This window comes from Staphylococcus sp. B1(2026), from assembly GCF_058895785.1.
The window spans coordinates 1-49673 of the sequence record NZ_JBZXTS010000008.1; the positions used below are offsets into that span (position 1 = coordinate 1).

The 49673-nt window shown below is 31.5% G+C and carries 45 protein-coding genes, 1 pseudogene, 1 riboswitch and 1 other annotated feature; of the genes and pseudogenes, 5 read left to right on the top strand and 41 right to left on the bottom strand.

The annotated features are described in order from the left end of the window. Positions 1 to 84: 84 nt before the first annotated feature. The 3 genes from AC5EAH_RS02555 to AC5EAH_RS02565 all read right to left on the bottom strand — a co-directional run bounded on the left by AC5EAH_RS02555 (position 85) and on the right by AC5EAH_RS02565 (position 2967). Complete coding sequence (locus AC5EAH_RS02555; protein ID WP_493493185.1) at positions 85 to 645, bottom strand: NADPH-dependent FMN reductase; 561 nt, start codon at positions 643 to 645, stop codon at positions 85 to 87. 139 nt (positions 646 to 784) lie between these two features. After that, the gene (locus AC5EAH_RS02560; RefSeq protein WP_493493186.1) at positions 785 to 2176 is read right to left on the bottom strand and encodes a polysaccharide deacetylase family protein; all 1392 of its coding nucleotides are present in this window, start codon (positions 2174 to 2176) and stop codon (positions 785 to 787) included. After that, positions 2176 to 2967: a TIGR01457 family HAD-type hydrolase gene (locus AC5EAH_RS02565; protein ID WP_493493187.1), complete on the bottom strand. Its 792-nt coding sequence runs from the start codon at positions 2965 to 2967 to the stop codon at positions 2176 to 2178. Before AC5EAH_RS02565 ends, AC5EAH_RS02560 begins: the two co-directional genes overlap by 1 nt. Positions 2968 to 3082: 115 nt before the next feature. On the opposite strand from AC5EAH_RS02565, the gene AC5EAH_RS02570 reads away from it, so the two are divergent. Then, positions 3083 to 3349 (top strand): SAV0927 family protein, encoded by a 267-nt coding sequence (locus AC5EAH_RS02570; protein WP_493493188.1) that lies wholly within the window; start codon positions 3083 to 3085, stop codon positions 3347 to 3349. Positions 3350 to 3389: 40 nt separating this feature from the next. Here AC5EAH_RS02570 and rpoC read toward each other — a convergent pair whose 3' ends face one another. The 30 genes from rpoC to AC5EAH_RS02720 all read right to left on the bottom strand — a co-directional run bounded on the left by rpoC (position 3390) and on the right by AC5EAH_RS02720 (position 34150). Continuing rightward, positions 3390 to 7019: a DNA-directed RNA polymerase subunit beta' gene (gene rpoC, locus AC5EAH_RS02575; RefSeq protein WP_493493227.1), complete on the bottom strand. Its 3630-nt coding sequence runs from the start codon at positions 7017 to 7019 to the stop codon at positions 3390 to 3392. 138 nt (positions 7020 to 7157) lie between these two features. Continuing rightward, entirely contained in the window at positions 7158 to 10799 is a 3642-nt protein-coding gene (gene rpoB / locus AC5EAH_RS02580; protein WP_493493189.1) for a DNA-directed RNA polymerase subunit beta, read from the bottom strand. 191 nt (positions 10800 to 10990) lie between these two features. After that, a complete protein-coding gene (locus AC5EAH_RS02585) occupies positions 10991 to 11617 on the bottom strand; it encodes a class I SAM-dependent methyltransferase (protein WP_493493190.1) in 627 nt (208 codons plus the stop codon). A 69-nt stretch (positions 11618 to 11686) separates the two neighbouring features. Further along, on the bottom strand, positions 11687 to 12049 hold the full coding sequence (gene rplL / locus AC5EAH_RS02590; protein WP_493493228.1) for a 50S ribosomal protein L7/L12: 363 nt from the start codon (positions 12047 to 12049) through the stop codon (positions 11687 to 11689). A 53-nt stretch (positions 12050 to 12102) separates the two neighbouring features. Beyond that, complete coding sequence (gene rplJ / locus AC5EAH_RS02595; protein WP_493493191.1) at positions 12103 to 12603, bottom strand: 50S ribosomal protein L10; 501 nt, start codon at positions 12601 to 12603, stop codon at positions 12103 to 12105. 44 nt (positions 12604 to 12647) lie between these two features. Further along, positions 12648 to 12779: a sequence feature (ribosomal protein L10 leader region), on the bottom strand. Between the two features lie 42 nt (positions 12780 to 12821). After that, a complete protein-coding gene (rplA, locus tag AC5EAH_RS02600) occupies positions 12822 to 13511 on the bottom strand; it encodes a 50S ribosomal protein L1 (protein WP_493493192.1) in 690 nt (229 codons plus the stop codon). Between the two features lie 108 nt (positions 13512 to 13619). Next, positions 13620 to 14045: a 50S ribosomal protein L11 gene (rplK, locus tag AC5EAH_RS02605; RefSeq protein ID WP_493493193.1), complete on the bottom strand. Its 426-nt coding sequence runs from the start codon at positions 14043 to 14045 to the stop codon at positions 13620 to 13622. A 191-nt stretch (positions 14046 to 14236) separates the two neighbouring features. Further along, entirely contained in the window at positions 14237 to 14380 is a 144-nt protein-coding gene (locus AC5EAH_RS02610; protein WP_493493194.1) for a hypothetical protein, read from the bottom strand. 118 nt (positions 14381 to 14498) lie between these two features. Continuing rightward, positions 14499 to 14801, bottom strand: a complete 303-nt coding sequence (locus AC5EAH_RS02615) for a DUF1310 family protein (protein ID WP_493493195.1) — start codon at positions 14799 to 14801, stop codon at positions 14499 to 14501. A gap of 151 nt (positions 14802 to 14952) precedes the next feature. Then, positions 14953 to 15498, bottom strand: a complete 546-nt coding sequence (gene nusG / locus AC5EAH_RS02620) for a transcription termination/antitermination protein NusG (RefSeq protein WP_493493196.1) — start codon at positions 15496 to 15498, stop codon at positions 14953 to 14955. Positions 15499 to 15512: 14 nt separating this feature from the next. Next, positions 15513 to 15683 carry a preprotein translocase subunit SecE gene (secE, locus tag AC5EAH_RS02625; RefSeq protein WP_493493197.1) on the bottom strand — a complete coding sequence of 57 codons (171 nt, stop codon included), beginning with the start codon at positions 15681 to 15683 and terminating at the stop codon, positions 15513 to 15515. 164 nt (positions 15684 to 15847) lie between these two features. After that, the gene (locus tag AC5EAH_RS02630) at positions 15848 to 16327 is read right to left on the bottom strand and encodes a sigma-70 RNA polymerase sigma factor region 4 domain-containing protein (protein ID WP_493493198.1); all 480 of its coding nucleotides are present in this window, start codon (positions 16325 to 16327) and stop codon (positions 15848 to 15850) included. Positions 16328 to 16469: 142 nt separating this feature from the next. Next, on the bottom strand, positions 16470 to 17273 hold the full coding sequence (gene rlmB, locus AC5EAH_RS02635; protein WP_493493199.1) for a 23S rRNA (guanosine(2251)-2'-O)-methyltransferase RlmB: 804 nt from the start codon (positions 17271 to 17273) through the stop codon (positions 16470 to 16472). Next, complete coding sequence (locus AC5EAH_RS02640; RefSeq protein ID WP_493493200.1) at positions 17273 to 17674, bottom strand: Mini-ribonuclease 3; 402 nt, start codon at positions 17672 to 17674, stop codon at positions 17273 to 17275. Before AC5EAH_RS02640 ends, rlmB begins: the two co-directional genes overlap by 1 nt. Position 17675: 1 nt before the next feature. Next, on the bottom strand, positions 17676 to 19070 hold the full coding sequence (gene cysS / locus AC5EAH_RS02645) for a cysteine--tRNA ligase (RefSeq protein ID WP_493493201.1): 1395 nt from the start codon (positions 19068 to 19070) through the stop codon (positions 17676 to 17678). Beyond that, positions 19054 to 19692, bottom strand: coding sequence for a serine O-acetyltransferase (gene cysE, locus AC5EAH_RS02650; RefSeq protein ID WP_493493202.1), 639 nt, complete (start codon positions 19690 to 19692; stop codon positions 19054 to 19056). The genes cysS and cysE overlap by 17 nt, the downstream gene beginning before the upstream one ends. Before the next feature lie 250 nt (positions 19693 to 19942). Beyond that, positions 19943 to 21415: a glutamate--tRNA ligase gene (gltX, locus tag AC5EAH_RS02655; protein ID WP_493493203.1), complete on the bottom strand. Its 1473-nt coding sequence runs from the start codon at positions 21413 to 21415 to the stop codon at positions 19943 to 19945. Between the two features lie 71 nt (positions 21416 to 21486). Further along, positions 21487 to 21963, bottom strand: coding sequence for a 2-C-methyl-D-erythritol 2,4-cyclodiphosphate synthase (gene ispF, locus AC5EAH_RS02660; RefSeq protein WP_493493204.1), 477 nt, complete (start codon positions 21961 to 21963; stop codon positions 21487 to 21489). Further along, positions 21956 to 22981 carry a type 2 isopentenyl-diphosphate Delta-isomerase gene (fni, locus tag AC5EAH_RS02665; protein ID WP_493493205.1) on the bottom strand — a complete coding sequence of 342 codons (1026 nt, stop codon included), beginning with the start codon at positions 22979 to 22981 and terminating at the stop codon, positions 21956 to 21958. The genes ispF and fni overlap by 8 nt, the downstream gene beginning before the upstream one ends. A 141-nt stretch (positions 22982 to 23122) precedes the next feature. Further along, a complete protein-coding gene (gene nrdF, locus AC5EAH_RS02670) occupies positions 23123 to 24091 on the bottom strand; it encodes a class 1b ribonucleoside-diphosphate reductase subunit beta (protein WP_493493206.1) in 969 nt (322 codons plus the stop codon). Between the two features lie 142 nt (positions 24092 to 24233). Next, positions 24234 to 25364 carry a peptidoglycan bridge formation glycyltransferase FemA/FemB family protein gene (locus AC5EAH_RS02675; RefSeq protein ID WP_493493207.1) on the bottom strand — a complete coding sequence of 377 codons (1131 nt, stop codon included), beginning with the start codon at positions 25362 to 25364 and terminating at the stop codon, positions 24234 to 24236. A 118-nt stretch (positions 25365 to 25482) separates the two neighbouring features. After that, positions 25483 to 26328 (bottom strand): DegV family protein, encoded by an 846-nt coding sequence (locus AC5EAH_RS02680; RefSeq protein ID WP_493493208.1) that lies wholly within the window; start codon positions 26326 to 26328, stop codon positions 25483 to 25485. Positions 26329 to 26366: 38 nt separating this feature from the next. Next, a complete protein-coding gene (locus AC5EAH_RS02685; RefSeq protein WP_493493209.1) occupies positions 26367 to 27353 on the bottom strand; it encodes a glycosyltransferase family 2 protein in 987 nt (328 codons plus the stop codon). Between the two features lie 7 nt (positions 27354 to 27360). After that, positions 27361 to 28059, bottom strand: a complete 699-nt coding sequence (locus AC5EAH_RS02690) for a glycosyltransferase family 32 protein (protein ID WP_493493210.1) — start codon at positions 28057 to 28059, stop codon at positions 27361 to 27363. After that, complete coding sequence (locus tag AC5EAH_RS02695) at positions 28049 to 29047, bottom strand: glycosyltransferase family 2 protein (RefSeq protein ID WP_493493211.1); 999 nt, start codon at positions 29045 to 29047, stop codon at positions 28049 to 28051. Before AC5EAH_RS02695 ends, AC5EAH_RS02690 begins: the two co-directional genes overlap by 11 nt. Then, the gene (locus AC5EAH_RS02700; RefSeq protein ID WP_493493212.1) at positions 29044 to 30126 is read right to left on the bottom strand and encodes a glycosyltransferase; all 1083 of its coding nucleotides are present in this window, start codon (positions 30124 to 30126) and stop codon (positions 29044 to 29046) included. The genes AC5EAH_RS02695 and AC5EAH_RS02700 overlap by 4 nt, the downstream gene beginning before the upstream one ends. Further along, the gene (locus AC5EAH_RS02705; protein ID WP_493493213.1) at positions 30127 to 31227 is read right to left on the bottom strand and encodes a glycosyltransferase; all 1101 of its coding nucleotides are present in this window, start codon (positions 31225 to 31227) and stop codon (positions 30127 to 30129) included. A gap of 2 nt (positions 31228 to 31229) precedes the next feature. Then, positions 31230 to 32195 (bottom strand): glycosyltransferase family 2 protein, encoded by a 966-nt coding sequence (locus tag AC5EAH_RS02710; protein ID WP_493493214.1) that lies wholly within the window; start codon positions 32193 to 32195, stop codon positions 31230 to 31232. A gap of 8 nt (positions 32196 to 32203) precedes the next feature. After that, a complete protein-coding gene (locus AC5EAH_RS02715; protein ID WP_493493215.1) occupies positions 32204 to 33760 on the bottom strand; it encodes an MATE family efflux transporter in 1557 nt (518 codons plus the stop codon). A gap of 222 nt (positions 33761 to 33982) precedes the next feature. Next, entirely contained in the window at positions 33983 to 34150 is a 168-nt protein-coding gene (locus tag AC5EAH_RS02720; RefSeq protein ID WP_493493216.1) for a hypothetical protein, read from the bottom strand. Between the two features lie 147 nt (positions 34151 to 34297). On the opposite strand from AC5EAH_RS02720, the gene AC5EAH_RS02725 reads away from it, so the two are divergent. From AC5EAH_RS02725 to AC5EAH_RS02735, 3 genes are read left to right on the top strand one after another with little or no spacing between them, the layout of a single operon-like run. Continuing rightward, positions 34298 to 34669, top strand: coding sequence for a GntR family transcriptional regulator (locus tag AC5EAH_RS02725; RefSeq protein ID WP_493493217.1), 372 nt, complete (start codon positions 34298 to 34300; stop codon positions 34667 to 34669). Between the two features lie 6 nt (positions 34670 to 34675). Continuing rightward, positions 34676 to 35398 carry an ABC transporter ATP-binding protein gene (locus AC5EAH_RS02730; RefSeq protein ID WP_493493218.1) on the top strand — a complete coding sequence of 241 codons (723 nt, stop codon included), beginning with the start codon at positions 34676 to 34678 and terminating at the stop codon, positions 35396 to 35398. Beyond that, a complete protein-coding gene (locus AC5EAH_RS02735; protein WP_493493219.1) occupies positions 35388 to 36149 on the top strand; it encodes a hypothetical protein in 762 nt (253 codons plus the stop codon). The genes AC5EAH_RS02730 and AC5EAH_RS02735 overlap by 11 nt, the downstream gene beginning before the upstream one ends. A 61-nt stretch (positions 36150 to 36210) precedes the next feature. Here the strand turns inward: AC5EAH_RS02735 and AC5EAH_RS02740 are convergent, their stop codons facing one another. The 7 genes from AC5EAH_RS02740 to AC5EAH_RS02770 form a co-directional block, all read right to left on the bottom strand. Then, positions 36211 to 36444, bottom strand: a complete 234-nt coding sequence (locus tag AC5EAH_RS02740) for a hypothetical protein (RefSeq protein WP_493493220.1) — start codon at positions 36442 to 36444, stop codon at positions 36211 to 36213. Then, positions 36431 to 36754: a hypothetical protein gene (locus tag AC5EAH_RS02745; RefSeq protein WP_493493221.1), complete on the bottom strand. Its 324-nt coding sequence runs from the start codon at positions 36752 to 36754 to the stop codon at positions 36431 to 36433. The genes AC5EAH_RS02740 and AC5EAH_RS02745 overlap by 14 nt, the downstream gene beginning before the upstream one ends. 364 nt (positions 36755 to 37118) lie before the next feature. Then, a complete protein-coding gene (locus AC5EAH_RS02750; protein ID WP_493493222.1) occupies positions 37119 to 37502 on the bottom strand; it encodes a hypothetical protein in 384 nt (127 codons plus the stop codon). A gap of 89 nt (positions 37503 to 37591) precedes the next feature. Next, positions 37592 to 37753: a hypothetical protein gene (locus tag AC5EAH_RS02755; protein ID WP_493493223.1), complete on the bottom strand. Its 162-nt coding sequence runs from the start codon at positions 37751 to 37753 to the stop codon at positions 37592 to 37594. Beyond that, complete coding sequence (gene ligA / locus AC5EAH_RS02760; RefSeq protein ID WP_493493224.1) at positions 37737 to 39752, bottom strand: NAD-dependent DNA ligase LigA; 2016 nt, start codon at positions 39750 to 39752, stop codon at positions 37737 to 37739. Before ligA ends, AC5EAH_RS02755 begins: the two co-directional genes overlap by 17 nt. Before the next feature lie 14 nt (positions 39753 to 39766). Continuing rightward, a complete protein-coding gene (gene pcrA / locus AC5EAH_RS02765) occupies positions 39767 to 41932 on the bottom strand; it encodes a DNA helicase PcrA (RefSeq protein ID WP_493493229.1) in 2166 nt (721 codons plus the stop codon). 135 nt (positions 41933 to 42067) lie between these two features. After that, complete coding sequence (locus AC5EAH_RS02770) at positions 42068 to 43372, bottom strand: amidohydrolase family protein (RefSeq protein WP_493493225.1); 1305 nt, start codon at positions 43370 to 43372, stop codon at positions 42068 to 42070. A gap of 46 nt (positions 43373 to 43418) precedes the next feature. Further along, positions 43419 to 43519: riboswitch (purine riboswitch) on the bottom strand. A gap of 213 nt (positions 43520 to 43732) precedes the next feature. Here AC5EAH_RS02770 and AC5EAH_RS02775 point away from each other — a divergent pair. Further along, complete coding sequence (locus AC5EAH_RS02775; RefSeq protein WP_493493226.1) at positions 43733 to 48592, top strand: S8 family serine peptidase; 4860 nt, start codon at positions 43733 to 43735, stop codon at positions 48590 to 48592. Positions 48593 to 48777: 185 nt separating this feature from the next. Here AC5EAH_RS02775 and AC5EAH_RS02780 read toward each other — a convergent pair. Then, positions 48778 to 49631: pseudogene (locus AC5EAH_RS02780) on the bottom strand (ZmpA/ZmpB/ZmpC family metallo-endopeptidase). Positions 49632 to 49673: the final 42 nt, after the last annotated feature.

A 49673-nucleotide genomic window follows, 5' to 3' on the forward strand; every position in this document is an offset into this window, starting at 1 on the left:
CATCAACACTCTTTGACAAAGAGCCCATTTTATTCATTATGATAAATAAAAAAGAAGGGTTCCCCCTTCTTTTTTTATTTGTTATTAATCTAAAAATTGAATAAATTGTTGTACATGTTGACTCAATTCTGTTTTTTGATCAGCTGTTAATTCAAATTCCCCAGTTTGGAATGCTTCTCTTGGTAATTCAATTGCACTACCTTCCCCAGGTAAAACATCCATTTTAATCATTTTAATAATATCTAAAACTTGTTTTTTAGCATGCACACCTTTAGAATGTCCTGCAGCAGATGAAACTGTTGCTTTTTTGTCATGTATAATTGTTGGTTGACCATATACTGCATCGCTTGTTTTATGACGTGATAACCAATCTAATAAGTTTTTTAAACCACCTGGAATTGCTGAATTATATTCAGGTGTGAAAAACCACACTGCATCAGCTGCTTCTACTTCTTGACGCACTTCAGAAACTTCTGTTGGTGTTGGAAATTCAATATCTTGGTTTAATAATGGTAGTTTAGAATAATCTAAAAATGTAGTTGAATGACCATGCTTAGCTAATTCTTCTGCTACATGAGTTGCTACAACTTTGTTAAATGATTTCTCTCTTAGTGAACCTACAACTAATAAAATATTTTTTGGCATTTTGCTATCTCCTATATATCATTTTTGTTTTACATACTAATTATATATTTATATATTTAATAAATCAATTTATTAGCTTACTTTTTGTAAGTGTAAAATGATAAAAAGAATGGGAGACATTTTCCCATTCTTTCTATTATTATTCTTCTACACTTACTTCTTGTTGTTCTGGTGCATTGAAAAATTGTTGACCATTACCTTGTCCTTCTTGTAAACCTAACAACTCATTAACTGTGACTAGTTCATAGCCTTCTGATTGCAACCATTCTATGACAGCTGGTACAGTATCTACTGAAGTTTTATGAATATCGTGCATTAATATAATGGCACCATTTTTTGTACCCGCTTGTACACGTTCTAAAATAATTTTAGAATTTTTATTTTTCCAATCTTCAGTATCTACAGACCACATAATAATTGGCATATTTGCAATACTCGCTACATGCTCATTAACACTACCATAAGGTGGACGTAAAGTCATTATACCTTTGGCACCTGCTTTACGTAAAACATCTGTTGTTGAATTAACTTGTTCACTAACACGACTATCATTTAGTCCAGCTAATGCTGGGTGATTCCATGTGTGATTAGCTACTTGATGTCCTTCAGCAACTTGACGTTTAATAATTTCTTCATTACCTATCACATGGCTACCAATTTCAAAGAATGTCGCCTTAGCATGATATTGTTTTAAAATATCTAATAATCTAGGTGTTAATGTCGCATCTGGACCATCATCGAAAGTTAATGCTACACGTTTCCAAAAATTAGGATTTTTTACAATACTATGACGATATTCTGGTTTAATAAAGTCAACCAATGGACGTAATGGTGTCGATAATGTTGTTAAACCACTAACATTATCTTTCGTTGCAAAATGAAAAGTAATGATGTCTTCATTATCTTCGTTTAATGACAATTCATAATTGGCAAATAAATTTTCATTTGCTTTTAACGCTTTTTCAAATTGTGTTTGTGAGATTTTTTTTGAAATTTCTTCATTAGCTGCTAATACTTCTATAATTTTTTGATTTGCTTGTTGAGGATCACTAAAAATAGCCAATGGTGACATCAACGATTTATTTTCAGGTGTATAAATATATGAGTAATATTTTTGATTTGTTTCTTTATCGGAAGTTGTCGTTGATATGATATTAATCATATAACTATTTTTTAAAATACCTGTAGATTTTACTTCTGTTGCCAATTTCAAATGATTCGGATTATCATCTATTTGTGCTTGTTCAAAATATGCTTTTTTTTCTGCTGTTACATCTTTTGACAATTGCTCAGTAATTTTTTTATCTTTTACAACTGGATAAGTTATTTGATAATTAAAGACTGGTGAAGCTAAGCTAACTTTTTTTATTGATAAATTTTCGTCTAATTGTTCATTTTTAGTGACTTCATATTTTTGTGCTTCTTTCATATAATCTGTATGATTCACACTGTACCAAATAACACCTAAGATTAAAACTGCTAAAAAGATAATACTACCTAATAATGTAATAATAAAGCCTTTTTTTGACATTAGTTTTCTCCTTTATCTAATTGCACTAAAACTTCATTTAAATCTTTAAAACTCATTGTTGCAGGTTTTAAAGCTGACATCACGTGTTCTTTAGTAGAAACACCTGTTTGTACATGAATGGTATCAATTTCTGAATTAATTCCTGCCAAAATATCAGTATCGTAATTATCACCGACAAAGACAATTTCAGATTTAGCTAGCCCCATTGCTTCTATCGCTAAATCCATAATAATATGATAAGGTTTCCCAATAAAAGTGGCTTTTTGTCCAGTTGTTATTTCAACAGCTGACGTTAAAGCGCCATTACCTGGTTGACGTCCTGTTTCTAAAGGAATAGCTACATCTGGATTAGTAGAAATAAAGATTGCACCATTTTGTATCGCTGTACTTGCTTGAACTAATTTTTGATAATTAATTTGTGTATCTAATCCCATCACAACAATATCTGCTTGATTAGCATCTGATGTTATTGAAATATTTTTTTCTTTCAATGCATTCATAATACCTGATTCACCGATAGCAAAAACAACTTTATTAGGATAATTTTGTTCAATATAAGTGGCTGTTGCTTGTGCTGTTGTATAAACATGAGATACGTCTGTTATAATACCAAATTGTTTTAATTTGTCTACTACTGCTTGAGGTTCTCGTGTTGAATTATTCGTTACAAATGTATATGATAAATTATTCTGTTTTAAATAATCAATAAATGCTACTGCACCAGGTAAAATTTTATTACCTAAATATATTGTACCATCTAAATCTAATAAATAACCTTGATAATTTTTCATCGTTTCTTCCTTTCTATCGTAATCATTACTATTATACAACAAAATCATTTTACTTTGGCATTTATTTTAAATATTGATTATAATAAAATAATAAACTTAAGGAGAATTAATAATTATGACTATAGAATTTTTATATGATGATACAGAACATAGCCAAACAAGATTTGTTAGCTTTTTTACTGATCATAGCCGCTATGATTTAGCACTGATTAATTCAGATAAATTTTATGGCAAAACTGTCGTACTTGATTTGCAAAGTCAACACTTTGCCTTATTTGGCAGTGATAATTTAAATCTTGATTATATTCAACAATATTTCAAAGGTGATGATGATTATGCTCAAGATTTATTAGAATTTTTATTACAAGTGATAGATAATTAGAAATCACCCCTTGTTAAATTCAACAAGGGGTGATTTAATTTTAATCTACAAAAATTGTATCTTCTTCTGGTGCATCAACTATCATTTCTTCGTCTTCTATTTCTTTTTTGAAATAGGCATCGTTATATTGTGCCATACCTGTTCCAGCTGGAATCAGTTTACCAATAATAACATTTTCTTTAAGACCTAATAGTTCGTCACGTTTACCTTTAATTGCTGCATCTGTTAACACACGTGTTGTTTCTTGGAATGATGCTGCTGATAAGAAACTTTCTGTTTCTAATGATGCTTTAGTAATACCTAATAAGACTGGTTTAGCTGTGGCTAATTGACCACCTTTAACTAGTACTTTAGCATTTTCATCAGTGAATTGGTGAATATCAATTAATGCACCTGGTAATAATGTTGTATCTCCAGCATTAATAATACGTACTTTACGTAACATTTGACGTACCATTACTTCAACGTGCTTGTCAGATACTTCTACCCCTTGCATACGATAAACTTTTTGTACTTCACATAATAAATAATTTTGTACAGCTTGTAAACCAGCAACCGATAATAATTGTTTTGGTTCAATTGAACCTTCAGTTAAAGCTTGTCCACGTTGTACTTGTTCATTCTCAACAACTAATAAACGTGTTGAAGCATAAGCATGATATGTACGTGATTCTTTATCATTTGTAACAACAATTGTACGGTTATGATCAGCGTCTAATGTTACTTCAGTTACAATACCTGTAATTTCAGAAATAACTGCTTGTCCTTTAGGATTACGCGCTTCAAATAATTCTTGAATACGAGGTAAACCTTGTGTAATATCGGCACCGGCAACCCCACCTGTATGGAAGGTACGCATCGTTAACTGTGTCCCTGGTTCACCAATAGATTGGGCAGCAATTGTACCAACTGCTTCACCAACTTCTACTTTTTCACCAGTTGCTAAGTTTTTACCGTAACATTTTTCACAAACTCCGTGACGTGTGTTACATGTAAATGCTGAACGAATTACAGCTCCTGTAATACCTGCATCTTGAACTTCTTTAGCCATATCTGTTGTAATTAATTCATTAGCACGAACAATTACAGCACCTGTTTCTGGATGACGAATTGATTCTTTAGCATAACGTCCTTCTAAACGTTCTTCTAATGATTCGATTTCATCTGTACCATTTTTCAATGCTTCTACATATAAACCACGGTCAGTATGACAGTCATGCTCACGAATAATAACATCTTGTGCAACGTCTACTAAACGACGTGTTAAGTAACCTGAATCGGCCGTTTTTAAAGCTGTATCTGCCAAACCTTTACGCGCTCCATGAGATGAAATGAAGTATTCTAATACTGTTAATCCTTCACGGAATGATGAACGTACTGGCATTTCAATAATACGACCAGATGGTGATGCCATTAAACCACGCATACCTGCTAACTGTGTAAAGTTTGAAGCATTACCACGGGCTCCAGAGTCACTCATCATAAAGATAGGGTTTAATTCTGGTAAAGAAGCCATTAAGTTATCCTGAATGATATCTTTGGCATCCGCCCATTGTTTAATAACATTTTGATAACGTTCTTCTTCTGTTAATAAACCACGACGATATAAGTGCATGATTTTATCAACATTTTGTTGTGCATCTGCTAAAATATCATGTTTTGTAGGTAATACGACAACGTCTGCTACCCCTACTGTAATACCAGCTTTAGATGAATATTTAAAACCTAAGTCTTTCATTCTGTCTAACATTTTAGATGTTTCTGTAATGTGGAATTTATCAAAAACTTCTGCAATGATTTTAGATAAGAAACCTTTTTTAAATGGTGTAACTGGTTCAGTTGTTTGTAAATATTCTGGTAAACCACCTTCAGGTAATTCACTAGCTTTTACAAAATATTTTTCAGGTGTTGCAACTTCTAAGTTAACAGAAGTTGGTTCATTTAAATAAGGGAATGATTCTGGTAAAATTTGGTTAAAAATAATTTTACCTACAGATGTAATTAATAATTTATCATCTTCCAACTGCGTAAATGTTGGATTATTTAATGATTTCGCACGTACACCAATACGTGAGTGTAAATGAACATAACCATTTTGATAAGCCATTAATACTTCATTAGCATCTTTAAAAATCATACCTTCACCAATAGAACCTGGGCGCTCTAATGTTAAGTAATAGTTACCTAATACCATATCCTGAGATGGTGTTACAACTGGTTTACCATCTTTAGGGTTTAAGATATTTTGTGCGGCTAATAATAACATACGTGCTTCTGCTTGTGCTTCTTTAGATAAAGGTACGTGAACAGCCATTTGGTCACCATCAAAGTCAGCATTAAATGCTGTTGTTACTAATGGGTGTAAACGAATAGCACGACCTTCTACTAAAATTGGTTCAAAGGCTTGAATACCTAAACGGTGAAGCGTAGGTGCTCGGTTTAATAGTACTGGGTGTTCTTTAATAACATCTTCAAGTACATCCCAAACGCAATCTTCCATACGTTCAATTTTACCTTTAGCATTTTTAACATTTGTTGCCATATCTCTAGCAACTAATTCTTTCATCACAAATGGTTTGAATAATTCTAAAGCCATTTCTTTCGGTAAACCACATTGATACATTTTTAAATTTGGACCAACAACGATTACAGAACGTCCTGAATAATCGACACGTTTACCTAATAAGTTTTGACGGAATCGACCATGTTTACCTTTTAACATATGTGATAATGATTTTAATGGACGATTACCTGGACCAGTTACTGCACGACCACGACGACCATTATCAATTAAAGCATCTACAGCTTCTTGTAACATACGTTTTTCATTTTGTACGATAATACCAGGTGCGCCTAACTCTAATAAACGTTTTAATCGATTATTACGGTTAATTACACGACGATATAAATCATTTAAATCACTCGTTGCAAAACGACCACCATCTAATTGTACCATCGGACGGATTTCTGGTGGAATAATTGGTAACACGTCTAAAATCATCCACTCTGGTTTATTACCAGAATTACGGAATGACTCAACGACTTCCAGACGTTTAATTGCACGTGTTAAACGCTGATTTGAACGACTGTTAGAATCTGACGCTGTTTGTAACTCTTCACGTAATTCTTTTAATTCAGTATTTAAATCAATATCTTTTAATAAATCTTTAATTGCTTCCGCACCCATTTTAGCTACGAATGAATCTCTACCATAAGTACGTTCAGCTTCACGATATTCACCTTCAGAAATCAATTGTTTTTTAACAAAATGTGTTTTCCCAGGATCAATAACTGCATAAGAAGCAAAATAAATTACTTCTTCTAGTGAACGTGGTGACATATCTAAAAGTAGACCCATACGACTTGGAATCCCTTTAAAGTACCAAATATGACTGACTGGTGCAGCTAATTCGATATGACCCATTCTTTCACGACGTACTTTGGCACGTGTAACTTCTACACCACAACGATCACAAACGATACCCTTGTAACGTACGCGTTTATATTTACCACATGAACATTCCCAGTCCTTAGTTGGACCAAAGATTTTTTCACAGAATAAACCGTCACGTTCTGGTTTTAATGTACGATAATTGATTGTTTCGGGTTTTCTAACTTCTCCATGAGACCATTCTCTAATTTTTTCTGGTGAAGCTAACCCTATTTTCATATAAGCAAAATCATTTACATCAATCAAGGAGCCTACCTCCTTTTCTATTTCTTATTATTAGATTTAACTAACAGCACCGATTGATTACTAGTAGTGACAGGTAACTTATCATTACCTGTACTACTCTATTGTTGTTAACTATACTTCTTTAATTACTTCATCTTTAATAACTAAACTTGTTCCATTTTCACGTGCGGCTTGTTGCTCACGCATTAATTGATCTGAATCTTTAGGCTCTGGTAAGAAATCATCATCATCAATAGCTGACATATCAATTTCTTCGTCTTCTTTATTCATTACTTTAAAGTCCATACCTAATGCTTGTAATTCTTTCATTAATACACGGAAGGATTCAGGTACACCTGGTTTAGGTACATTTTCACCTTTAACAATCGCTTCATAAGCTTTCACACGACCAACTGTATCATCTGATTTAAACGTTAAAATTTCTTGTAAGATATAAGCAGCACCATAAGCTTCTAATGCCCATACCTCCATCTCACCGAAACGTTGTCCACCAAATTGTGCTTTACCACCTAATGGTTGTTGCGTTACTAATGAATAAGGTCCAATAGAACGTGCATGTAATTTATCATCAACCATGTGGGCTAATTTAATCATATACATAATTCCTACTGATACTCTATTATCAAATGGTTCTCCTGTACGTCCGTCATAAAGTACTGTTTTAGCATCTTTAGACATACCTGCTTGCTCAATCATACCCCAAACATCATTATCATCAGCACCATCAAATACAGGTGATGCAACATATTCACCTAATAATTTAGCTGCCATACCAAGATGTAATTCTAACACTTGTCCAATGTTCATACGTGAAGGTACCCCTAATGGGTTTAACATGATATCAATTGGTGTACCATCTGGTAAGAATGGCATATCCTCTTCCGGTAAAATATTAGAGATAACCCCTTTATTACCGTGACGTCCGGCCATTTTATCACCCACACGAATTTTACGTTTTTGAACAATATATACACGTACTAATTGGTTGACACCTGGTGATAATTCTGCACCTTCTGAACGATTAAAGACTTTAACATCTAAAATAATTCCGCCGGCACCATGTGGTACACGTAATGAAGTATCACGTACTTCACGTGCTTTTTCACCAAAGATTGCATGTAATAAACGTTCTTCAGCACTTAATTCTGTCATACCTTTAGGTGTTACTTTACCTACTAAAATGTCACCATCATTTACTTCAGCTCCAATGCGAATAATACCACGCTCATCTAAATCACGTAAGGCACTCTCACCTACATTTGGAATATCACGTGTGATTTCTTCAGGGCCTAATTTAGTATCACGTGATTCTAATTCATATTCTTCAACGTGAATTGATGTATAAACATCATCTTTTACTAAACGTTCGCTCATAATAACGGCATCTTCATAGTTATAACCATCCCAGTTAACGAAAGCAACAGTTACATTACGACCTAAAGCCATCTCACCATTTTCCATTGAAGGACCGTTCGCTAAAATATCACGTTTTTCTACTTTATCGCCAACTTTAACTAATGGACGTTGGTTATATGAAGTTGAGTGATTAGAACGTGCATATTTATGAACTTTATACTTATCTAAATGTGTTTTTGTTGCTACGCCATTGACTTCTTCTATACGACGTACACGAATTTCTCTAGCATCTACATATTCAACTACACCATCATATTTTGCAACAACGGCAGCACCTGAATCACGTGCTGCAACATGCTCCATACCTGTACCAACTATTGGTGCTTCTGGATTCATTAATGGTACTGCTTGACGTTGCATGTTGGCACCCATTAATGCACGGTTAGAGTCATCATTTTCTAAGAAAGGAATACATGCTGTTGCAGCTGAAACAACTTGCTTAGGAGATACATCCATATAACCCATTTTTTCTCTAGGTAATACTGTGTTTTCACCACGATATCGACAAACGACAAATTCTTCTGCAAATGCGTTATCTTCATCTAACTGAGAATTTGATTGCGCAACGACATAGTTATCTTCTTGATCAGCTGTTAAATAATGGATTTCTCCAGTTACTACCATTTTACCGTCAATTTCTTTAACTTTACGGTAAGGTGACATAATGAAACCAAATTCATTTAAACGTGCAAATGATGATAATGAGTTAATCAAACCGATGTTTGGTCCCTCTGGTGTTTCAATTGGACACATACGACCGTAATGTGAAGGGTGAACGTCACGCACTTCCATTCCAGCACGTTCACGTGTTAAACCACCTGGTCCTAAAGCTGATAAACGTCGTTTATGCGTTAACTCAGATAATGGGTTAGTTTGATCCATGAACTGTGATAATTGTGAACTACCAAAGAATTCTTTAATTGATGCAATCACTGGACGAATATTAATCAATTGTTGTGGTGCCATTTGATCACTATCTTGGATACTCATACGTTCACGCACAACACGCTCCATACGAGATAAACCGATACGGAATTGATTTTGTAATAATTCACCAACACAGCGTAAACGACGATTACCTAAATGGTCAATATCATCAATCTTACCGATTAATTCAAATTCAAATCCTACACTGTTTTTACGATTATTTAATAATACTAAATAATAATTCATAGATGCAATAATATCTGATGGTGTAACTGTACGTATATCGTCATTCGGCCATGCATTACCAATAATTGTAATTGTTTCATCAGGATTAGCTTGATTAACAATTTTGAAGACTTGCAATTCAATTGTATCATTGCCATCTAATGGGTTTGCCATTTCATATTCAACTAAATTCGCAACGTGTTTTAAAGGCTCGTAAATTTCATCTAAAATTTGACGTGTTAATTTTTGACCAGCTTCTACTAAGATTTCTCCTGTATCTGTATCAACTATTGGTTCTGCCAAAATTTGATTTTCTAAACGACCACTTACATGTAATTTATTGTTTAATTTATAACGACCTACATTAGCTAAATCATAACGTTTGTCATCGAAGAAACGTGCATGTATCAAGCTACGTGCATTTTCTACGTTGGCTGGTTCTCCTGGACGTAATCGCTCATAAATTTCAATTAAAGCATCATCAGTCGACTCCGTATTATCTTTTTCAAGTGTGTTTAATATCACTTGACTTGAACCAAGTATATCAATTATTTCTTTATCTGTACCGAAACCTAATGCGCGTAATAATACTGTTAAAGGTAATTTTCGTGTACGGTCGATTCTTACGTAAGCGATATCTTTAATATCTTTTTCGTATTCTAACCATGCCCCACGATTTGGTATTACTGTTGTTTTATATGCGTTATTTACATTTTTACCACGTAATTTATCATCTTCTGTAAAATACACAGATGGCGAACGTACTAATTGTGATACAATAACACGTTCTGCACCATTAATAATAAATGTACCTGTATCAGTCATTAGCGGGAAATCTCCCATAAATACTTCTTGTTCTTTAATTGTTTCTTCTTCACCATTATTGTGAGCCAAACGTACTTTAACACGTAATGGTGCTGAGTAAGTTACATCTCTTTCTTTTGATTCATCAATTGTATATTTAGGTTCACCTAATTTATAATCAATGAAGTCTAGCGATAAATTACCAGTGAAATCAGTAATTGGAGAAATATCTCGGAACATTTCTCGAATCCCTTTTTCTAGAAACCATTCATACGAAGCTGTTTGAATTTCAATTAAATTTGGTAATTCTAGTACTTCTGAAATTTTCGCAAAGCTACGACGTTTTCGGTGTTTACCGTATTGAACTAGTTGACCTGTCAACTGTGTCACCCCTTATCTAGTATTTTGCGCAATTAGGATTAATGGTATTTAAAAAGACCAAAAGAAAACGTAAAAATTTCATGTTATTTTACATTTTCAGTCTATATTTATCCTTATCCAACCAGTTTAACTCGCGCATAGTCAGACCGGTCGCTATTATTATTCTAGCATTATATAAATTTAACATAATTTCAATAACTAGTCAATAAAAAAACCATTTTTTTACTCTTCAATATATAATAACCTTTATTTTTAGCCACTACTTCTACATTACCAAATGTTTCTTCCATTACTTTTTTAGCCGAAGGCATCCCTTGTTTTTTCTGAATAACGACCCATAATTCTCCATTATCAACTAACACTTGATATGCATTAGTTAAAATGGAATGCACTACCTCTTTGCCCGCTCTAATAGGTGGGTTCGTTACAATAATATCTGCACTATTGTCAACAATACCATGCAAACCATCATTCTCTTTAATATCAATACGCTGTTCACAACGATTTAGACGACAATTTTCCATCGCTAATTCTAAAGCTCTCGTATTAACATCTAACATCAAACTTTTTAATTGCGAATTGTCTAATAATAAAGCAATCGTTAAAGGACCATAGCCACAACCAACATCAATCATTTTTGTCATCCATGGTTGCACTTTAACTTGACGAATTAATTCCTGGGAACCAAAATCAATATTTTTTTTACTAAAAACACCATTATCTGTATAAAATTTTATTGTATGTTCTAATAAATTTACTGTTAACATTTTTTTATCACTTTGAACTTCTGGTTGTCGACTATAATAATGTTTTGTCATATTTTTCTCCTAAACACATAAATTAAAAAAGAGTGATGACGATGTCACCACTCTTGATTAAATCATTAATTATTTAACTTCTACAGAAGCACCAGCTTCTTCTAATTTAGCTTTCATTTCTTCAGCTTCTTCTTTAGAAACGCCTTCTTTAAGAGTTGATGGCGCACCATCTACTTTTTCTTTAGCTTCTTTTAAGCCGTCGCCTGTGATTTCACGAACTGCTTTAATAACTTTAATTTTTGATGCACCAGCATCTGTTAATACTACATCAAATTCAGTTTTTTCTTCAGCAGCAGCAGCGCCACCAGCAACAACAGCTACAGGAGCAGCTGCAGTTACACCGAATTCTTCTTCAATTGCTTTTACTAAGTCGTTTAACTCTAAAACTGACATTTCTTTAATAGCTTCTAAAATTTGTTCTCTAGTCATTATAAAATCCTCCATAATATGTGTTTAATTGTAATTTAATGATGTTAAGTTCAAGATTAAGCCTCTTGACCTTCTTTTTGATCTGCAACTGCTTTAATAGCAAGTGCAGTGTTGCGAATTGGTGCTTGTAATACTGAAAGTAACATTGAAAGTAAACCTTCGCGTGATGGTAATTCTGCGATTGCTTTAACTTCTTCTAATGAAGTTACTTTACCTTCGATGGCACCAGCTTTAATTTCTAATGCTTGGTGTTCTTTAGCAAAGTTATTTAAAATACGTGCTGGTGCAATAACATCTTCTGTTGAAAATGCAATCGCATTAGGACCAGTTAAAACTTCGTTTAATTCACCTAAACCAGCTTTTTCAGCAGCACGACGCACTAATGAATTTTTGTATACTTTAAATTGAATACCTTCTTCACGTAATTGCTTACGTAATTCAGTAACTTCAGCAACATTTAAACCACGGTAATCAACAACAACTGTTGATACACTAGCTTTTAATTGTTCTGCAATAACTTCTACTGCTTGTTTTTTAGCTTCAATTGCTTTAGACATGTAAGTACCTCCTATAAAATTTATCATTTATACGTGGTCTTTCTATATGCATAAAAAGACGTTCTTTGTACCTGATTAGACACAAAGAACGTCGTTTAAACGTACTTTAGATTGTCCTCGGTAGGATAATTAAGTGTAAACACCCCTACTGTCTTTGGTACAAATGATATATGACTTTTATTATTTTATATTATTTATATTGTATTGTCAACTACAAATTATAAATTTGTAGGATCAATTTTCACACCAGGACCCATTGTTGTTGATACAGCAACAGATTTAACATAAGTACCTTTAGCTGCAGCTGGTTTAGCTTTTTGCACAGCGCCAGCAATTGCATTAAAGTTTTCTACCAATGCTTCTTTAGTGAATGATACTTTACCAATTGGTGCATGAATAATACCAGCTTTTTCTGCACGGTATTCAACTTGACCAGCTTTAATATCATTTACAGCTTTAGTCACGTCCATTGTAACAGTACCTGTTTTAGGGTTTGGCATTAAACCTTTAGGACCTAATACACGACCTAAACGTCCTACTTGACCCATCATGTCTGGTGTTGCAACGATTACGTCAAAATCAAACCAACCTTGTTGGATTTTGTTAATGTACTCGTCGTCACCAACGAAATCAGCACCAGCAGCTTCTGCTTCTTTTGCTTTTTCGCCTTTTGCAAATACTAATACACGTGCAGTTTTACCTGTACCGTTTGGTAACACGATTGCACCACGGATTTGTTGATCATTTTTACGTGTGTCAATTCCTAAACGGAATGCCACTTCTACAGTTGCATCAAAGCCTACTGTACTTGTTTTTTGCGCTAATTCAATCGCTTCTTCAACTACATATAAAGTATCACGATCGATTAATTTTGCAGCTTCAAGATATTTTTTACCTTTTTTAGCCATTTTCTTTTCCTCCTATAAGTGGTTTTAGCGGAATGTCCTCCCACATTTTACAAAACAAAGATTGCGTATTTTACGCAACCTTATCAGCATTAATGAATAAGTGATGAATTAACCTTCAACAACGATACCCATTGAACGTGCTGTACCTTCTACCATACGCATTGCTGCTTCAACAGAAGCTGCATTTAAATCTTCCATTTTTTCTTGAGCGATTTGGCGTACTTGTTCACTTGTTACAGTTGCAACTTTTTTCGTATTAGGTTCACCAGAACCTTTTTCGATTTTAGCTGCTTTTTTTAATAGAACTGCAGCAGGTGGTGTTTTAGTAATAAATGTAAATGAACGGTCTTCAAATACAGAAATTTCTACTGGAATAATTAAACCTACTTGTTCTTGTGTACGTGCATTAAATTCTTTACAGAATCCCATAATATTAACCCCTGCTTGACCTAATGCAGGACCTACTGGTGGCGCTGGGTTTGCTTTCCCAGCTGGAATTTGTAACTTAACTACTTTGATAACTTTTTTAGCCACGAGAAGACACCTCCTTGAAATACTCGTGTAGTGGTAAACTTGAGCCTTAAATTTTTGCTCTCCCACTTACGTTATCGGGCTATTTTTAGCCTGACTTCGCTATAATACCACAGTGCAAAATTCATTTCAACTATTTTATTTGAGATTTTAATTTTTTTCTGATTCATATAAAATAATGTTCAACACATCATTCAATTTGAAAAATTGTCAATGACTTCTGGGATATAGTCGTAGATACCATTTAATTTTTTCGACTCAATAATATTACCTCTCTTATAGACTTCATATTCTTGTCTTGCAATAAATAATTTTTGTTCATCTGTTAGTTTATTCATTACTTTTTCCTTTCTGTATTCTTCTTTCTTCAAGCATTTCATCTAGCATTTCAGATGAACTACTAATATCAAAATATAATTTATTATCTTTTTTATCTAAAATACTTTGCAAGTAAAATTATTTATTGTGATTAATAATTAACTCAAAACTAATACCTCCTAACGGATTCCATTTTACTGAATTAACATCTAACATATAAGATTGAATAATACCTTCGTTGGTATAAGCTTTTTCATCCCAATAATATATTAATTCTTCAAATACATCCTTTACTTCTTGTGTTTCTAACACTTTTATCATTTCCTCTTTACTTGGATAACCCATCATTCTTTCACAACCGCCATTAGTTAGAAATATAATTAAAATTGTAAGTGGTAATACTAAAGTTAATAGTACCTTTATCCATTTTCTTTTTTTCATTTTTTCTCCTGTTAATATAAATTCTTCATAATGTAATTAATTTTAAATTGTATAAATTAATTATATATTATATTTATAGTTTCTTAATCAAATCATAAGTTATTAAATAATGCATCCATCAAATGATGAATGCATTATTGTGCTTATTTATTTACATTTTTTCTACTTGGTTCATTTCTACTTCTACTTTAGTTTCATGACCCATCATATCAATTAAAATATCTAATTTTAAGTCTTTTTGATTAACAGCAATAATCTCACCTGTACGATCTACAAATGGCCCTGAGATCACTCGTACATGCTCACCTTCATCAAATTCGGCATCGATATTAATTGACATACCCATTTCTTTTAATAAGAAGCTCACTTCTTCTGGTAATAATGGACTTGGTTTTGAACCTGAACCTGCTGATCCTACAAAACCTGTGACACCTGGTGTGTTACGTACAACGTACCAAGAATCATCTGTCATAACTAACTCAACTAAAACATAGCCAGGGAAAGTTTTCTTCTTCATTGTTTTTTGTTTACCATTAACAACTGAAGTTTCTTCTTGTTCAGGAATCATTACTCTGAAAATTTTATCCTGCATATCCATTGTTTCTACACGTTTTTCTAAATTTGTTTTTACACTATTTTCATATCCTGAATAAGTATGTACGACATACCATTGCTTTTCTGATTGTTGATTCTCCATTATTTACTTGCCCCCTATTTGATTAATCGAATTAAACTTGAAATACCCATATCAACTAAATAAAAGAATGCCGCCATAAATGTTACTGTAGCAATAACAACTGCCGTATATTTCATTAACTGTTTACCAGTAGGCCAAGATACTTTTTTCATTTCTATTTTAACATTGCTTAAAAAACGAAACATCTTTATTTCACTCCCCTTATTATAATACTCATTTATTCATTTCAACCATCTACTAATATATAATAAAAAGTGCGTAGATACAACCATTTTAATTATTTTTTACTTGTCACAGCTACAAGTTTTTTTCTGATATGATAAACTTTATTTGTTACTTGCTTATAACTTCATGACAGTTGCATGGCAATTTGTTGATAACTATAACCACGTAATAAGTAGTCAATCAATCGTTGCTCTTCTGGCAAACAATATTGCTTAATAAGTGATAGTTTATCGAGTTTATCCATGATAAATTCTGGATATTTATCTGCAATTTGATAAGTTAATTCATCAATCGTTTGTACTTGCTTCATAACAGTTTTTCTTGATGTGTAATAACGAATCATATTACAAACACGATGGTGCAAACAAATTTTAGCATAGGCACCAAAAGCACATGAGCTTTGAGATAAATCATACGTTTGAATAGCTTTATAAAAAGTTAATTCTAGTTCTTGTTGTAAGTCACACCATTCATCATTATGATATCGATATTGTTGTGACACTTCTTTGATAATAAGCGGATAATATTTATCTCTGAGATAAGTATAATGCTCATCTACATCTTCTTGACATTGAATTTTTCTTATGGCTTGTTGCTCTTTCATTATAACACCTACCTTTACAGTTAGTTATAACTAAAAGCACCAAGAAAACTGCAACTCGTTAAATACAAATTAAACACAATTAAAATGGTAATATTTATATTATGTTTATTAGCTATATTATATAGATAAGCTCAACACATTATTATTGTCTTTTTGTGAAAACTTCATACATAATTAATGCTGCTGCGACTGAAGCATTTAAACTTTGTACATGTCCCGTCATTGGCAAGTGAATTAAAAAGTCACATTTTTCTTTAGTTAAGCGACTCATGCCTTCACCTTCACTACCAATTACAATCGCTAAGTTCATCTTAACATCTAATGTACGATAATCTTGAGATTGTTGCACATCAGTACCGGCTACCCAATAACCTTGTTCTTTTAATTTGTCAATTGTTTGTGCTAAATTCGTGACACGCATCACTGGTACATATTCAATTGCACCTACTGAAGCTCTTGCTACTGTTGCCGTTAAACTGACTGAACGACGTTTAGGAATGATAATCCCATCTACACCCGTTGCATCGGCTGTTCGTAAAATAGATCCCAAATTATGTGGATCTGATAAGCCATCTAAAATAAGTACTGTACGGAAACCTTCTTGTTGTCGCTTTTCAGCTAACCATTCATCAAAATCTGTGTACTCATAAGCAGCAACATAAGCTAATACACCTTGATGTGGCGTATCTGTTAATTGATCTAATTTTGCTTTAGGTACTAATTGCACTGGAATCGACTGTTCTTTTGCTTGTTCAATGACTTGTTTAATACGTTGTTTATCTAAAGTCTCTTGAATTAAAATTTTATTCATTGCACGTTTCGCTGCTATTGCTTCTAATACCGCATTTTTACCTGTAATAATCTCACTTTCTGGATTATCATCTACGATAGGTGCGACTTGTTTCTTCGGTTTAAATTTTTTATTATTTTGTCTATAGGGTTTCATTATGCCTCCTTCATTAACTGCTCTGCTATGATAATAGATTGTTGTATAAATTGCGACAATCTTTGTTGCTGTCCTTCTAAATATAAATAACCAATCACCGCTTCAAATCCTGTTGAATGACGATAAGTTAAAACATCTGTATTTTTGGCCTTAGTTGCTGATTTAGCATTTCTACCACGTTTCATAATCATTTGTTCTTGATCTGTTAAAAAATCTTGTTCTACTAAACGTGCTAAAATTGCTGCTTGTGCTTTAGCTGAAACATAACGTGTTGATAATCGATGTAATTCATTTGGTTTAGCTAACCTGTCACAAACAATATGTGTACGCACTGCTTGCTCATAAACACTATCGCCTAAATAAGCTAATGCCAAGGCACTTAAACTCTCTGTTTTAATCATGCTAGCCTCGCTTCCAACGTACACCTTGTGGTGTATCTTCTAAAATAATTTGTTGTGCTTTTAATATATCACGTATTTCATCTGCACGGCCAAAGTTTTTTTGTTGACGTGCTTGTTGACGTTCTTCGATTAATTGTTCAATGTCTTCTTCTAATAATTGATTTTCTTTAATAATTTGAACACCTAACACTTCTTCGAAATCTTTAAATAAACGATTAAAACTTTCAATATCACTTTGATAAATGATATCTTGTGTCGCATAAATATTAGCCTTTTTAGCAATATCATACAGTTCTGTAATTGCATTAGCTGTATTAAAATCATCATCCATCGCAGTAATAAAACGTTGATGTGCTTGATTCAACCAATCAGACATTTCACTTTCCAATGTTGTTACTTGTGCATCTGCAAGACGATAATTTAAATTTTGATAAGCTGTTTGAATACGTTCTAAACCAGTTTTTGCAACTTCTAATAATTCATCACTAAAATTAATCGGACTTCTATAATGTACACTTAACATAAAGAAACGCAATACATTAGGATCAACTGTTTTTAGAATGTCATGTACCGTCACAAAATTACCTAATGATTTACTCATTTTTTCATTATCAACATTTAAGAAACCATTATGCATCCAATAATTAGCAAATGTTTTATCATTATGACATTCTGACTGTGCAATTTCATTTTCATGATGTGGAAATGTTAAATCATGACCACCTGCATGAATATCTAATGTATCTCCTAAATAAGCACGCGCCATAACAGAACATTCAATATGCCATCCCGGACGTCCCTCACCAAAAGGACTTGACCAAGTAATTTCTCCTGGTTTCGCTGCTTTCCATAAAGCAAAATCTAAGTCATCTTCTTTATGTTCACCTAAATCAACACGTGCACCTGCTTGTAAATCATCAATTGATTGTTTACTTAGTTGACCATAATTCTCAAATTTACGTGTTCTAAAATAAACATCACCTTGTGAACGATAAGCATATCCTTTATCAATTAATACTTGAATAAATTCTATAATATCTGACATATGCTCAGTCACTTTAGGATTATGTGTTGCACGATGACAATTTAATGCATCAGTATCTTGATAATAAGCAGCAATAAAACGTTCTGTTAATTGGGGTACAGCTTCACCTAATTGCTGGGCAGCTAAAATAATTTTATCATCAACATCTGTAAAATTAGACACGTAATTAACTTCGTACCCTCGATACATGAAATAACGACGCACTGTGTCAAAGGTAATCGAAGCACGTGCATTACCGATATGAATATAATTATAAACTGTTGGGCCACAAACATACATTTTTACTTTTTTATCTTCTAATGGTATAAATTGTTCTTTTTGTCTTGTTAATGTATTATAAATTTTTATCATCGTTAACCTCCTGTTGGCTTTGTAATTGCTCAATTTTTCTTTCAAGTTCCAAATATTGTTGTTCTAATATATCAGGTATTTGTTGATTAAAGTCTTTAACTCTTACACCATTTTGACGAATAATTTTACCTGGTATACCTACCACTGTAGCATTATCAGGCACATCTTTTACTACAACTGAATTAGCACCAATTTTTACATTATCACCTATACGAATATTACCTAAAATTTTAGAACCTGCAGCAACAAGAACATTATTTCCTACTTTCGGATGTCTATCACCTTTAGCATTACCTGTACCCCCTAAAGTTACACCTTGATACAAAGTAACATTATCACCTATCACTGCAGTTTCACCTATGACGACACCCATGCCATGATCTATGAAAAAATGATGCCCTATCTTAGCAGATGGATGGATCTCAATTCCTGTTTTTCTTCTTACTCTTGATGACAAATATAAAGCTAAACCACAATAGCCTTTACTATATAAATAATGGTTGATACGATACCACCAGATAGCATGTAAGCCCGCATAAGTACAAAGAATAAGCCATGTAGATGTTGCTGCTGGGTCTTGTTCTTTGACCATCTGTATATCTTCTCTCATCATTTTTAACATTCAATGAACCTCCTATCTAAAAAACACCCTTACCTATCAATAGGTAAAGGTGTTGATTACACGGTTCCACTTTACATTTGCTAAATAGCCTTATTAACTGTAATAACGACAGTTACCCCGTTCAAATCTACTCATTTCAATTTGACATACATTAAGATGCATTCATTAAAGTCAACAATGTTTTATTTTCAGCATAGATAAAACTCTCTGTTTTGTTGATGATTTTAATTACTTGTTCTTATGATTATTTTTATTTGTTTATCACTGAATTCAAACGTAAAGCAACACGTTCACGACCTAATAATTCTAAAGAAACTGGTAATTCTGGTCCATGTGTTTCTCCAGTTGTCGCGACACGAATTGGCATAAATAAGTTTTTACCTTTACATCCTGTTTCTTGTTGTACTTCTTTAATCGCTGCTTTTAACCCATCAGCAGTAAAATCAGGTAATGTATTCACTTTAGCTAAGAAAGCTTGTAATACTTGTGGTACTGTTTCACCTGCTAATACTTGCTGGCATTCTTCATTATAATCAATATGATCTTTGAAGAACATTTCTGATAATGGCACAATTTCAGCACCATAACTCATTTGTTGGTGATATTGACCAATGACTTTAGTTACCCATTCTAATGCTTCACCCGACACATCTTGAGCAACTTTACCTGCTTGTTGTAAGTGTGGCAATGCTAATGCAACAACTGTTTCTAATGATGCTTTTTTCATGTAAGCATTATTAACTGACGCCAATTTCTTATTATCAAAGAATGCAGGTGATTTTGATAAACGTTTTTCATCAAAAATTTCAATAAATTGTTCTTTAGTGAATATTTCTTCTTCACCTTCTGGTGACCATCCTAATAAAGCAATAAAATTAAATAATGCTTCTGGTAAATAACCTAATGCTTGGTATTGTTCAATAAATTGAATAATAGATTCATCACGTTTTGATAATTTTTTACGACTTTCATTAACAATTAATGTCATGTGACCAAAACGTGGTGTATCCCAACCGAACGCTTCGTAAATCATTTGTTGTTTTGGTGTATTTGAAATATGGTCATCCCCACGTAAAACATGTGTAATTTCCATAAAATGATCATCTACTGCTACAGCAAAATTATAAGTCGGTACACCATCTTGTTTAACAATTACAAAATCACCAATATTATCAGATTCAAAGGCAACCTCACCTTTGACCATGTCATCAAAACGATAAGTTTTATCTTGTGGCACACGGAAACGAATAGATGGCTTACGTCCTTCCGCTTCAAAAGCTGCTTGTTGTTCAGCTGTCAAATGTGCATGTTGACCACCATAACGTGGCATTTCACCACGTGCACGTTGTGCTTCACGTTCTTCTTCTAATTCTTCAGCTGTCATATAACATTTATAAGCTTTATCTTCTGCTAATAATTTATCATATAATTCTTTATAAATATCAAGACGTTCAGATTGACGATAAGGTCCAAATTGCCCTTCTTTTTCGGCACCAATACCTTCATCAATATCAATACCTAACCATTTTAAATATTTGATTTGAGAACTTTCACCTTCCGCAATATTTCTTTGTGCGTCAGTATCTTCAATACGTAAAATAAATTCCCCTTTATAGTGACGTGCAAATAAATAATTAAATAATGCTGTACGCGCATTACCGATATGCAAATGTCCAGTTGGACTTGGTGCATAACGCACACGAACTTTTTGATTTAATGTCATGTTTTTTCCTCCAAAGATTAATTTTCTCTATACTCTTTCATATTATAAAATGAATAGTTAACTTTCTCAAGCTATTGTTTTACTAAAAGAACGACTGCTTGACTAGCAATCCCTTCTTGACGTCCCGTAAATCCTAATTTTTCTGTAGTTGTTGCTTTAACATTCACTTGAGATACTGCTACCTGTAAAATATCTGCAATAACTTGACGCATATCATCAATATATGGACGAAACTTTGGACGTTCCGCCATAATTACTGCATCAATATTTCCTAGGTGATAACCTTGTTGTTGTGCCATCTCCCAAACTTGTTGTAATAATATTTTAGAATCTGCATCTTTAAATTTAGCATTTGTATCTGGAAAAAACTTACCAATATCACCTAATGCTAGTGCACCTAAAATAGCATCTGTAATTGTATGTAATAACACGTCTGCATCAGAATGGCCTAATAATCCTTTATCATGTGGAATTTCTATTCCTCCAATAATCAAAGGACGCCCTTCTACTAATTGATGTACATCATAACCTTGACCTATTCTAAACATTGTTTTTTCTCCTCTGTTGTTGTGTTGCTAATAAACGATTAAATAATAAATATTCAATTTGTGGTAATTGTTGTACTTTCTCTACACCTAACATTGCCATAATAGCAATTAACTGTTGTTGCCATTTTTTCAAATAATCAATGGTTTCGTCGACACCATGTTGTGTCAAATAATATAAAATTTGACCTGATACACCTACCATATTCGCACCTAATACTAATGATTTAATTATATCTAAGGGCTGACGAATACCTCCCGAAGCAATTAAAGTAGTTGGTAAGACTTGTTCCTGTTGTAATAACAAACTTTGACAAGTCGACAATCCCCAATCATATAAATAATCAAAACGTGGTTGTGGCGCACGCATATCTTCAATTTGCGCAAAATTTGTACCCCCACGCCCACTAATGTCAATATGCTGAACACCAATCTCCATTAATTTTTCAACAGTTTGACGACTCATACCAAAACCTACTTCTTTTACAATAACAGGTACTTGACTCGCTTGCACAATCTTATCAATATTAGTTAACCATTGGCTATAATCTCGATCACCTTCGGGCATCACAACTTCTTGTGCTGCATTAATATGAATTTGTAAAGCATTAGCCTCAATCATATCAATTGCACGTTGTGCATCGTCTACTGATTTACCTGCACCTATATTTGCCATAATAAATGATTGTGGCGCTGTTTGTCTTAAAATCTTAAAACTTTGTTGTTGTGTATGATCTATTAACGCAATACTTTGAGAGCCAGTAGCAATAGCTAAGCCACATTGTTTAGCAATATAAGCTAATTGTTCATTAATTTGACTCGCTTTATCACTCCCTCCTGTCATCGCATTAATGAAAAAAGGATACGCAAAAGTAGTTTCTAAACCTTCAGTTGTCAAAGTAATTTGTTGTTGATCAATTTGTGGTAAAGAATTATGCATTAATTGCACATCATCGAAATCATTATGATGAGACTGATATAATTTTAAAGCATAATGTAAATGTTCATCTTTACGATTCATACAAACTCCTTTCAACATCTTTAATACTTTTATACTAACAAAATATAACTAGATAATCTAGTCTGTCCATTGACTTTAAGTTATAATTAATCTAAATAAATGACTTCAAACGAAAAAGAAGCGAGATCTCGCTTCTTTTTATTAATCTTCAAATATAAAGTCTTCATCTGTTAATGCTTCGACATTCATCGATACAACATAACCATCACCTTTAACTGAGAAAAAGTCATGATTTTTCGTTGTAACATCCATCGCATTTTCAATAATCGGATTAATATCATTATGTTCAAAATAAGGTTCAAAACCTAAATTAGCCAAAGCACGGTTACCATTATATTTAATATAATCAATCACTTCTTCAGTTAAATTAATTTTATCGTATAAATCAGTTGTATAAGCCACTTCATTTTCAAATAAAGCATCTAATAATTCATACATTTCTTGATTTGCACGTGCTTGTTCTTCACTATCTAATTTTAAAAATAATTCTTGCGCATCAAAACCAGTAAACGAACCGTGAATAGTTTCGTCTAATAAAATTTTACGAATAATTTCACCTGATGTAGTTAATTTACCTTGACCAGCTAAATACAATGGATAAAAGAAACCTGAATAAAATAGAAAACTTTCTAAAAATACTGAAGCGACACGTGCCATATATTGGTCATATAATTTTGTTGTTGGTTTAAACAATTTATGGTAGTAATTAACAATACGATTTGCTTTGTAAGTTAAGTAAGTATTATTTGGCACCCATTCATCTAATAAATAGTCTGTTTCTTTTGAAGGTAATAATGATGTAAAAATTGTTGAATATGATTTGGCATGAATTTGTTCCATCATTGCCATAAAAGTATAAACTGCACGTTTTCTTAAATCTTCTGTGTGCATAGCAATTAATGGCATTCCATCATCCGCTTGTTGCGTATCTAATCCTGTTAGTCCAGCTAAAACTTTTTTATAAGTATCTTGTTCATCCTCTGATAAAGCATTCCATGTCGTAATATCTTTTGATACTTTAAACTCAGTATCGACCCAAAATTGGGAGATATTTTGTTTCCAATACATGAACGTCAAATCATCTTGTGTATTCCAATTAACAGCTTTCATGATAATCCCCTCTCTATTTAAATGCTATTTTATCATTAGAGTTAAGTCATGACAAGTAAGACTATTAAATAAATTTTGTCAACTTAGATACTTATTTGCGCTACAATTACAATGCACTATCATTAAAATATTCATATCAAAATTAATTTAAATTAATTAATCTAGTCATCCATCTTTTAATCGGAATAATAAATTCTTTACCGTAAACTAATAAATCATTATTAAATTTACGTTTAAACTGATACAATGAATCACATTCAAATGCTTGAGAATCAATTTCATGACAGAAAATACCACCAAAATTATAATACTGCAATCCTTGACGATAAGCTGTTATAATTTGATGTTGCATTAAATAAATCATTGTTCCCCAACGATTAAATAATTGATGACTACCACCCATTTGATAAAAAATTTGTTGTTGATTGTGATAAAACAAACCTGCACCTAAAATAATATGTTCGTCTGTTGCTCTCTGTAAAAAATCAATTTGTTGTTGAAATAATTGCTGTTTATTCTTATCCGTTGCTTGTTGCAATTGATTTTGCAACTGTAAAAGTTTAGTTTGTCGTTCAATATAAACAGCATCAACATACATTTCATCTGGCATCACAGATAAGATTCTTTTCATTTTTTCTAAACAAAAAATATCAAAATTTTTACGTTCTGCAGAAGCTTCAAAAACGTCATAAATGTTAGACAATTCTTCTACTGATATACGTTTAATTTTCAAACCTTCTTTATTAGCTGTTTTCAATAAACGTTTAACATTATTTGACATCCCTTGTGTCAATGTATCCAACTCTAAATTTAATAAAGGTTTAATTGCCATAATGTTTGGCACAGAAAAATGTTGTCTTTGAGGATAAATCATCTTCACTTGATCGCTCATTTCTTGGCTTAGTTCATATTGTTGTTGTAACTGCCCTTCGATATCATAGTGTCCACATCGTAATGTAGGATAAATATTAATATAAGCATAACCTTTAGACTTAAAATATTTTTTCAAATCTTGATAATATGCAATGAGTTCTTGTTGAGAGATATCGTCACTAAATACTTCACTTTGAACAAAATAAGCCACTTTAAATATTTTTTTATATTTTAAAGTGTAGTAATTACTTACAATTCTTAATTGATTTGAAGAAAAATAACCTAAGAATTCAATAGGTACAGTTGCAATTTCTTTCACTTTAGGACTTTGTGTATAAAAATCTAATATTTTATCCTTAATAAAATCATTATATTGTGTAGATGAAATAGTTTTAATCATAATTTATCTCCCAAAAATATTATAATTCCATTATAACATTTTAAAAGTGATTTTCATATTAAATTACACAATAAATAGACAGAAGATATCTAATTATTGTATATCTTCTGTCTTCTTTTTAAACTTCTTCTTGTATCCATCCTAAGGCGATTGCACCTGGACCTAAATGTGTCGCAATAACTGGTTCAGATAATGCGATTTCACAAGGAATATTTGGAAATTCTTCTTGTAATTGCATATATACTTCTTGTGCTGTTTCTTCATCATTTACATGAATAACTACTGCTCTATGTACTTTTTTTTGTTCATTAGCTTTATCCATTAAATAAATTAATCTTTGGACAGCTTTTTTCTTAGTACGAATTTTCTCATAAGGTACAATAACAGTTTGATCAATATGTAAAATAGGTTTAACTTTTAACATACTGCCTAAAAAAGCTTCCGCTTTTTTGATTCTACCGCTTCTTTGTAAATGAGATAAATTATCTACCATAAAATATGCTTGTGTATTATTTTTTAATACATCTAATGCTTCGATAATAACTGAGGGTTCAGTTAAACCTTGTTCAATTAACTGTGAACATTTAATAGCATACCAGCCTAATGGTGTACAGGCAATCTCTGAATCATAGACAAAAACTTCAAAATTATCTACCATGTCAGCCGCAATTTTTGCAGTTTGATACGTTCCGCTAAATCCCGATGATAATAAAGGCACCATAGCACCTTCATAACCTTGCTCACGTAATTGTTCATATAAAGCAACAAATTCACCTATAGCTGGTTGTGACGTTGTTGGTAAATCTGTTGTTGTTTCTAATTTTTGATAGTAACCTAGTTTATCTGTAGAATAACTTTCTGATTGATCAAAGATGACACTCAAATGCACAATATGAATGTTGTACTGTTCTATTTGTTCTTGAGATAAGTCTGCTGTTGAATCCGTAATTACTGCTAATTTCATATATATTTCTCCATTCTACATGTTAACATTTCTGCCATCTATTTTAAATACAATATATAGCATAATATCATGAAATTGTATTTATTTACAAGTTCGAAATAATAGTACTGAATAGTTGTTCTGTACAATTTTTTGTTTTTTAAGTAAGGGTTCTTTTTCCAATTAGGAAAATAATGATAATGCATTTTGAAATGCGATTGAATATGTGGTTTAATCCATGACCATTGTGAATGTTGTAATAAGCGATTAACTGATGCACCTAATAAATGTCTAGCAAAAGCATATTCTAATTGTGTATGATATAGTGATAATAAATTATTTTCTTGGTAATATTGATAAATATGTGCCATGATTTTTTCAATATCCATGACTTTATCTGTTACTGTTGACATAATTGAACCAGCACGTTGACGATAATAAAAACCAGTCACTTGACTAAATATGGCTGTTTTAAGATAAGGAAATAAACAGAAATAAAAATCTACATCTTCGTAATTTAAATCTTCTATAAAGTTCACCTGATGTTGTATTAATAATGTTCTACGATACAATTTATTTTGCGCCATAGGAAATGTCGCAATTAAATCAATGGCTTCAATTGCACGTACTTGATTATCTTGTATCAATTGATGATTATTCACTATTTTTTGTGTGCCATCTGGATATACGTACGTAATATTGGCACAAATTAAATCTACACGACCATCATCTAACTTTAATAATTGTTGATAAAAATCATCACTAACATAATCATCACTATCCATAAATGTAAGCCACTCACCTTGTGCGTGTTTAATGCCAGTATTACGTGCATTAGCTAAACCACCATTAGGTTGTTGAATAATTTTAATTTGTGGATAATGGTTGAACTGATTAATTTTATCTAAACTATCATCTGTACTACCGTCATCTATTACAATAATCTCATAAATATGATCGTCTAAAGTTTGATTAACTAGACTTACTAAACATTGTACCACATAATCAGACATATTATACACTGGTACGATAATTGACAGTTTCATAAATCACCTACTTTCTACGCCATATGCGATGAAATAATTGTGGCCCTACTATTTTTTTTATCATTTTACCTAGTCGATGTCTATATAGTAACCAACCGCTTCTTTGTTGGCGCCATGTTGTTTGATAATCATGAATAGTATAGTTATGCTCATTAATATGTCGACAAAAATAACTAGAAGGATAAATGATGACTTGAGGTGATGCATATAATTTATCTTCTATGGCATCTTGTAATAAATAGTGATTAAATCTTTGATTAATTGTCTGTGTGTATAAACCCTCATCTTTAAATTCATCATGTAGATAACTATCTAATATTTTTTTAATAATGCGATCTTTAGCTGAACTTATAATTGTACCTGTATTCACACCTGTTAATTCATCGTCATACCATTCTAAAGACAATTGTAATTGTTGATTTGCTAATAAAGTCGTTAAACTTTTTGTCATTAGCACATCTGTATCTAAATAAATCCCGCCTTGCTGATATAAAAATACTAATCTGGCCACATCACTCACAAAAGCATATTTACCTTGTTGATAAGCTTGTTGCGTATATTGACAATAATTAATATCAAAATTCGTTTCATTAATTTCTATAATTTTTGCTTCTGGCATATGTTGTTGCCAAGTTAATAAACATTGTTGAAAATGTTGTGGTTTGTCTTGCTGTCCAAACCAACAATAATAAATATTAGGCGTCATCTTTTGTCACCCACTGTCTAATTTTTTTAGTTAAACGTTGTTGATACTCTACTCCCCATAAATATTGACTAAATAGATAAGGTGATAATTTAAATAAAGTTTGTCTTGCTTGACTGTCTGCTTCAAATAAATACGATTGCGCTTTAAGTTGATTAATAATTTTTGTTTGTTGATAACCTTGATGACGATAAATTTTCAAAGCAAATATCGATACATAACCTGCATATAATTGTAATGCTTTTTTAAAATCACCTTCAACTTGTCTAGCTTGTTTCAATAAACATTCACTGACATATAACATTTGTTGGCTAGCTTCATTTAATTTCATACTATTCGTTGCTGATTGTGGATATTGTACATAATAATAAATTGGAAGATTCACTGCACTGACACGCTGAGCATATTGACAACATATTGCAATAAATAAAACATCTTCAAGTAAAGTTGTTTGTGTGTCAAATTGAATATGATGATCGATTAAAAATTGTCGTTCAAATAACCACATCCATGGCATATTTTTCATATTTTCTTTATTCGCTAACACTTCACTAACATAATATGATTGTCCTGTTACTACAGCATCAAAAGTAGTAATAAAATAAGGATTATGGTGATGACTACCGTTTAAATAAATATTAGTAAAATTACCACGTAATAATTGTAAATTATTTTTTTCTGCTTGTGCTAATAATTGTTTAAGATGTGTTGCAACTAAATAATCGTCACTATCAATAAACATTATATATTTTCCTTTTGCTAATTGTAAGCCACGATTACGTACAGCGGATATACCTTGATTGTCTTGCTTAATATAGCGAAGATATGGCAATTGATATTGCTGTATAATGCTATCCACATCATCTGAACTCCCATCATTAATAACAATAATTTCAATATTATCTAATTGTTGTGCCAACACACTCTCTAAACATCTTGCTAGTAAATGTGCCGTTTGATAAACAGGAATAATAAACGATAATTTCATCATAATTGTTTGCCCTCTTGTTGTTGACGTTGCTGTTGTACTTCTATTTGATTATATTGTTGTTGCTTATCTTGACGTCGCCAAGTTGCTAGCCAATTCATACCTTTTTGATAATATGTACGATATAAAAACAATTGATAACGTAAAGCTGCCACTAACCCTTGTTGTTGACACTTCATAGTAATTTCTTGGCGTAAATAACGATTATTTAACCATTGACGATTGTACATTAATACATAATCAAATAATGCTTTTATCGCTTGATGACGTTGATGTTGCGGTAAACCATGTACCAAATCAATCATACCTAATAATAAATGATGAACTAAAAAACAAGTAAATTCTTCTTTATATTGAACAAGTAAATGATGTTGCTGACTATATGTCATTACTTGATGAATTGATTGTATCTTGTCTAAAATAGATAAATCATGGTTTTTAGTAATTGATGTTGTGCGTTGTAAATAATAATAATAACTATCTTGAATGCTAGCGATTGTTGTTGCTTGCATTACCCAAATAGGTACAGTACCAACATCTTCATATTTTAAACCGACAGGAAAACGTATATTTGACTGTATAATTAATTCTCTCGCATAAATTTTATCCCACGCAACTGGAGCAATATCAAATAAAATTTGTGGTGTTTGTTGGAAATTAGTCGGCTGATCAACCACTTTAAATCCACCTTGATATTGTTGACCATTGGCTTCATAAATATCAATAATTGGGGCATGTACAATTTGTGCCTGATATTTTTTGGCACAATGATACATTTTCTCATATAAATCTACTGATACCCAATCATCACTATCTACAAAAGCAATAAATTCACCTTGTGCTAGCGTCATACCATAATTTCTAGCAGCTGATAAACCTTGATTAGTCTGATAATAACTTTTTATTAATTGAGGATATTGTTGACGATAGTTTTCAATAATTTGTTGACTATTATCTGGAGAACCGTCATTAATGCAAATAATTTCAATATCTTGTAAAGTTTGTTGTACTAAACTATCTAAACACTTAGATAGATAATGTTCTACATTATAAATTGGTACAATGATAGAAACTTTGACCATTTAGACTTCCTCCTCAAATATTTGTTTAACTTGCTTTGTCGTTAAAAATCGTTGTTGTTGCTCAACATCATAAGAGATAATTGGTCGATTAAGTAAATATAATAATGCTTTTTCGATACCTTCATCATCATTATTAAAAATTTGTTGTGCTGGTAAAATTTCTTTAGCTGCACCAACATCAACACTAACTGCTAATTGATCTAATAACATAGCTTCTATTAACACTGTCGGTAAACCTTCTGTTAGAGAAGTTAAAATTAAACCATCACTTGCCATTAAATATGGGTATGGATTAGTTTGTCCACCTAAAAAATGCACTGTTGACTGTACATTCAATTGATTAACTAAATGTTTTAAACGAGATAATTCGCCACCATCATGACCAATTAATTGTAAATGATGTGGTTGTTGTTTAACTATTTTAGCATGCGCTTTAATCAAACGGTCTACACTTTTCACTTTAGCAAAACGACCAATATATAAAATATTAGGTAATTGATGTTGATTAAAATGCACCATTTCAGACGCCTTGTCTCTTAATAATTGTTGATTAAAAATATTATAAACGGCTTGAAATGATAATTGATAGTGGTTAGATAATTGTTGTGCTAAAGTTTTAGAAATCGCAATTCTTGCATCAAATTGTCGTAAGACATCGGCAGATAATACTTCAGTAATCGCCTGTGTCTCTTCATTTTGTAAAATATCTGTATGGCACCATAAAATTTTTTTACTTGTTGATGATTTTCGTGCCAATGTCAACACCGCATCAGAAGTTTCTGTATAAGCAATTTCTATATCATATTCTTTTCTAGTAAATAATTTAATAATTTTATTTAAACGTTTAGGTACCGATACAATATGTGACCACCATAAATCATGAAAAGGATGCAGCCATTTAGGTGTTTTAGCTAAATTAAGTGTTGGATGAATAATTCTAACACTTGTTGGTAATTGTTGAACTAAATCACTGTCCACATTATGAAAAGAAAAAATATCTATCTCATAATCATCTATTAATTGTTGAATTAATGCAATTAATGCTGTGGTTGTCCCACCATAAGGTAAACCAAAAGTATAAAATAAAACTTTTTTCTTCATTGTTATCTCCCTACTTTGTTTTCATACAACCATTTCAAACGGTAACTACAACCCTTTGTTTTTAAAAAATATTGTAATGCTAAACGATCCTTTTTACGATGTAAGCCTAATGCCTGTTCATTTGCTACGGTTAAATAATCTTGGAAATTATCATGTGTATAGTGATAAATTTTGTTCAAATAATTTTTTCTAATTGATTGTGGGAAATATTTCACCACATCCAAATGATAAATTAACACGTGTCTTACATATAAAAATTTAATTAATTTTTCAATTTCAACATCTGTTCGATCAGTATATTGTAAAATATAGTTGAATACTTGATCCATTACTAAATGTTTTTGATTTGGATTATTCATAATTGACGTTTCATTAGTGCAATTATAATAATAAAGTGGTTCATCAATATAATAGATGCCTCTACTCTGTTGTAATAATAATGGCCATGTTGCTAAATCTTCAAATAATAAATTATCAGGATATTGTAGATTTTGCCATAAAGAACGATGATACAAAGCACTCCACGCCGAAGGTTGAAATGGAAACAATTGCTTCAAATCATAGTCACCCGTCGGTAATTGATAAAATATACTTTGATGATGTGGATAAACTGCACAAATATTACATTTAATAATTTTGTAGTGTGTTTGTTGCGTTGCTTCATATAATTTTTCTAAATAATCTACCGCCAACCAATCATCACTATCCACAAAGGTCAAATAATCACCTTGAGCTACCTTTATTCCCGCATTACGTGCTTTAGATAACCCACCATTTTCTTGATGAATAATTTTAACGTGATGATAATGTGCAAATTTATTCAAAATTTTAACACTATCATCTTGACTGCCGTCGTTCACACAAATTACTTCAAAATCTGAAAAACTTTGAGATATAATTGTTTGTAAACATTTTTCAAGATATTTTTCTACTTGATATACTGGCACAATAACAGAAATTTTAACCATGGTTCCTCCTATCTAGTCAATTTACGTTTAAATAACTGTATAAAACGTTGTACAAATAATCTAAAATGATAAGAAAATAGATAAAAAATACTACCTGCAATAACAGCATTGATCAGACCTACTATCATAAACTGCAATAAAATATTTATTATCATATATTGACTTACGATTATCACTGACAACCATTTAACTAAAGTTAATGAATAAATAACACTCAATATAATGAATAACACTACCGTTGACGCATAAGATAGAAAATAACGATACGGTTTTTTATCAAATACTAATTTATAACATAAATAAGGATAATACCAAAAATTAGTGACTAAAAAAGCGATCATCGTACCTAAAATAACACCTAATATTTTACAATTATCTGGCATTAATATAACTAAAATAATAGATACTATAATATTAACGCCTGCCTCTATTAATGCACAAAATTTGGTTTCTTTAAAATAACCATGTAAATCTAAACATAAACCTACGGCTGCACGTGTCGTGGCATAAAATCTTAAAGCTGTAAAACCACCAATTACCCACAAACTAATAGTTAACATCGTTTTATCACTGTTATACCATGTTACTGCAATCATTTGTGCATATAATAACATTGGTATAAATGCAACAATAGCAAGATAAAAAGTCATCATCATATATTCATGTAAAACACGATACTTATTTTCTTTACTCTCTACCGCAAAATAATTACCTAGTGATGAAGTACTTGAAAAAATAATACTATGAATATAATTCCACATTTTAGCAAACAAATTATCATAAATACTATATACACCTGCCTGTGTTACATTAACAAATGTTGAAATCACTAATCTATCTGTATTAGTTAAAATCATTTCAGCAATTTTATGCACAACTAAATCTTTAGTTTTTTTAATCGGTGATAAATCCATTTCTTCATGACTTAACCAGCGAAATTGTGGATACCATCGACTAATTAAATGGCGACAAAGATAAAACTGAGCTAAATAAATTAAGATTGACCATAAAGCCAAAACAATTAAGCCATAACCTAGCTTTAGTAAAATAATATCACCTATCGTGATCATAAAAGTAATTAACGTATTTAACCAAACAAAACGATAACCTTCTTGATGCGCATCAAGTACCACACTCGGAATATAAAAAATAAACCCTATAATTGACTTCATTAATACGATAAAGAAATAAGCATATAAATAACTATTAGTCATCGGTGCATCAGTTAACAACCAAGGTATGATGAGCATCACAACCATACCAACTAGTAATATTCTCACTGCAATCTTTTTAACATAATATCTTGCACCTGTTACCAATTGATTAATTTTATGCCAATTATTTTCACCCGCTGGTTGATATAAACTAACTAAAATTGCTGTGCCCATACCAGCTTCTAAAATGTGCAAATAGCTTAAAGTATTACCTATTGCACCTTCAATACCACTCATCGCTAGCCCTAATTGTGAAACAAAAACTTTCGAACGATATAATGTAAATGCCATTAATAAAAATCCCGGTAAAAAATTAGCTAAATAATTATACAATGTATATTTTAATCGCATTACATCACCTCTATTATTTATTCATAATGTCTATATTATACCACCCTTTGATTAATTGTTCTATACAACCCACTTGCGATTCCCATACTTAAAAAGATTAAATCACTATGATTTAATCCCTTTGATACAATTAATTTAACTATTAGGTAAAGTTTGTTATGCTAGACTGCTTCAATAATAAGCAATTAAGATAATACTAATAATCAATACTTAAAAGATAAGTTACAATTCATCCTGTACTTTTTTAAAATAATAACTGGCAACTAAAATCGGTATAATAATAATGAAAGCTAGATTTTCTTTATGGCTTGTTAACAAAATGATTGCCAGCACAATTGAGATAATTGTTAATAGCATTGAAAATAATCTATACTTCGTTTTTTTCTTCATAATATTGTCCTTTATTTTTTCTTTTATCATAACATATTTTTATAATAAGAAGTAAAATATTGACAAATCAAAAGTAATCTTGTATTATTTAATTAATACAAATGAACAAAAAATGTTCATTAATTAATTTAAAAAAGGAGGATAACTATGACTTGGCAATTTAACAATCAAGCCCCAATTTATTCGCAAATTATGCATAAAATTAAACAACAAATTATTGCTGGAGAATTACAACTAGGGCAAAAATTATCATCTGTTAGAGAGCTTTCTGAAGAAGCAGGCGTTAACCCAAATACGATGCAACGTGCTTTAGCAGATTTAGAACGTGAAGGATTTGTTTTTTCATTACGTACCTCTGGAAGATTCGTTACTGAAGATGAAGCATTAATTCAACAAACACGTGAACAACTTGCCAACGAAAAACTCATTGCTTTTGATGAAGATATGAAAGCATTAGGTTTTACTAATAAAGAAATGATCCATTTATTAAATAAATATATTAATTCAAAAGGAGTGTAATCATTTATGACTGATTTATTAACTGCTCATAATTTAACAAAACAATTTGGCAGAAAAGCTGCTTTAGATAATATCAACTTTACTTTAACTAAAGGTAAAATTTTAGGTTTACTTGGCCCCAACGGTAGTGGTAAAACAACATTAATTAAATTGATTAATGGTTTATTAAAACCTACAAATGGTGAAATTTTAATTAATGGTTATACACCTTGTGCAGAAACAAAAGCTATCGTTTCATATTTACCTGACACAACTTATATTAATGATAATTTAAAAGTAACACAAATCATCAAATTTTTTGAAAATTTTTATCAAGACTTTGATAAACAACGTGCTTTACAATTATTACATGATTTAGATATTGATGCTTCTCAAAAAATGAAAAATTTATCAAAGGGTACTAAAGAAAAAGTACAATTAATTTTAGTTATGAGTCGTCGTGCACAGTTATACGTTCTAGATGAACCTATTGGTGGGGTTGACCCAGCAGCACGTGATTATATTTTAAAAACAATCATTGGTAATTATTCACCAGAATCATCAGTCATCATTTCAACACATTTAATCAATGATATTGAACCTATTTTAGATGAAGCTTTATTTATTTATAAAGGACAAATTATTTTACATGATTCGATAGATACTTTACGCGAAACTTATCACTTATCGATGGATGAATTATTCAGAGAAAAATTCAAAGCACAGGGAGGTATTAATGATGTTCTTTAAATTATTAAAACATGATATTAAATCAACAGGACGTTGGTATTTATTACTATTTGTCGCTTCAATTATCGGTTCAATATTTGTATCATTGACATTAACTGATTTACAACCTACTGAATCCACTGATTTTAATTTATGGTATGTTTTATTATATACAGCTGTTGGTATTATTATCGTAGCTACGTTAGTCTATAGTACTATTACAATCAATGTTTATTTCTACAAAAATATGTTTGGTCGTGAAGGTTATTTAACATTAACGCTACCTGTTTCTTTACATTCATTAATTTTAAGTAAAGTCGCATCAGCCATTATTTTAACATTAGCAACACTTATAGTTTTATTTTTAGATATCTTTATCATTCTTTATCCTCAAATGACTGATTTAGAAATTTCATTGAGTACGATATATGAACAATTAACAATTATGGATTTTATGCCAGCTATATTATTATTTTTTATAGCAATAATCAATGGCATATTATGTTACTATATGTGCATTGCTATCGGGCAATTATTTACTAATCATCGTGTTTTAATGATTTTTATTTCTATTTTTATCGTTTCAATGGCGCAATCTATTCTTGATGCTCTTTTAAATATGAGTGCTTCTTATAGTATTACACCTGAAACGATTAACCATGGTTTTGAAATACAAAATGTATGGTGGTCAATTTCTCAATATACAATATTCGCTATTATTTATTACATTGCCACTTATTATATTATTTCGAAACGTTTAAACATACAATAAATAACAATACTCCCAAATTTTGTAATGCAAAATTTGGGAGTTAACTATTCAAAAACAATTTTTATATTTTAGATAATAATGTAACTGATTTACCTTCAAATACCATGTCTTTTATAAATTCAACAGAGACATCTCTTCGATTTAAAATTGAACTAGATGTCATAGGAATAATTGCATCTGGAAAAATATCATCATCTATCTTAATAGATGAATGATTTCTAAATTCATCAGGTAAAGCTTGATCTAATAACAAAACGACTCTATTAGCTATTTTATAAGATTTAACTATTTTCATGACGATTTATCCTCCTTAATTTTTCTTCAAATTTACTGATTTCTTGTTTTACTGCAATGATTTCTGCATGAGGTAATTTATATTTTTTTGCTCTAGCAATGGATTTTTTCTTTGCTGCTATTTCACATTTAATAAGCGATACTTGTGTACCATCAATTGCTCCTTTTCTATATTGCTCAGCATGTTCTAATTCCTCTATCAAGGCAGAAATAGAAATTTTTTGTCTAATAATAATCGTATGTTCATTTAATGTGATCGCCTCGGCTTCTCTTTTATCCAAATAATCCCAACCTTCAGGATTGTTAATCATTATGCCACCACATCTAATAAAATTTTTAGCTAATTTATTAATTAAAGTTTTAGAAGCAACAGACATCTCTCATTGATTGATATGTTTTCTTCTTTCCATAGTTAAAATATTAACACAAATATCACAAGGTGTCAAATTACTATATTTATTATTTTTATACTAAAATAAGTACTTTTAACCAAATGTATGAAGAAAATAAAAAACGAGTTGAAAGCGTATTTCTACTCTGTCAATCTCGTCAAATATTAGAATTAAATTCAAATAAGATGAGCTTTATAGATGATGACTTTGATTTATTTCATTTAACATTATCGGCAGATTGTATAAAACAATTTAATCATATTATCTATTCTTTAACTCATAACTATAAAATGAATTTTTCAATAACTAATGCCATAATAATTACTAATGCAATCACACTTGCTTGTACTAATTTATGTTTATCTCTTGCATAAACATAAGTGTATATCAAGGTCGCTAATTCTATCGGCGCATGATAATAACCTTGATGATGAACAACAAATAACATAATATAGATGACTATTCCTAAGAAAAACAAATTAAAAACATAAACAATATCTGCAATGCGTTGATGCGCATAAAGAATGATTAAACACATAATTAAATTTGAAACAAATAATAAATAAGGTGATTTCTGTAAATTGACATTGCCGAGAGGAAAATCAATAAACCACGCGACTAATAAACCTAACATTAATGGACATACTGTCATCAACAATTTTTTCATTAACCTACCTCCTAATGATGAATATGTTTTTTAGTCAATAATGATTGAATATATCAAAAGCTAAAGATAATCTTTGACTTTTACTCATATTATTTTCTATTTGACCACCATGATAATAAGATTGATAAAATAAATACAACGACGATTTCTATCAGTACTGAAATTAACCAATCTAAGTCAAAATAATAATAACAAACAAAATAGGTTATGATGGCAATGGCTATGACGATTCCTCTATGTAATGTGCTCAAAATTAATGTCCTCCTGCTTTAAATAATCTACAAATTGTTGTTCTGTCCATACAGTAATATTTAACGCTTGTGCTTTCGTTAATTTAGAACCCGCCGCTTCACCTGCAATCACGATATCAGTTTTTTTAGAAACACTACCGCTCACTTTAGCACCTAAATCTTCTAATATTACTTTAGCTTCATTGCGTCCTAATTGTGTTAATTTACCAGTTAAAACAATTGTTTTACCTGATAATTCACTATCACTATTATGATTGATTTTACCTAAATAATTAAAATTTAAACCTAATTGTCTTAAATTATCAATAAAGTTTTTAACATTATCATTTTCAAAATAAGAGACTAATGATTCTGCCATAATTAAACCAATGTCATCAATTGTAACCAATTCATCAACACTTGCTTTTGCTAAATTGTCTAATGTCAAATAATGTTGTGCAAGTACTTTACATGCTTTTTCACCAATATGACGGATACCGATACCAAATAATAATCGTTCTAATGAATTAGCTTTAGATTGTTCAATTGCTGCTAATAATTTAGTGGCTGATTTATCACCCATACGTTCTAATTGGATAAGATCATCATATTTTAAAGTATATAAATCAGCAATGCCTTGAATTAAGTTATTATCAAAAAGTTGATAAATAACTTTTTCACCAAGACTGTCGATATTCATCGCATTACGCGATACAAAGTGAATCACACCTGCGGCTACTTGAGCAGGACATTGTGGATTAATACAACGCAAAGCGACTTCATCTTCTAATTTAATTAATGATTGTTGACATGATGGACATTGATGTGGCATATGAAATACTTGTTCATCACCTGTACGCCGTTCAGTAACAACTGACACGACTTTCGGTATGACATCACCTGCTTTTTTAATGATAACTGTGTCACCTAAATGAATATCTAAGGCACGGATAATATCTTCATTATGTAATGAAGCACGTGATACAGTTGAACCTGCAACGACTACTGGTTCTAAAATCGCTGTTGGTGTCACTACACCCGTACGTCCAACGCTTAACTCAATATCTAATAATTTAGTTGTTACTTCTTGTGCTGGAAATTTATAGGCAATTGCCCATTTAGGACTTTTAACTGTATAACCAATCTCTTCTTGTGCTTGGAAATTATCTACTTTAATCACAATACCGTCAATTTCATAAGGTAGCTCATCACGTTGTGCTTGCCATTGATTAATATAATTGATAACTTCATCAATATTACGACAAAATTGACTATTAGTATTCGTAACAAAACCTAATTGTTGCAATTGCTGTAAAGTTTCATTATGACTTATTAAATTTAATGTTTCTGGATTGGCCATATTATAAATAAAAATAGATAATTTACGTTTTGCTGTTAACGTTGTATCTAATTGACGTAATGAACCTGCTGCTGCATTACGTGGATTGGCAAATAAACTCTGTTCATCTTGTAATCTTTGTTCATTTAATTGTTCAAAAGAAGCTTTAGGCATGTAAACTTCACCACGTACTTCTATATCTATTGGTGAAGTTAATTGCAAGGGTATGTCTCTTACTGTTTTTAAATTATCAGTAATATTTTCTCCAGTTGTACCATCACCTCGCGTAGCACCTAATATAAATTGACCTTGTTGATATCTTAAAGCAACTGCTAAACCATCTATTTTTAATTCACAAACATAATGAATGGGTTCATCAGTTAATCCTTTTATTCTTTGATCAAAAGCACGTAAGTCCGCTTCATTAAAAGCATTAGCCAAACTTAACATAGGTCTTTGATGTTGTACTTTTTCAAAATGAGATAAAACTTTACCACCTACGCGTTGTGTTGGTGAATACGGTAAAGCATATTGTGGATACTGTGTTTCTAATTCAATTAATTGATGTAGTAATTGATCATATTCACTATCTGGAATGAGTGATTGATCTGTCACATAGTAAGCGTGAGCATAATGATTTAATTTTTCAGTTAAATCTTGTATTTGTTGCTTGATTGGCATATTATCCTCCAAAATTATACTTTTTTAATAGGGGCATATTTAATATCTAACACTTTAATACCTTGTGACTCAAAAACAAGTGTCACACTATCACCAGCAACTTTGATGACTTTACCACGTCCCCATTTACGATGCTCTGCAATATCATTGATTTGCCATTGTGATGTTTCAGTTGCTGTTCTTTCTTTTTTCGTCGCACTTGGTGCTTGATAATTAGCTTTATCATACATGAATGGTGTTTTAAGATCAGGCATTCTATTATTACCTTCTCTTAATAATGGCGAAATTTCTTTAATAAAACGTGAAATTCTATTATTATGTGTGCGTCCATATAATAAACGACTTTTAGCATGTGTTAAATGTAAAATTTGTTCTGCTCTTGTCACACCTACATAAGCTAAACGACGTTCTTCTTCTAAACCTTTATCGTCTTCTTCTTGTAAAGCACGAATTGTTGGGAAAATGGTTTCTTCCATTCCGACAATAAAGACTATTTTAAATTCTAAACCTTTAGCAGCATGCATCGTCATTAAAATTACTGCATCATCTGTTTGCGGTGTTTCATCTAAATCTGTTGATAGTGATAATTCTGTTAGAAATTCCATTAATGTAGGTGCTTCTGCTGTACGATCAAACTCTTGCGTCACGGACATTAATTCTTCAATATTTTCTAAACGACTTTGCGATTCAATCGTACGTTCTGCTACTAACATCTCACGATACCCTGTTTTATCTATTACTTCTGATAATAAATCAGTTACACTAACATACTCTTGCATACGATTAAAATCTTGTAATAATTGCGCTAAATCTTGCATAGCAGATGCTACTTTTTTGGATACACCTACATGTTCGATTTGTAATAATGTTTCAAATAAAGTTAATTGATGTTGACTAGCATAATCCATCATTTTTTGTAATGAACCAGGGCCTACACCACGCTTCGGCACATTAATAATACGTGTCAAACTAATGTCATCTGATGGATTAATGACTAAGTTTAAATAACTCACAATATCTCTAATTTCTTTACGACTAAAGAATTTTGTACCACCTATCATACGATAGGCAATATTATGACGCATTAAACTTTCTTCTAGTACACGTGATTGTGCATTTGTTCGATATAATATCGCCATTTCATTCAATTTAAAACCTTGATCTATTGCTGATTTGATTTTACCCGCAATATAATTAGCTTCATCTTTTTCATCATAAGCCGTATAAACTTGAATTTTTTCTCCCTCAGGATTATCTGTCCATAATTTTTTAGGCTTACGATCTTTGTTATGGCGAATAATATCATTAGCTGCTGCTAAAATGTTTTTTGTTGAACGATAATTTCTTTCTAATAAAATTGTTTGTCCTTTAGGATAATCACGTTCAAAATTCAATATATTTTGAATATCTGCACCACGCCAACCATAAATAGACTGATCGATATCACCAACAACACAAATATTATTAAATTGTTTTGCCAGCATATTGACTAATTGATACTGTGCTTTATTAGTATCTTGGTATTCATCCACGTGAATATATTGAAATTTATATTGATAATATTGTAAAACTTCCGGTACACGTTCAAATAAACGAATTGTTGTCATAATTAAATCATCAAAATCCATGGCATGATTACGTAATAATTTTTTTTCATAAGCTTGATAAACGGATTTAATAATTTGTGAAGATGGGTATGGTGTCACTTTAACGTCATCTGCTGAAATCAATTCATTTTTATAATTAGAAATAACTGAAATAAACATCTTTGGCTCATATTGTTTACTATCTATATTTAACTCTTTTAAAATATCCTTAATCACTGTACGTTGATCTGAAGGGTCTAAAATCGTGAAATTACGATTAATGCCAATACGATCACTATCACGTCTTAATATACGTACACACATAGAGTGGAATGTAGAAATCCAGACATTTTCTGCTAAATCACCTAATAATTGTAAAGTTCTTTCTTTCATCTCGCGGGCTGCTTTATTTGTAAAGGTAATTGCCAAAATATGATAAGGTTCTACTTGTTTTTCATCTAATAAATAAGCAATTCTATGTGTTAAGACACGCGTTTTTCCTGAACCTGCACCAGCTAAAACAAGTAAAGGCCCTTCTGTATGCATCACTGCTTGCACTTGTTGTTCATTCATATTTTGTAATAATTTATTCACCATTGTCTATATCGCTACTTCACATAGCTTCTCCTTTATATTGTTGTCTCATTATTATTTTATAATAAATCGCTTAAGATAACCACTAAATAAGGGTGGAGATAAAAATTATCTACTCACCCAAGTTATTAATGCTTATTCATTATTTTGATAATATGTATTTGCTTGTTGTAAAATATATTGTTCATTTAAAACTTGCACACTATTATTGGCAACGACACATTGTCCATCAATATAGACATCTTGCACATCACTCCCTTTAACTGCATATACTAAATGTGATAATACTTGTTTCGTTGGATATAAATGTGCTTTGTTTTGTGGATTAATCACAATAAAGTCAGCACGTTTACCTTGTTCTAAACTCCCTATTAAGTGCGCCATATTTAACACTTCTGCACCTTGAATTGTCATCGCTTTTAATGTTTGTTCAATGGTCATTAATTGTGCATTTTTATTTACGCCTTTTTGTAATAATGCGGCTTGACGTCCTTCTTCAAACATATCTAAATTATTATTTGAAGCAACAGAGTCTGTTGCAATACCTACTTTAATACCACGTTGTAATAATTTAGTAATCGGCGCAACACCAGAAGCTAATTTCAAATTACTAATAGGATTATGTGCCACGCGTGCTTCAGACTGCGCTAATCTTTCTATTTCATCTTCTGTTAATTCAACACAATGCGCCATAACAGTCGGATGATCTAAATAACCTAAATCATCTAAATAAGCTAATGTTCTTTGTCCAGATTTATCTAACATCAATTGTATTTCAGATTCAGTTTCTGAAGCATGAATATGTAACATTAATTGCTTATCTTTCGCTAATTTTAAAGCACCTTGTAATAAATCTTTATCACAAGTGTAAGCAGCATGAGGTGCCACCATCACTCGAAACTTCTCATCATTATAAGCTAAAATGTCTTCAATAATTTTTTTAGTGCGTGTTAAAGTTTCCTGAGTAGTTTCATGTGGTTGACTAAATAATGTAGGCGAAAAATAACAACGCATACAAGATTGTTTAACACTATTATAAATAGATTTAATATCTACACCATGTGGATTATACATATCATTAAACGTCGTTGTACCTGATTTTAACATTTCTATTAGGGCTAACTCCACAGCCATTTTAGTGATTTGTGGTGTGAATTGTGCTTCATTAGGCCAAATATAATCATTTAACCATGTCATTAAATCACTGTCATCTTGAATACCTCTTAATAAGGTCATTAAATTGTGCGTATGCACATTAACTAAACCAGGCATTAACCAGCAATTGGTATAATCAATCACTTCTTCACATTGCTCTAATAAACTTTGTTGATAAACTCCACAATACACAATTTCACCTTGATTCACTATTAATAAACCATCTTCAAAACACTCAAACGTGTCATTACATGTCACAATATACGCATGTGCATAACCTTTCATGTTGTCCTCCTTGAATTGCAAACCATTATATGTCGACATTTCGTAGATAACATAATTAAACTAAAATAGTCGCTTATTTACGGTAAGACGGTAGAAACTCCTCGACCTTATTACGAGGATTATATGTTATAACGAATAGATATTGGTATCAATTATAACAACTACCTCTCCCCCTGTAAAGTTCCGTTAGTGAAATGCTACAAATTTAATTAAACAAACACAATTTTTGATTTCAACTTTACATTACAGTGTTATTTTTGAGTTGTCTAAATTTTTAAAAAAGATTGAATTTACAGTCAATTTATGTTTTAATGCATATAATAAAGTAAAAACTTTGTTAATATATTTAGGAGGCACATTATGAAAAAACAATATTTCTCTTTAAGAAAACACAAAATAGGTTTAGTTTCTATTATGATTGGGGCGTCATTATTTCTTATTAGTCCTAATGTACAAGCTAGTGACAATTTAACTGAATCATCTACTACCGAACAGCCAAGTCTGCAATTAGAGGTAACCGACACCCCTCAACAAGAAACGCCTACTAACGATAAAGCGTTAATTGATAATCATACACAAGAAATTGCAACAAAAGATACAACAATAGTTGATAATCATCAACCAGCAACAGGTAATGCTACTTTAACAGAAAATGTACAAAATGAAGTTTTACCAGCTACAGAATACCCAACTAATTCAACATCGCCTTTACCAGTTGCACCACCTTCTTCTAAAGATCAAACTACTGTAGCAGGCTCTTCTGACACACCACAAACAACTGCTCAACCATTAAATCAAAGTAGTAATACAATTATTAACACCCAACCAGCATGGCAAGAAGGCTATAAAGGTGAAGGTATGGTCGTTGCCATTATCGATTCTGGTGTAGATATTGAACACGATGCTTTACGTATCTCAGATGTATCTAAAGCCAAATATAAAAATCAACAACAAATTGAAGCTGCAAAACAAGCTGCTGGTATTGATTATGGTAAATGGTATAACGATAAAGTAATTTTTGGTTATAATTACGTTGATGCTAATACTGAATTAAAAGAAGTCAAAGAACATTCTCATGGTATGCATGTAACAGGTATTTCTGCAGGTAATCCTTCTAAAATAGATAGTAGTGGCGAATTGATTACTGGTGTTGCACCCGAAGCACAAGTTATGTTTATGCGTGTCTTCGTAGATAGAAATAAAACGACTGATACACCTTTATATGCACGTGCCATTGAAGATGCTGTAAAATTAGGTGCTGATAGTATTAATTTAAGTTTAGGAACAACAACTGGATCATTAATTGATGCTGAGCAGTCAGTAGTAGCAGCTATTGCTAAAGCACGTCAAGCTGGGGTTACTGTAACTATTGCAGCAGGTAATGATGGCTATTTTGGTTCAGGTGCGTCAAAACCATTAGCTAGTCATCCAGATTATGGTTTAGTTGGTTCGCCTTCAACAGCTAAAGATGCTATTTCTGTCGCTTCATTTAACAATTCAACAACAACAAGCGAAGTCATGACAATTATCGGTCAAGAAAATAACGAAACACTTAATCATGGTAAGAGTGTCTTTACTGCACCTGGTAATGATGTGCCTTTATTTGAAAAAGGTAAGGTACTAAATTATGTATTCGTTAATTCAGGAAAAGAAACAGATTTTGAAAATATTGATGTTACAGGTAAAGTGGCATTAATTAAACGTGGTGAAATTACTTTTACAGAAAAAATTAATCGTGCACGTGAAAAAGGTGCCATTGGTGCTATTGTCTTTAATAATCGTGAAAATGGGGATGATGATAGTTTAACAATGAGTGTTTCTGATGATGCTACAAAAATTCCTTCTGTTTTCTTACCTTATCGTATTGGAACAGCTTTATCACAAGGACATTACCAACTTAAATTTAATGGTGATTATTTAATTCAACCAAATACTGAAGCAAATAAATTATCTGATTTTTCAAGTTGGGGATTAACGACTGATGGTGAATTAAAACCTGATTTAGCAGCACCTGGTGGTTCTATTTATGCACCTATTAATAATGGTAAATACGCAAGTATGAATGGTACAAGTATGGCTGCACCACATGTTGCCGGTGCCGCATTATTAGTCAAACAACGTTTAATCGAAAAATATCCTGATAAAACACCTGCTGAAATCGAACAATTAGTGAAACACTTATTAATGAGTACTGCTAAACCACATGTTGATCAACAAGAACATACTTATAGTTCACCACGTCAACAAGGTGCAGGTATTATCGATACACATCAAGCTCTACATTCAGATTTATATTTAACTGGCACAAACGATTACAGTAGCATCTCTCTAGGTAATGTTAAGAGTCATTTTAATTTTGACGTCATCGTACATAACATTAGTAATGAAAGTAAAACTGTAAAATATAATACAACTTTACTAACAGATAAAATTGAAGATAATCATGTTACTTTATTGCCTAAACAATTATTACAAATTGAAGGTAAAACATTAACTATTGCACCAAACAGTCAGCAAAAAATTACAATTGATATTGATGCGAGTCAATTCGATAAAGAATTAAAAGCACAAATGCCAAATGGTTATTACTTAGAAGGTTTCGTTAATTTTACTGATACAACAACTGACAAACATTTAGTGAGCATTCCTTACGTTGGTTTCAAAGGTCAATTCCAAAGCTTACCAGTCGTAGAAGATAATATTTACAACTTAGCTAAAAAGAAACAAAATGGTTTCTACTTCTCATTAGATGAAGATAAAGAGATACCAAAAGATGCTAACTATACTGGTTTAATTACAGCTGTTACACAAAATGATTCTCAAACAATTACGGCTTTAGGTACTTTTGAAAATGAAGATGGTAAATTCATTCTACATGCTAACAAAAAAGGTGCTGTTACATTAGCGATTTCACCTAATGATGATGATAATCAAGACAGTACAGCATTTAAAGGCGTATTTTTAAGAAACTATACGCATATTAACGCCGCTGTTTATAATTTAAAAGATAAAAAATTAGCACGCCCATTATGGACTAGTGAATCAACTAGTGGTGAAAAAAATTATTATAGTGGTAATCAAGATAACCCTAAATCAACTATGGTTTTATCTACTGAATGGGATGGTAAAGATAAAAAAGGGAAAGCATTACCTGATGGTACTTACCAATATGTTGTATCTTATCGTCCAGATATTCCTGGTGCTAAAGCACAAACAATGAAATTCCTTGTGTCAATTGATAGACAAGCGCCTATTATTACTACCGCAACATATGATAAAACAACACGTCAATTCAAGCCACGTCAAATCATTGAAGAAGGTTCAGGTCTTGCACAACAAATCGTAACTTACAAACAAGAAACAGAAGAAGGACAAAGTCAAATACATCATATTCAACCTAATGAAGATGGTAGCTTTACATTACCTGAAAATATTAAACTTGAAGATTTATCATTTACAGTAAAAGACTTTGCTGGTAATAGTGATACGGTTAAAGTTGAAAGTTTAATTACAGATGATAATCGTTCTGGACGTGTACTTGTCAAAACACTTGATCACGCTACTAAAGATGATGAGAGAATCACTTTTACATATATTGTTAAAGACGAACAAGGACGTGTAGTCGAAAATATTGATAAATCAAAAGAAGGTATTGCCTTACCTTTTGGTAAATATACTGTTCATATATTATTATATGACAAAGACAACACAAAATTAGTCAGTGAACCTGTACAATCAGTTGAAGTAACTGAGAAAAACAGTTTACAAACAGTTAATTTTGAGTTTGACATTATAAAATACACACCATTCACTGTAGCATTTAATCAACCTTTACCACCTAACAGTCAAGTGAGTTTAACAGATGAAACTGGGCAAACATTTATCTTACCTGCCGAAAAATATTTAGCTGGTGGATTTGGTAAACGTGTCCCTGTTGGTCAATATACAATTAATGTCCAACTTGCGCCAAATTATGATATTTATGAACAGAATTTATCTGTGAAAATTAAAAAATTAGAAAATCCTATTAAACATTTAACGTTAATTAATAAAACTATGTTGGCTCAATTAACAAATCAAGTCACATCACTTACTGATGAAGTAGTGTATTATAATGCTACTCCACAAAAACAACAAGCTTATCAACAAGCTTTAAAAGCAGCTCAAACAGCTTTAACAACACCACATAAACAACAACAAGTAGATCAAATTACTAAAAATTTACAACTTGCTATTGCGGCATTAGATGGTAGTCCAACTAATTACAGTGCTTTACAACAAGCTTTAGCTCAACCTATTTCTGAACAAGCATTGTTCTTTAATTCAACAGCTGATTTACAACAAGCTTATCAAGCTGCTCATGAGGCAGCTCAACAGGCTTTAAGTGCTAAATTACAAAGTGAAGTTGATCAGGCTTTAGCTCAATTACAAACAGCAACTCAAGCTTTAAATGGGCAAGCAACGAATTACAGTGCTTTACAACAAGCTTTAGCTCAACCTATTTCTGAACAAGCATTGTTCTTTAATTCAACAGCTGATTTACNATTGTTCTTTAATTCAACAGCTGATTTACAACAAGCTTATCAAACAGCTCATGAGGCAGCTCAACGTGCTTTAAGTGCTAAATTACAAAGTGAAGTTGACCAAGCTTTAGCTCAATTACAAACTGCTACTCAAGCTTTAAATGGACAAGCAACGAATTACAGTGCTTTAAGTGCATTAGCAGAAGAAAATAAAACCTTTATGACAACTGCTTCACAATATGTTTACGCTAGCAAAGATAAACAAGTAGCTTATCAACAAGCTTTAGTTGCTGCACAAGCAATTATCAGTAATACTCAAAGTACTCAACAACAAGTTGATGAAGCTTTAGCAACCCTTACAGCTGCTAAAGAACAATTAGATGGTCAAGTACCAGCAGCACCATCTGCTAAAAAAGCTAACAAAACAGCAATACTGAAAAAATCAATTACTTTAACAAACACACAAAAAGTAATAACAGCTAGTAAGCCTAAAGTTAAACTAACTAAACAATTAAATAACAGTCAACAAGTGTCATCTGTAGTAACTAATGCTACACAACAATTATTAGTTACTGATGAACATAAACAAGTAACGACATTACCGAAAACAGGACAATCAACGTTTCCTGTAAGTTTCTTAGGTAGTATACTTGCTCTATTCACTTTATTGTTGAATCGTCAAAGAAAAAATAATTAATTAAAAGGATTTGAAATAATGTATTAATACAACATTATTTCAAATCCTTTTTTTGTTAAATTTATAAAAATTACTGATAAATAGATGTTATAAAATCATCTGTTAAAAGATGATATGCTTTTAACAATTCTAATTTAAGTTGTTGTCTCTCAAATGCAGGTTTTCCTTGTTTCAATTTGGCTAAATCATTTAGTTATAGCTTCTTTTATTAGTTGTTCTAACTGCGCCTTATGCGTAATAATAATTTCTCTGTTTTTCCAATTAATTGTAACAGATTTCATTTGATCTGCTTTATTTAAACGCTGTGTTAACATAGCTGTTTTGAATTCATTATAATTAGCATATCGACCTTCAAAAATTTTATTAAAGATATAAGTATCAGATAATGGTTGACCTTGTGCTTCAGCTTGTTGTTTGTAGCGATCAGTTGCATAAGATAAGAAACCTTTGTCCCAACCATATTCTGTTAACAACTCAAATATTGTACGTCTGAAAGTTAAACCACCCATCGTCCCTTTATCATTTTGTAAACTTGAAAAATTAATCGCATAACTTGGTACAAAATAATAATTTGTAGCATCATTACGATCATAAATTTGTGCTGTCATTGTACCATCTTTTGCTACAAGATGCTGAGCAATCATATCATTAAGCGTTTTAATATTCATTGTCTGCCATTGTTGTTGTGAACTAGGAACAATTTGATTATCTGCATTTTCATACACCACACCATTTTCTATGACAGGTGCCGTAGATTTTTTAATCATTTTATTAAACAAATGATATTGTTCATTACTATTTAATTTTAAAATTTCTTGTGCTTCTAACGCATCTAATGTATATGTGACATCAAATACACTATGTAAATAGTGTTGTAAGTCTTGTGAACTTTGAATCTAGCAATATTTTTATTCACTGTTCTTTTACTATCAGCTAGTAAATCAACTATCGTATTAATTGCATAGTAATAATCATTTGCAGAAGTAGCTGATTTGAATAAACCTAAAGCATAAGATTCTTTGCCTTGACCACGTCTCATACCAAAATCATTGAAAAGCTCTTTGTCAAAGAGTGTTGATGA

Coding starts and splice junctions, on each gene's coding strand:
- AC5EAH_RS02555 (WP_493493185.1), bottom strand. CDS start 645: ATGCCAAAAAATATTTTATTAGTTGTAGGTTCACTAAGAGAGAAATCA.
- AC5EAH_RS02560 (WP_493493186.1), bottom strand. CDS start 2,176: ATGTCAAAAAAAGGCTTTATTATTACATTATTAGGTAGTATTATCTTT.
- AC5EAH_RS02565 (WP_493493187.1), bottom strand. CDS start 2,967: ATGAAAAATTATCAAGGTTATTTATTAGATTTAGATGGTACAATATAT.
- AC5EAH_RS02570 (WP_493493188.1), top strand. CDS start 3,083: ATGACTATAGAATTTTTATATGATGATACAGAACATAGCCAAACAAGA.
- rpoC (WP_493493227.1), bottom strand. CDS start 7,019: ATGAAAATAGGGTTAGCTTCACCAGAAAAAATTAGAGAATGGTCTCAT.
- AC5EAH_RS02585 (WP_493493190.1), bottom strand. CDS start 11,617: ATGACAAAACATTATTATAGTCGACAACCAGAAGTTCAAAGTGATAAA.
- rplJ (WP_493493191.1), bottom strand. CDS start 12,603: ATGTCTAAAGCAATTGAAGCTAAAAAACAAGCAGTAGAAGTTATTGCA.
- rplA (WP_493493192.1), bottom strand. CDS start 13,511: ATGGCTAAAAAAGGTAAAAAATATCTTGAAGCTGCAAAATTAATCGAT.
- AC5EAH_RS02610 (WP_493493194.1), bottom strand. CDS start 14,380: ATGAATAAACTAACAGATGAACAAAAATTATTTATTGCAAGACAAGAA.
- AC5EAH_RS02615 (WP_493493195.1), bottom strand. CDS start 14,801: ATGAAAAAAAGAAAATGGATAAAGGTACTATTAACTTTAGTATTACCA.
- nusG (WP_493493196.1), bottom strand. CDS start 15,498: ATGGAGAATCAACAATCAGAAAAGCAATGGTATGTCGTACATACTTAT.
- secE (WP_493493197.1), bottom strand. CDS start 15,683: ATGTTTCGTTTTTTAAGCAATGTTAAAATAGAAATGAAAAAAGTATCT.
- AC5EAH_RS02630 (WP_493493198.1), bottom strand. CDS start 16,327: ATGAAAGAGCAACAAGCCATAAGAAAAATTCAATGTCAAGAAGATGTA.
- rlmB (WP_493493199.1), bottom strand. CDS start 17,273: ATGAAACCCTATAGACAAAATAATAAAAAATTTAAACCGAAGAAACAA.
- AC5EAH_RS02640 (WP_493493200.1), bottom strand. CDS start 17,674: ATGATTAAAACAGAGAGTTTAAGTGCCTTGGCATTAGCTTATTTAGGC.
- cysS (WP_493493201.1), bottom strand. CDS start 19,070: ATGATAAAAATTTATAATACATTAACAAGACAAAAAGAACAATTTATA.
- cysE (WP_493493202.1), bottom strand. CDS start 19,692: ATGTTAAAAATGATGAGAGAAGATATACAGATGGTCAAAGAACAAGAC.
- gltX (WP_493493203.1), bottom strand. CDS start 21,415: ATGACATTAAATCAAAAAGTTCGTGTGCGTTATGCACCAAGTCCAACT.
- ispF (WP_493493204.1), bottom strand. CDS start 21,963: ATGTTTAGAATAGGTCAAGGTTATGATGTACATCAATTAGTAGAAGGG.
- fni (WP_493493205.1), bottom strand. CDS start 22,981: ATGAATCGTAAAGATGAACATTTACATTATGCTTTAAAATTATATCAG.
- nrdF (WP_493493206.1), bottom strand. CDS start 24,091: ATGAAAGCTGTTAATTGGAATACACAAGATGATTTGACGTTCATGTAT.
- AC5EAH_RS02675 (WP_493493207.1), bottom strand. CDS start 25,364: ATGATTAAAACTATTTCATCTACACAATATAATGATTTTATTAAGGAT.
- AC5EAH_RS02680 (WP_493493208.1), bottom strand. CDS start 26,328: ATGAAATTAGCAGTAATTACGGATTCAACAGCAGACTTATCTCAAGAA.
- AC5EAH_RS02685 (WP_493493209.1), bottom strand. CDS start 27,353: ATGAAACTGTCAATTATCGTACCAGTGTATAATATGTCTGATTATGTG.
- AC5EAH_RS02690 (WP_493493210.1), bottom strand. CDS start 28,059: ATGACGCCTAATATTTATTATTGTTGGTTTGGACAGCAAGACAAACCA.
- AC5EAH_RS02695 (WP_493493211.1), bottom strand. CDS start 29,047: ATGATGAAATTATCGTTTATTATTCCTGTTTATCAAACGGCACATTTA.
- AC5EAH_RS02700 (WP_493493212.1), bottom strand. CDS start 30,126: ATGGTCAAAGTTTCTATCATTGTACCAATTTATAATGTAGAACATTAT.
- AC5EAH_RS02705 (WP_493493213.1), bottom strand. CDS start 31,227: ATGAAGAAAAAAGTTTTATTTTATACTTTTGGTTTACCTTATGGTGGG.
- AC5EAH_RS02710 (WP_493493214.1), bottom strand. CDS start 32,195: ATGGTTAAAATTTCTGTTATTGTGCCAGTATATCAAGTAGAAAAATAT.
- AC5EAH_RS02715 (WP_493493215.1), bottom strand. CDS start 33,760: ATGCGATTAAAATATACATTGTATAATTATTTAGCTAATTTTTTACCG.
- AC5EAH_RS02720 (WP_493493216.1), bottom strand. CDS start 34,150: ATGAAGAAAAAAACGAAGTATAGATTATTTTCAATGCTATTAACAATT.
- AC5EAH_RS02725 (WP_493493217.1), top strand. CDS start 34,298: ATGACTTGGCAATTTAACAATCAAGCCCCAATTTATTCGCAAATTATG.
- AC5EAH_RS02730 (WP_493493218.1), top strand. CDS start 34,676: ATGACTGATTTATTAACTGCTCATAATTTAACAAAACAATTTGGCAGA.
- AC5EAH_RS02735 (WP_493493219.1), top strand. CDS start 35,388: ATGTTCTTTAAATTATTAAAACATGATATTAAATCAACAGGACGTTGG.
- AC5EAH_RS02740 (WP_493493220.1), bottom strand. CDS start 36,444: ATGAAAATAGTTAAATCTTATAAAATAGCTAATAGAGTCGTTTTGTTA.
- AC5EAH_RS02745 (WP_493493221.1), bottom strand. CDS start 36,754: ATGATTAACAATCCTGAAGGTTGGGATTATTTGGATAAAAGAGAAGCC.
- AC5EAH_RS02750 (WP_493493222.1), bottom strand. CDS start 37,502: ATGAAAAAATTGTTGATGACAGTATGTCCATTAATGTTAGGTTTATTA.
- ligA (WP_493493224.1), bottom strand. CDS start 39,752: ATGCCAATCAAGCAACAAATACAAGATTTAACTGAAAAATTAAATCAT.
- AC5EAH_RS02770 (WP_493493225.1), bottom strand. CDS start 43,372: ATGAAAGGTTATGCACATGCGTATATTGTGACATGTAATGACACGTTT.